At 58.0% G+C, this 57671-nt stretch carries 49 protein-coding genes and 1 tRNA gene (2 of these 50 only partly in view); 33 read left to right on the forward strand and 17 right to left on the reverse strand.

Annotation, left to right across the window (positions count from 1 at the left end; translation table 11 throughout):
- Both Q1A51_RS13550 and phnF read right to left on the reverse strand, forming a co-directional pair.
- Positions 1–558: the start of an alpha-D-ribose 1-methylphosphonate 5-triphosphate diphosphatase gene (locus tag Q1A51_RS13550; RefSeq protein ID WP_299599890.1), read on the reverse strand. The gene continues 624 nt to the left of window position 1, outside the view; only the first 558 of its 1182 coding nucleotides appear in the window; its start codon is at positions 556–558; its stop codon lies off the left edge, out of view.
- An 82-nt stretch (positions 559–640) separates the two neighbouring features.
- Entirely contained in the window at positions 641–1354 is a 714-nt protein-coding gene (gene phnF / locus Q1A51_RS13555) for a phosphonate metabolism transcriptional regulator PhnF (protein WP_299208680.1), read from the reverse strand.
- A 102-nt stretch (positions 1355–1456) separates the two neighbouring features.
- Here phnF and phnG point away from each other — a divergent pair, with 102 nt between their 5' ends.
- Genes phnG through phnN form a run of 8 tightly spaced genes read left to right on the forward strand, consistent with a single transcriptional unit; the run spans position 1457 to position 6799 of the window.
- The gene (phnG, locus tag Q1A51_RS13560) at positions 1457–1912 is read left to right on the forward strand and encodes a phosphonate C-P lyase system protein PhnG (RefSeq protein ID WP_299599891.1); all 456 of its coding nucleotides are present in this window, start codon (positions 1457–1459) and stop codon (positions 1910–1912) included.
- On the forward strand, positions 1912–2472 hold the full coding sequence (gene phnH, locus Q1A51_RS13565) for a phosphonate C-P lyase system protein PhnH (RefSeq protein WP_299599892.1): 561 nt from the start codon (positions 1912–1914) through the stop codon (positions 2470–2472). The genes phnG and phnH overlap by 1 nt, the downstream gene beginning before the upstream one ends.
- 1 nt (position 2473) lies before the next feature.
- Positions 2474–3565: a carbon-phosphorus lyase complex subunit PhnI gene (locus tag Q1A51_RS13570; RefSeq protein WP_299599893.1), complete on the forward strand. Its 1092-nt coding sequence runs from the start codon at positions 2474–2476 to the stop codon at positions 3563–3565.
- The gene (locus Q1A51_RS13575; RefSeq protein WP_299599894.1) at positions 3562–4431 is read left to right on the forward strand and encodes an alpha-D-ribose 1-methylphosphonate 5-phosphate C-P-lyase PhnJ; all 870 of its coding nucleotides are present in this window, start codon (positions 3562–3564) and stop codon (positions 4429–4431) included. Before Q1A51_RS13570 ends, Q1A51_RS13575 begins: the two co-directional genes overlap by 4 nt.
- Positions 4428–4766: an NIPSNAP family protein gene (locus Q1A51_RS13580; protein WP_299599895.1), complete on the forward strand. Its 339-nt coding sequence runs from the start codon at positions 4428–4430 to the stop codon at positions 4764–4766. The genes Q1A51_RS13575 and Q1A51_RS13580 overlap by 4 nt, the downstream gene beginning before the upstream one ends.
- Positions 4763–5533, forward strand: coding sequence for a phosphonate C-P lyase system protein PhnK (gene phnK / locus Q1A51_RS13585; RefSeq protein ID WP_299208692.1), 771 nt, complete (start codon positions 4763–4765; stop codon positions 5531–5533). The genes Q1A51_RS13580 and phnK overlap by 4 nt, the downstream gene beginning before the upstream one ends.
- 43 nt (positions 5534–5576) lie before the next feature.
- Positions 5577–6260: a phosphonate C-P lyase system protein PhnL gene (gene phnL, locus Q1A51_RS13590; RefSeq protein ID WP_299599896.1), complete on the forward strand. Its 684-nt coding sequence runs from the start codon at positions 5577–5579 to the stop codon at positions 6258–6260.
- The gene (gene phnN, locus Q1A51_RS13595) at positions 6257–6799 is read left to right on the forward strand and encodes a phosphonate metabolism protein/1,5-bisphosphokinase (PRPP-forming) PhnN (RefSeq protein WP_299599897.1); all 543 of its coding nucleotides are present in this window, start codon (positions 6257–6259) and stop codon (positions 6797–6799) included. The genes phnL and phnN overlap by 4 nt, the downstream gene beginning before the upstream one ends.
- Here the strand turns inward: phnN and Q1A51_RS13600 are convergent.
- Positions 6781–7461, reverse strand: a complete 681-nt coding sequence (locus Q1A51_RS13600; RefSeq protein WP_299208698.1) for a DUF1045 domain-containing protein — start codon at positions 7459–7461, stop codon at positions 6781–6783. The genes phnN and Q1A51_RS13600 overlap by 19 nt on opposite strands.
- A gap of 34 nt (positions 7462–7495) precedes the next feature.
- Between Q1A51_RS13600 and Q1A51_RS13605 the strand changes: the two genes are divergently transcribed.
- On the forward strand, positions 7496–8638 hold the full coding sequence (locus tag Q1A51_RS13605) for an alpha-D-ribose 1-methylphosphonate 5-triphosphate diphosphatase (RefSeq protein WP_299599898.1): 1143 nt from the start codon (positions 7496–7498) through the stop codon (positions 8636–8638).
- 60 nt (positions 8639–8698) lie between these two features.
- On the opposite strand, the gene Q1A51_RS13610 is transcribed toward Q1A51_RS13605, so the two are convergent.
- Both Q1A51_RS13610 and Q1A51_RS13615 read right to left on the reverse strand, forming a co-directional pair.
- Positions 8699–10630, reverse strand: a complete 1932-nt coding sequence (locus tag Q1A51_RS13610) for a fasciclin domain-containing protein (RefSeq protein WP_299599899.1) — start codon at positions 10628–10630, stop codon at positions 8699–8701.
- A gap of 27 nt (positions 10631–10657) precedes the next feature.
- On the reverse strand, positions 10658–11146 hold the full coding sequence (locus Q1A51_RS13615) for a fasciclin domain-containing protein (protein ID WP_299784396.1): 489 nt from the start codon (positions 11144–11146) through the stop codon (positions 10658–10660).
- A 176-nt stretch (positions 11147–11322) separates the two neighbouring features.
- Between Q1A51_RS13615 and Q1A51_RS13620 the strand changes: the two genes are divergently transcribed.
- Together Q1A51_RS13620 and Q1A51_RS13625 are read left to right on the forward strand one after the other, a co-directional pair.
- Positions 11323–12138, forward strand: a complete 816-nt coding sequence (locus tag Q1A51_RS13620) for a DUF6502 family protein (RefSeq protein WP_299599900.1) — start codon at positions 11323–11325, stop codon at positions 12136–12138.
- Positions 12135–13103: a DUF5666 domain-containing protein gene (locus tag Q1A51_RS13625; RefSeq protein WP_299599901.1), complete on the forward strand. Its 969-nt coding sequence runs from the start codon at positions 12135–12137 to the stop codon at positions 13101–13103. The genes Q1A51_RS13620 and Q1A51_RS13625 overlap by 4 nt, the downstream gene beginning before the upstream one ends.
- Before the next feature lie 3 nt (positions 13104–13106).
- Here the strand turns inward: Q1A51_RS13625 and Q1A51_RS13630 are convergent, their stop codons facing one another.
- Positions 13107–13976 carry a LysR family transcriptional regulator gene (locus Q1A51_RS13630; RefSeq protein WP_299599902.1) on the reverse strand — a complete coding sequence of 290 codons (870 nt, stop codon included), beginning with the start codon at positions 13974–13976 and terminating at the stop codon, positions 13107–13109.
- A gap of 186 nt (positions 13977–14162) precedes the next feature.
- Here Q1A51_RS13630 and egtB point away from each other — a divergent pair, with 186 nt between their 5' ends.
- The 4 genes from egtB (at position 14163) to Q1A51_RS13650 (ending at position 18876) form a co-directional block, all read left to right on the forward strand.
- Positions 14163–15425, forward strand: coding sequence for an ergothioneine biosynthesis protein EgtB (gene egtB / locus Q1A51_RS13635; protein ID WP_299599903.1), 1263 nt, complete (start codon positions 14163–14165; stop codon positions 15423–15425).
- Positions 15425–16387 (forward strand): L-histidine N(alpha)-methyltransferase, encoded by a 963-nt coding sequence (gene egtD / locus Q1A51_RS13640; RefSeq protein WP_299599904.1) that lies wholly within the window; start codon positions 15425–15427, stop codon positions 16385–16387. The genes egtB and egtD overlap by 1 nt, the downstream gene beginning before the upstream one ends.
- A 295-nt stretch (positions 16388–16682) precedes the next feature.
- The gene (locus Q1A51_RS13645) at positions 16683–17489 is read left to right on the forward strand and encodes a phytanoyl-CoA dioxygenase family protein (protein WP_299599905.1); all 807 of its coding nucleotides are present in this window, start codon (positions 16683–16685) and stop codon (positions 17487–17489) included.
- Positions 17490–17721: 232 nt separating this feature from the next.
- Positions 17722–18876 (forward strand): site-specific integrase, encoded by a 1155-nt coding sequence (locus tag Q1A51_RS13650; RefSeq protein ID WP_299599906.1) that lies wholly within the window; start codon positions 17722–17724, stop codon positions 18874–18876.
- A 434-nt stretch (positions 18877–19310) separates the two neighbouring features.
- Here Q1A51_RS13650 and Q1A51_RS13655 read toward each other — a convergent pair whose 3' ends face one another.
- The gene (locus Q1A51_RS13655) at positions 19311–20192 is read right to left on the reverse strand and encodes a hypothetical protein (RefSeq protein WP_299599907.1); all 882 of its coding nucleotides are present in this window, start codon (positions 20190–20192) and stop codon (positions 19311–19313) included.
- Positions 20193–20774: 582 nt separating this feature from the next.
- Between Q1A51_RS13655 and Q1A51_RS13660 the strand changes: the two genes are divergently transcribed.
- The 7 genes from Q1A51_RS13660 (at position 20775) to Q1A51_RS13690 (ending at position 30692) form a co-directional block, all read left to right on the forward strand.
- On the forward strand, positions 20775–21314 hold the full coding sequence (locus tag Q1A51_RS13660; protein WP_299599908.1) for a hypothetical protein: 540 nt from the start codon (positions 20775–20777) through the stop codon (positions 21312–21314).
- A gap of 407 nt (positions 21315–21721) precedes the next feature.
- A complete protein-coding gene (locus Q1A51_RS13665) occupies positions 21722–23485 on the forward strand; it encodes a glycoside hydrolase family 9 protein (protein WP_299599909.1) in 1764 nt (587 codons plus the stop codon).
- Positions 23486–23786: 301 nt separating this feature from the next.
- Entirely contained in the window at positions 23787–24719 is a 933-nt protein-coding gene (locus Q1A51_RS13670) for a sulfotransferase (RefSeq protein ID WP_299599910.1), read from the forward strand.
- A gap of 183 nt (positions 24720–24902) precedes the next feature.
- Positions 24903–25691, forward strand: a complete 789-nt coding sequence (locus tag Q1A51_RS13675; RefSeq protein WP_299599911.1) for a family 16 glycosylhydrolase — start codon at positions 24903–24905, stop codon at positions 25689–25691.
- A 46-nt stretch (positions 25692–25737) separates the two neighbouring features.
- Positions 25738–27018, forward strand: a complete 1281-nt coding sequence (locus Q1A51_RS13680) for an O-antigen ligase (RefSeq protein WP_299599912.1) — start codon at positions 25738–25740, stop codon at positions 27016–27018.
- Between the two features lie 88 nt (positions 27019–27106).
- Positions 27107–29296, forward strand: a complete 2190-nt coding sequence (locus Q1A51_RS13685; RefSeq protein WP_299599913.1) for a Wzz/FepE/Etk N-terminal domain-containing protein — start codon at positions 27107–27109, stop codon at positions 29294–29296.
- Positions 29297–29345: 49 nt separating this feature from the next.
- Positions 29346–30692 carry a polysaccharide biosynthesis/export family protein gene (locus Q1A51_RS13690; RefSeq protein ID WP_299599914.1) on the forward strand — a complete coding sequence of 449 codons (1347 nt, stop codon included), beginning with the start codon at positions 29346–29348 and terminating at the stop codon, positions 30690–30692.
- Between the two features lie 17 nt (positions 30693–30709).
- On the opposite strand, the gene Q1A51_RS13695 is transcribed toward Q1A51_RS13690, so the two are convergent.
- Positions 30710–31813, reverse strand: coding sequence for a glycosyltransferase (locus Q1A51_RS13695; protein ID WP_299599915.1), 1104 nt, complete (start codon positions 31811–31813; stop codon positions 30710–30712).
- Positions 31814–32554: 741 nt separating this feature from the next.
- On the opposite strand from Q1A51_RS13695, the gene Q1A51_RS13700 reads away from it, so the two are divergent.
- Together Q1A51_RS13700 and Q1A51_RS13705 are read left to right on the forward strand one after the other, a co-directional pair.
- Entirely contained in the window at positions 32555–33142 is a 588-nt protein-coding gene (locus tag Q1A51_RS13700; protein ID WP_299671379.1) for a sugar transferase, read from the forward strand.
- Between the two features lie 38 nt (positions 33143–33180).
- Positions 33181–34572, forward strand: a complete 1392-nt coding sequence (locus tag Q1A51_RS13705; protein ID WP_299599917.1) for a glycosyltransferase — start codon at positions 33181–33183, stop codon at positions 34570–34572.
- Here the strand turns inward: Q1A51_RS13705 and Q1A51_RS13710 are convergent.
- The 3 genes from Q1A51_RS13710 to Q1A51_RS13720 form a co-directional block, all read right to left on the reverse strand.
- Entirely contained in the window at positions 34552–35562 is a 1011-nt protein-coding gene (locus Q1A51_RS13710) for a glycosyltransferase family 2 protein (protein WP_299599918.1), read from the reverse strand. The two genes, Q1A51_RS13705 and Q1A51_RS13710, sit on opposite strands and share 21 nt — an antisense overlap.
- A gap of 154 nt (positions 35563–35716) precedes the next feature.
- Positions 35717–35965, reverse strand: a complete 249-nt coding sequence (locus tag Q1A51_RS13715) for a hypothetical protein (RefSeq protein WP_299206018.1) — start codon at positions 35963–35965, stop codon at positions 35717–35719.
- Positions 35966–36138: 173 nt separating this feature from the next.
- A complete protein-coding gene (locus Q1A51_RS13720) occupies positions 36139–39339 on the reverse strand; it encodes a glycosyltransferase (RefSeq protein WP_299599919.1) in 3201 nt (1066 codons plus the stop codon).
- A 353-nt stretch (positions 39340–39692) separates the two neighbouring features.
- Here Q1A51_RS13720 and Q1A51_RS13725 point away from each other — a divergent pair, with 353 nt between their 5' ends.
- The 4 genes from Q1A51_RS13725 (at position 39693) to Q1A51_RS13740 (ending at position 44895) form a co-directional block, all read left to right on the forward strand.
- Entirely contained in the window at positions 39693–41204 is a 1512-nt protein-coding gene (locus tag Q1A51_RS13725) for a lipopolysaccharide biosynthesis protein (protein WP_299599920.1), read from the forward strand.
- Between the two features lies 1 nt (position 41205).
- Positions 41206–42516 carry a polysaccharide pyruvyl transferase family protein gene (locus tag Q1A51_RS13730; protein WP_299599921.1) on the forward strand — a complete coding sequence of 437 codons (1311 nt, stop codon included), beginning with the start codon at positions 41206–41208 and terminating at the stop codon, positions 42514–42516.
- A 76-nt stretch (positions 42517–42592) separates the two neighbouring features.
- Entirely contained in the window at positions 42593–43702 is a 1110-nt protein-coding gene (locus Q1A51_RS13735; RefSeq protein WP_299599922.1) for a glycosyltransferase, read from the forward strand.
- Positions 43699–44895, forward strand: coding sequence for a glycosyltransferase (locus Q1A51_RS13740; RefSeq protein ID WP_299599923.1), 1197 nt, complete (start codon positions 43699–43701; stop codon positions 44893–44895). The genes Q1A51_RS13735 and Q1A51_RS13740 overlap by 4 nt, the downstream gene beginning before the upstream one ends.
- Positions 44896–45832: 937 nt before the next feature.
- Here the strand turns inward: Q1A51_RS13740 and Q1A51_RS13745 are convergent.
- A tRNA-Arg gene (locus Q1A51_RS13745) sits at positions 45833–45909 on the reverse strand.
- Positions 45910–45951: 42 nt separating this feature from the next.
- Positions 45952–46413 carry a GNAT family N-acetyltransferase gene (locus Q1A51_RS13750; RefSeq protein ID WP_299599924.1) on the reverse strand — a complete coding sequence of 154 codons (462 nt, stop codon included), beginning with the start codon at positions 46411–46413 and terminating at the stop codon, positions 45952–45954.
- 437 nt (positions 46414–46850) lie between these two features.
- Here Q1A51_RS13750 and Q1A51_RS13755 point away from each other — a divergent pair, with 437 nt between their 5' ends.
- Together Q1A51_RS13755 and Q1A51_RS13760 are read left to right on the forward strand one after the other, a co-directional pair.
- Positions 46851–47546 carry a hypothetical protein gene (locus tag Q1A51_RS13755; protein ID WP_299599925.1) on the forward strand — a complete coding sequence of 232 codons (696 nt, stop codon included), beginning with the start codon at positions 46851–46853 and terminating at the stop codon, positions 47544–47546.
- A 273-nt stretch (positions 47547–47819) separates the two neighbouring features.
- A complete protein-coding gene (locus tag Q1A51_RS13760) occupies positions 47820–48482 on the forward strand; it encodes a hypothetical protein (RefSeq protein WP_299599926.1) in 663 nt (220 codons plus the stop codon).
- A gap of 51 nt (positions 48483–48533) precedes the next feature.
- On the opposite strand, the gene Q1A51_RS13765 is transcribed toward Q1A51_RS13760, so the two are convergent.
- The 3 genes from Q1A51_RS13765 to Q1A51_RS13775 form a co-directional block, all read right to left on the reverse strand.
- Positions 48534–49844 (reverse strand): ABC transporter permease subunit, encoded by a 1311-nt coding sequence (locus Q1A51_RS13765; RefSeq protein WP_299208726.1) that lies wholly within the window; start codon positions 49842–49844, stop codon positions 48534–48536.
- On the reverse strand, positions 49841–50647 hold the full coding sequence (locus Q1A51_RS13770; RefSeq protein ID WP_299208729.1) for an ABC transporter ATP-binding protein: 807 nt from the start codon (positions 50645–50647) through the stop codon (positions 49841–49843). Before Q1A51_RS13770 ends, Q1A51_RS13765 begins: the two co-directional genes overlap by 4 nt.
- A 93-nt stretch (positions 50648–50740) precedes the next feature.
- Positions 50741–51748, reverse strand: a complete 1008-nt coding sequence (locus Q1A51_RS13775; protein WP_299599927.1) for an ABC transporter substrate-binding protein — start codon at positions 51746–51748, stop codon at positions 50741–50743.
- A gap of 395 nt (positions 51749–52143) precedes the next feature.
- Between Q1A51_RS13775 and Q1A51_RS13780 the strand changes: the two genes are divergently transcribed.
- The 3 genes from Q1A51_RS13780 to Q1A51_RS13790 all read left to right on the forward strand — a co-directional run bounded on the left by Q1A51_RS13780 (position 52144) and on the right by Q1A51_RS13790 (position 56984).
- Positions 52144–53538: an aminotransferase class III-fold pyridoxal phosphate-dependent enzyme gene (locus Q1A51_RS13780; RefSeq protein WP_299601099.1), complete on the forward strand. Its 1395-nt coding sequence runs from the start codon at positions 52144–52146 to the stop codon at positions 53536–53538.
- Between the two features lie 240 nt (positions 53539–53778).
- Positions 53779–54771 (forward strand): TAXI family TRAP transporter solute-binding subunit, encoded by a 993-nt coding sequence (locus Q1A51_RS13785; RefSeq protein WP_299546679.1) that lies wholly within the window; start codon positions 53779–53781, stop codon positions 54769–54771.
- An 80-nt stretch (positions 54772–54851) separates the two neighbouring features.
- Entirely contained in the window at positions 54852–56984 is a 2133-nt protein-coding gene (locus tag Q1A51_RS13790; protein WP_299599928.1) for a TRAP transporter permease, read from the forward strand.
- Between the two features lie 16 nt (positions 56985–57000).
- Here Q1A51_RS13790 and acdA read toward each other — a convergent pair whose 3' ends face one another.
- Positions 57001–57671 carry the 3' portion of a 3-sulfinopropanoyl-CoA desulfinase gene (gene acdA, locus Q1A51_RS13795; RefSeq protein ID WP_299599929.1) on the reverse strand. It continues 547 nt past the right edge of the window, so the window shows 671 of its 1218 coding nt (coding positions 548–1218); its start codon lies beyond the right edge, outside the window; it ends in the stop codon at positions 57001–57003.

Below are 57671 nucleotides of genomic sequence, written 5' to 3' on the forward strand. Positions count from 1 at the left end.
CCCTGATTTGGCCGCCCAGACGGTTATTGCCTCCGGCTTGGCAGTTGCCAGCTCAACGGCCTCGTCGAGATGGTTGTTGAAGATAACATAGTCGATCCCATGCTCTCGGATCGCAGCCAGCAATCGATCCTGATGGTCCATCGTGTGCGTTTCGCACCGGATCTGCACACGAAGGTCGGTTTGCATCTGCGGGCGATAGGCCGCGAGGGCGGCAAGGAACGCTTCGGCATAGTCCGGGCTGCGGTGACCGCCTTCCCAGCTCCAGCTTTGAGCCATCCAGGCCGTCGTTACGCCATTGGCGGCGGCATCTCGGTCGGTCCCGACGAGGCCGGTTTGCAATGGGAAAGGTGCTGACGGCCGTGGCGCCATGTGATGCTCGAATGCGTCGCCGTGCAAATCAATGATGCCCGGCATAACCAGGTATCCGTGCAGGTTCAAATCACGATCCGCCGCATCGACCAGCATGCCGTCTGCGACACTAACGGGTGCATCGACCAATGCATCACCGCGCAAAACGCGTGCACCGACAAGGCGCATAGAAGGATAAGACTGGTGCATCAATCTGCTCGAACACTTGTGCTGATACTCGTCTGGATAGAATAGCCTGTGGATATGTCAGCGCCGTGACATCGCAGAACTTTCACATGTCGTCTGACAAGGTCAGCGTAACGCGGTCCCCGGCGAACCATGTCCGTCCCAGTTCAATCGGTTGCCCGGTCAGGTCGGCATTCACGCCGACACTGCGCAACAGCGGTGCTCCTTCGGCAAGCCGGAGGTGAAGGGCCTGCGTTGCGGTCGCGGCTGTGGCCGTCAATCGCGTCCATGCGCGTGTGTAGTCGGAGACCTTACCAGACTTCAGCGCCGCGGTGACCGAGCCCGACGCTTCCAAAGCCCTCGGAAGGTCAGGAAACCGCGCAGCGGGGAAGATCGAACAGAAGAGGGCGATGGGTTGATCATCGGCAAAACTGAGGCCGTCATAAACATGTACCTGCGCGGCTTCTCCAAGCTGCAACGCCTCCTGCTCTTTCGAGCTGGCAAGGCGGGTAATAACCGACAGAACCTGTTTGCCCGGGGTGCGGCCGGCGGCCCTGAGGTTTTGGTGGAAGCGCACGCGTCGACCAATAGGATAGTCGGTCGGCGTTTGCGCAACAAATGCGCCCGCCCCACGACGTGTGTGTACGGTTCCAGATTTGACCAGGGCAGACAGCGCATGGCGCACCGTATGCCTGTTCACGCCAAACCGGGCCGATAGCTGCGCCTCGGTCGGAAGTTTGTCGCCGGGACTGTACAGGCCATCGGCAATTTCGCCGGAGAGGGTATCCGCAATGGATTTCCAGATGGGCGTGCGCGCCATGTGTCACGGAACTTTCACATCAAGTTGGTGGACGTGGCGAAGCGACTCGCCTATTATTTGTCTAGTTGTATAGGAATCTCGACAACTTCGCAAGGTGTATAGATGGACGGATCAAGCGACCCAAATGCAGCTCGAAAGGCATGGTTATCGGTGTTGTCCAAGGCCCCAGCGACTGACCTTGCAAACCTCTGGACCAAAGCTGGCTACGATCCGGCACACGAGGTGCTGCGTGCCCCGGAGATTGGCGCCGTGATGGTCCGTGGCCGCGCCGGTGCGGTTGGCGCACCGTTCAATCTGGGCGAAATGACCGTCACGCGCTGTTCCATCCGCCTCGCTTCCGGAGAAGTGGGCCATGGCTATGTTCAGGGACGCGACAAGAACCACGCGACGCAAGCTGCTTTGGCCGACGCTCTCATGCAAACTGTTGATGCAATGGACGTCGACGCCTCAATCATTGCGCCCTTGCGCAAAGCCGCTGAACAACGTCGCGCGACGCGAGGCGCAAAGGCGGCGGCGACCAAGGTGGACTTCTTTACAATGGTACGAGGGGAGGACTGATGGAGCATTCAAGTCTGGCAGGTGGCTTCACCGACCCGCCCCAGGAAAGCGCACAGGCTTTTCGCGGGATCATGCGCGCCATGGCCTGTCCTGGAACGATTTGCGATGTCGCGGGGGCCGTGCCGCCCGCCCCATTGTCCGTCGCGGCAGGGACCGTTCTGATAACCCTCGCCGACCACGACACTGGCATACACTTGGCGGGACATTACAACGTCCAAGCCGTACGCGATTGGATAACGTTTCAGACAGGCGCGCCTTTGGTTGACGCCACTGATGCACAATTCGTTCTGGGAACTTGGGAGGATATCGACCTGTCCAATCTTGCGGTTGGCACCGCTGAATATCCCGACCGGTCGGCGACTGTCATTGTCGACCTGCCCGTGTTGAAGGCCGAAGGCGCCACACTGAAAGGACCGGGTATTAGGGACGTCGCGCGGCTCAACCTGCCTGATCTGGAGGCGTTCCGGCGCAACGCGACGCTGTTCCCTCTTGGGCTGGACTTCATGTTCACATGCGGGGCGCGCATCGCCGCCCTGCCCCGCAGCACAAAGGTGTCCTGACATGTATGTTGCCGTCAAAGGAGGCGAAAAGGCCATAGACGCAGCCCATGCCTGGCTGGCCGAGGAGCGGCGCGGGCCCGTGGATGTGGCTGAACTGTCCGTAGATCAGATCAAGGGACAGTTGAAACTGGCAGTGAACCGCGTCATGGCCGAAGGCTCGCTCTATGATCCGGACCTTGCTGCGCTCGCTATCAAGCAAGCGCGCGGCGATATGATCGAAGCGATCTTTCTGATCCGCGCCTATCGCACCACGCTGCCCAGAATTGGTGGATCGGCGCCGGTGGACACCGAAAGCATGTCCTGCGACCGCCGCGTGTCAGCCACGTTCAAGGACGCGCCGGGGGGGCAGGTTCTGGGCCCCACCTTTGACTACACACACCGGCTGCTGGATTTCAAACTGGCCGCCGATGGGGATGTGCCCAACGCACCCGAACGCCAAAGCGATGACAGTTCCAAGCCACACATCATGTCCTACTTGGATCGCGAGGGGTTGATCCAGCCGGAACCGGAGGGCGCGGAAAGTCCGCCGGATCTAACAAGGGAACCCCTTGAATTGCCGGCGGATCGGGCGCTGCGCCTGCAATCTCTGACGCGAGCGGACGAAGGGTTCATCCTTGGCATGGCCTACTCAACCCAACGCGGATATGCCCGCAACCACGCTTTCGTGGCAGAGCTGCGTATAGGCACCTGCGCTGTCGAGATGTATATCCCCGAACTGGGTTTTGCGATTGAGATCGGCGAGGTCGAGCTCACCGAATGCGAAACCGTGAACCAGTTTCAGGGATCCAAGACCGAACCACCTCAGTTTACGCGGGGCTACGGGCTGGTGTTCGGCATGTCCGAGCGCAAGGCTATTTCGATGGCCCTCATCGACCGCGCGCTTCGGTGGGAAGAACTGGGCGAAGACAACCTTGGTGCGCCCGCACAAGACGAAGAGTTTGTGCTCTATCACGCGGACAATATTCAGGCGACTGGCTTTTTGGAGCACATCAAACTGCCCCATTACGTGGATTTCCAGTCCGAGCTTGAACTGATCCGCAAGTTACGGCGCGAGGCAATGGGATGTAACCAGCAGCAGGAGGCCGCCGAGTGACGGACTACAACTTTGCCTATCTGGATGAACAAACCAAACGCATGATCCGACGTGCGATCCTCAAGAGCTTAGCTATTCCAGGTTACCAAGTGCCCTTCGCCAGTCGAGAGATGCCGATGCCTTATGGCTGGGGCACCGGCGGAGTGCAGGTGTCTGCCGCTGTCATGATCCAAGAAGACGTGTTCAAGGTGATTGATCAAGGCGCCGATGACACGACCAACGCCGTATCCATTCGACGCTTTTTTGAACGCACGGCAGATGTCGAAACGACAGAGACCACAACAGACGCCACGGTCATCCAGACCCGCCACCGCATTCCTGAAGAACCGCTAACCGCAGATCAGATTCTTGTGTACCAAGTGCCGATCCCCGAGCCCCTGCGTTTTCTCGAGCCGTCCGAGGTTGAGACCCGCAAGATGCACGCCCTTGAGGATTACGGCCTGATGCATGTGAAGCTGTACGAAGACATCAGCGCGCATGGAGCCATCGCCACGGCTTATGCTTACCCAGTTGAAGTCGAAGGGCGTTATGTGATGGACCCGTCCCCCATCCCCAAGTTCGACAATCCCAAGCTGAGTATGCCTGCCATCCAAATCTTTGGTGCCGGGCGAGAACAGCGTATCTATGCGCTGCCGCCCTACACGCAGGTGGTCAGCCTCGACTTTGAAGACTATCCATTCGAGGCGACCAAAGCCGACCATCCATGCGGGTTGTGTGGATCGACGGACAGTTATTTGGACGAGCTGATCGTCGACGACACGGGCGGGCGCATGTTTATGTGTTCCGACACGGACTACTGCGGCGCGCGCCGGGCCAAGGGTCATGTGGGCGCTGAAGGAACACCCCTTCAGGAGAATGCAGTATGATCAATCAATTGCGTATCTATGACGTTCCACCAGAGAACGCGGGGCCGTTCCTCGACCGTTTTCGCGACCATGCGGCGCGGCTGATGAAGACATATGGGTTTCGTATCCAAGCAATGTGGACAGAGCAAACTGAGGACCGGTTGCGCTTTGTCTACCTGCTGGCTTGGCAGGACGAGGCCGAGATGAAAGATCGATGGGCCGCCTTCATGGCCGATGAAGACTGGGCGCAGATTAAGAAAGAAACTGCTGCACAGCATGGCACATTCGTGTTGGGGATCGAAGACATTGTTTTGACGCCAACCGCGTTCAGCGCAGCGATTGGAGAAGACCAATGACGCCATTGTTGCAGGTCGAAGGGCTGTCCAAGTTCTATGGGCAACGTGTGGGCTGCGCGGATGTAAGTTTTGATCTGTATCCTGGTGAGGTGATGGGCATCGTTGGCGAAAGTGGGTCGGGCAAGTCGACCCTGCTGAACTGCATGGCCGGTCACCTGCCGCCCGACACTGGCCAGGTGCTGTTCAATACGCGCACAGACGGAATGCGCGACACGGTCACGATGAGTGAGCCGGAACGGCGCATGCTCGGTCGTACGGATTGGGCCTTTGTCCATCAGCACGCCCGCGACGGGCTGCGGATGAACGTCAGTGCTGGCGGGAATGTTGGTGAACGCCTGATGGCCGTGGGTGCGCGCCATTACGGCGATATCCGCGATCAGGCTATCGACTGGCTGGGGCGGGTCGAGATTGCTGCTGACCGCATCGACGACCGCCCCCGACAGTTCTCGGGCGGCATGCAGCAGCGATTGCAGATTGCGCGCAATCTGGTGACGGGTCCGCGACTGGTCTTCATGGATGAACCGACGGGCGGTTTGGACGTCTCGGTGCAGGCGCGGTTGTTGGATCTGCTGCGCGGGCTGGTGCGCGAGATGGGTTTGAGCGCGATCATTGTGACCCATGATCTGGCCGTTGTGCGCCTGCTCGCTGACCGGTTGATGGTGATGAAGGACGGGCATGTGGTCGAAACGGGGCTGACCGATCAGGTACTGGATGACCCACAGCACGCCTATTCGCAATTGCTGGTGTCGAGTGTGTTGCAGGTGTGACGAACAGGACAAACCCGAAGCTTTTGGCAAGAAGAAGATGAACATGATCAGAGTTGAAGACGTCGCCAAATCCTTTGTCCTGCACAACCAGGGCAGCGCGGTCATTCCAGTCATGCACGGCGCATCCCTGACGGTGAGCACTGGCGAGTGCGTGGCACTGGTTGGCGCATCGGGCGCCGGAAAATCGACGTTGATGCGCATGATCTACGGCAACTACACCACACAGGCCGGCCAGATTATGGTCGGAGATGTCGATGTCGCTTCTGCCCCACCGCGCGATGTTCTGGCGCTGCGGCGCGAGACGCTGGGCTATGTCAGTCAGTTTTTGCGCGTGGTCCCGCGTGTGCCCACCATCGATGTCGTCAGCGAGCCGTTGCGCGCCGTCGGTGTTGACGCTGAACAGGCTGACGCACGGGCACGCGACCTTCTTATGATGCTGAACATACCAGAACGGCTTTGGTCGCTTAGTCCGACAACCTTCTCCGGCGGTGAACAGCAGCGGGTGAACATCGCGCGTGGGTTTGTATATGACTATCCGGCCATGCTGCTTGATGAACCCACAGCGAGCCTTGATGCAACGAACCGCGCCGTCGTGCTTGAGCTGATTGAGCGCGCCAAGGCACGCGGAGCGGCCATCATCGGCATTTTCCACGATGAAGCCGCGCGCACGCAGGTCTGCGATCGCGAGGTCGATGTCAGCCTCTTTACGCCGGAACGTGCCGCATGACCGGGCGTTTGATTGCTGTTGTTGGACCATCCGGAGTTGGAAAGGACACCGTGATGGACGCCATGTTCAAAGCAGCCCCCCGCCTTGGCCTGGTACGCAGAGTGATCACCCGCCCCGCAACGTCGGGGGGCGAGGTGTTTGACGGCGTTTCAGAAGCGACGTTTCAGACGATGAAGCACGATGGGGCGTTTGCCCTGTCTTGGACAGCGCATGGATTATCCTATGGGATTCCGACATCGGTTGATGCATGCCTCGCGTCAGGTCAGGACATGCTGGCCAACTTGTCGCGCGGAGTGTTAGCGCAGGCGCAATCTCGGTTTCCCGGTTTGATTGTTTTTGCCCTTACAGCAGATCCTGACGTTTTGGCGCGTCGTCTGGCGGCCCGTGGGCGCGAGGACCATGCCGACATTGCAGCGCGCCTTGCACGGGTTGGTGCGGGCCTTCCGGACGGCATCAGGGCAACCATCATCGACAATTCAGGCACGTTGGAGACGACCGTTCAAAAGGCGCTGAACGCACTCTACCCGGTCAGGGCATAGCGATGGATTTGATGAAACAGCCCGTTCTCATCCTCGCCCAGCAGTGTCAGGCCATCGATCCGATAGGGCGACAGTTCGAACTCTGCCAAGGCCGGGGCCAAGGCAGTCTCAACGCGCGCTATCGCAGGTTTGTCCAGCTTGCCACTGAGTGTCAGATGAAACCGGAACTGGTCCAGCACATATGGGTAGCCCCAGCGCACAAGGTACGAATCTTGTGCAGCCGACAGATTGGCGCCACGGCGCTTGGCCAATTCTGTGTCGGTTGGCGGCGCGCGGAAAACGTCAAGCTCTTGCACGGCGCGGGCAGCCAAAACACCAAGGCTACTGGCATCACCACTTGGAACCAGGGCGAGGAAACGCCCGAGGCGCGCCAGTGCAAGGCCATCGAGCGACACGGCCGTCGCATCCGAACACAGCACGGCCAGTGCTGCCTTGAGCGCATCCGCGGTTTGTCCTTCCGACAACCGAAAGGGCGGCTTGATCGTCCCGTGGAACCCATACTTGCGTGGGGTTTCAGTCACCGCGGCCACATCCAAATCGCCGATATCGGGATGCGCGCACGCCACTCCGCCAGCGCTGTCCCATCCCAGCCATCTCGCACCGAAATCAGCCAACGGCGTACCCGGTTCGGGCGTGTAGTAGATGGCGTAGCGCTTAAACATATCCCACCCAATTCCAGTTCGAGATGACAGGCACATGACACAAGACACGATCCTCGCCAACGCCAAGCTTGTGTTACCGACAGAAGTGGTCACAGGGCATGTCGTGCTGCGCGATGGCCTGATTTCCGAAATTGGCACGGGCACGTCAGTGCCTGCAGGAGCTTTGGACTGTGAGGGCGATTTCCTCGCGCCGGGACTGATCGAATTGCACACCGACAACCTTGAACGCCACATCTCACCCCGACCCAAAGTGCCATGGCCGCACGGACCCGCGATCCTGGCACATGATCGGGAACTTGCGGGCACTGGGATTACCACCGTCTTCGACGCGATGCGTGTCGGGTCGATACCATCCGGCAAAGGCCGGTACCTGAAATATGCGCGCGAGCTGTCATCCGAGATGCTGGCCTTGCGGGCTCAGGGCGTACTCAAGATTAGCCACTTCCTGCATTTGCGTGCGGAAATCTGCTCGGAAACCCTCACAGACGAGCTTGCGGAATTCACACCCGATGACCGGGTCGGGATCGTCAGCTTGATGGACCACACACCCGGTCAACGCCAATTCCGCGACGTCGACAAAATGAAGGCCTATGTCATGGGCAAGAACAACTTCTCCGAAGACGAATTCGCCGAGCACATCGAAAAGCTGCAAGATTTGCAGGACAGGCTGGGAGCCAAGCATGAAGCAGCAGCAGTGGCGGAGGCAGGTCGACTGGGCGCGGTCCTTGCTAGCCATGATGATACCACATCTGACCAAGTGACCACTTCGGCAAAGCATGGCGTCGCAGTTGCCGAATTCCCGACCACCGTGGAAGCCGCTGAAACCTGTCGAGATAAAGACATCGCCATCATCATGGGCGCACCCAACCTGGTGCGGGGCGGGTCCCACTCGGGAAATGTTGCAGCCAAAGACTTGGCTAAACGTGACCTTCTCGACATTCTGTCCTCGGACTACGTGCCAGCCGCGCTGCTAATGTCCGCTGTCCAACTCGGGAACATGTGGGGCGATATGGCACGCGGCATCGCAACAGTCACCCGTACACCTGCCAAGTCAGTCGGACTTGAGGATCGCGGGGCGATTGCAGTGGGCAAACGAGCCGATCTCGTTCGCTTTGCACAAATGGATGGGGGTGCAGTAGCACGCGAGGTGTTCAGCCTGGGGCGGCAGGTGGCTTGACGGGCAAAGTGCGGCCGACACCGAGATGCCGACCGCATTGGGTTTTGACGGTTCCGGTGCCTAGAGCAGGAAATCGTCCGTCGACAACAGATCGGCGCTCACCCCTTCCAGCGTGATGGTGGTTCGCCCAAAGCTCACGACCGCGCCGGTTTCACCGTCTTGTACGAAGTCCATGATGTCCCAATGGTCGCGGAAACCGCGCAGCACGATTGTGTCTTCGTCCTGGGTAAAGTCGGTGATGATGTCATCGCCATTGTGACGGCCGAACACAAAGACGTCTTCGCCCGCGCCACCTGTCAGAACATCGTCATCCGCGCCGCCGATCAAGCGGTCATGTCCGGCGCCACCGTCCAGGGTGTCGTTGCCGCGACCACCTCGCAATCCGTCATGGCCATCACCACCCAGACCAACATCGTCGCCGCGACCAAGTGCGATCAGATCATTCCCACCTCGGCCAAAGACAAAGTCGTCATTCGCGCCGGTGAAACTGAAGGATCGGCCATCACCGTCGATGATGAAATCGACACGCCCTGGCCCGTTGTCCGGTAGCACATCAACAGGAAGCAACACGCCATCAATCACGTGCGCGATGCCGTTTGAAGCTTCAAGGTTGACCTCGATGATGTTTGGATCGGCCACATCGGGGTCGTTGTCGACCAATTGCGTGCCGTCGACCCCAAGCGTTGCCCCCAGAAGCGTATCCAACGTAGACGCGCCCAGCACGGCTTCTGCATCCTGCGCCCCTGGCGAGACATGATAAAGCAGGATGTCCGTCAAAAGCGGGATTGGATCAGCGCCCGCGCTCAACAACGTCAGCGCATCCACGATGTAGGCAAAGGCGCCACCTTCGTCCGATCCATCAAAGCCCAAGGTTTGCGCCAACCCAACAAAGGCCGCGTCATTGGGGGCAAAGACCGTGAGATCCGCCTCTGGATCATCCAGCGCTCCGGCAAGGCCTGCTGCCTGTACCGCATTCAACAGGATATCAAAGTCTGTGCTGTCTGCGTCAAACACCCCGCCACTCGCCGCAACAAGCCCGGCCAGAGTTGGCGCTGGCTGAGGTTCCGGCGTGTTCCCCGGAATGTCGATGGGCAAGAGCACACGGTCAATAGCCTGGATCGTGCCATTGGTGGCGGCAATATCGGGCACAACGATGTTGGGGTTTTCGATGTCCGGCTCGGCATCGATCAATTCACTGCCGTCAGCAGCAAAAGACGCGCCGGACAGAAGCGTATCGACGGCCCCGGCCGCCGCGATGTCCTCAGCTGACCTGGCACCCGCTGCTACGTGATAGAGCAGTACATCTGTGAGAAGCGGGATTGGGTCCCCATCTGGTGCCAGCCCGGCCAATGCCTCTGCAATTGCACCAAAGACGGCATTTTCGTCCGACGTGTCACCGTCAAATCCCAGATCAACCGCCAATTGGACAAAGGCCGCGTCCGTCGGTGCAAACACCGTGATGTCGTCCAAGTTCTGTACGGTTTCTACAAGGTTCGCGGCGGTCAATGCCTGAACAAGGATGTTGAAATCGTCAGACCCCGCAGCAATCGCAACGATGTTCTGCGTGGTGTCCCCTGCGCCAAGATCCTCGTACCGTACATGGCCGACGTTTACACCGCCTACCACTGTCAGTTCAGTCCCCGCCGGTGGCACCGGCCCGCGATAAGTGAAGAAATCCGTGCCGTTATGCTCTTGTTCCAGTTCGACCAAAGCGTATTGGTTTCCGTCAGCATCCTGTAGATGGAACATCCGCTCGGCATAAAGTCGACCGCCATTGCCGATGTCTTCGCCAGCCGATGTGATCGCTGCGTTCTGCCCGTGGCGATCCAAGGAGAAATCCAGGAAATCACCGCTTAGGAACGGATCATTGTCCGAGACGGCAAATTCAAGTGTTGCAACAGCCGGCTGTGTGAAAACCGTACCGTGACCCAGGTTGCCCTGGGTCAGGTCGCTTTCCGCAAAACCGGTAAAAGTGAACATGTTGATTGACATTTGTCACAGTCCTTCCGGTTTAAAAAATCAGGGGATGAGCACGCGGTCGATGACGTGGATCACACCGTTCGAAGCCAGAATGTCTGCCTGGATCACGTTGGACTTTTCAACCTTCACGCCGTTGCGGCCATCGATGTGGACGTTGGCACCATTTACGGTTGCGACGCTCAAACGTTGACCGGCAAGGTCGGACGACAGGGTTTGTCCCGGCACAACATGATAGGTCAGGATGCTGACAAGCTGGTCTTTATTCTCAGGCTTCAACAGGTTTTCAACGGTGCCTGCAGGCAGAGCAGCAAACGCTTCATCCGTGGGCGCGAAAACAGTGAACGGGCCAGGGCTCTTTAGTGTATCGACCAGATCGGCGGCCTGCACTGCAGCAACCAGCGTGTTAAACGATCCAGCGGCGACGGCTGTATCGACGATATCGGGCTGGGTATTCATCTCGGCACATGCACCAAGAGTGGCAAGGGCCGCGCCGACGGCGGTCATTTTCATAAAGGAACGGCGTTTCATAGGTGTGTCTCCTCAAAGGTATGGCGCGGGGCCGGATACTAAGTGGGAATATTTCCCACGCATGGCGACATGACGCAGGCCCATCACATTTCAAGGTTTTACGTGGAAAAATTTTCCACGCGCGATATTGTCGAAATATGGCAAGAAGCGAGCAAACCAACGCATCCGACGCATTTATGCGTGTTCTCAGGGGGTTACTGCGACCACTGGTGCGCACAATGATTGCACGCGGTTTGACGGCCCCAGCAATCTACAGCTTGCTGAAACGGGTCTATGTCGAGGTTGCAGAAGAGTCATTCCGTCTGGATGACAAACCTTTGACCGACAGCCGGATCGCCCTTTTGACAGGCGTGCACCGCAAAGACATCCGGACCATCAAAGCTGAATACACCGATACGACCGGCCAGACTCGCCGCAACAGTGCGCTTCTTGCGACGGTGATTGGGCAATGGATGTCCGCACCTGATTTTACCGACAAAAATGGCGCACCAATACCATTGCCGCGACAGTCAGATGACGCCGTGAACTTTGAAACGCTTGTGCGATCCGTCAGCCGAGATGTGCGACCACGAACTGTATTGGATGAACTGCAATTTGCAGGCTTGGTGACCGAAACCAGTGATGGCTTGCTACACCTTAAAGCAGAAGCCGTCGTCGGAACTGGTAACGCGCCGGACAAGGAAGCGTTCTTTGCTGCGAATGTGGGCGACCATTTGGCAGCGGCAACAGAAAACCTGCTTGCCGACACCCCTCCGTTCTTCGAACGCGCCGTATTCTACAACCAGCTTCCACCAGACGCGGTGGACGCGATTGAAACGGCAGCGCGCCAGCAGGCTCAGGCCCTTCTTGAAGACTTGAACAAGCAGTCGAGTGGTTTTCACCATGCCAGCAAAGGACATGATGGCCCTCGACAACGCTACCGACTGGGCATTTACTTCTATCGAGAAGACGCTGCAGACGCGCAAACAGAAGAGAAGGCCCAAGACACGTGACGCGCTTGACCAGACGGAACACGCTTGGGCTTTTGGGCGGCACCGCACTGACCGCTTGCTCTCCAGCCATCTCAACGTCGCAACTCGGCGACGATCCTTTTGAGGGAGGCATCGGCGGCACCGGGATTGTTGGTTTGATGACAGGCACCGGCAGTGTGCTTGTGAACGGCCTGCGGGTCGAGGTGACATCCGCGACTCGTATTTTTTCCGCAAATGCACGAACCAACGACACTCTGCTCGTACCCGGTCGCACCCTTACAATGCTGGCCCACGCACGTCTCGGCCGGTTCGAAGCGAAACGCATCGACATCGATGATCCGCTGACCGGGGTGCTGTTGCGCCACGGATCCGGTTTTTCGGTCAACAGCACAACTTTGCACGGTGCTGACAGTGTCAATGCACAGGTCGGCGAGCGGGTCACTGTGAGTGGGATTTGGCAAGCCGATGGATCGGTACAAACAAGCCTGATGCAACGCACGTCCAGCCAGGAAGATAGTGTCTCAGGCGTCCTTGAAGGATCAGCGGCCGAGGGGTGGAGTATTGGCCAAACGCCGATTGCTCCACCTCGCGGGCAAAGCTTGATTGCCGGGCAGTTCGTGGTTGCCAAGGGGCAATTTACCCACGGGACCCTTCAGGTCAACTCGCTGCGGTTTGGACGTTTCCGGGAAGGTGGCAACACCTTGCGACAGCTGTCGGTAGAGGGGTATCTTGAGCCGGTTTCAAATGCTCCCGGCTTCCGTTTGGCTGGCTTGGGCCACAGTTTTGACCAACGCCTTCAATTGGCCAGCTTCGCTGACAACCGAGCAGTGTACTTTGGCCCTTACACTGGCCGATTTGTTGCACGCCGCGCCGTTCTTGTGCCCGAGGCACAAGGCCAGAGGGCATCACTGTTGCGCCCAGCCGATGGCAAAAGCAGCGCCGCATCGCTTTCGGGTGATCGCGCACGAACAATCACGACGCGCTGACCGCTAGGCGGTAAACATCGACCTTCGGGCGGCGATCCACTCTGCAATGAAATCAACAAATGCGCGGACACGCGCGCTGTTGCGAAGATCCCCATGCATCAGCACCCAGATACTTCGCCCCGGACCAACCGGCACGCCTGGAACACGCACCAAATCCGGATGCGTGTCACCAAGAAAAGCGGGCACCCATGCCATACCGAGGCCCGCTGCCGCGGCCTCGGTCTGCATAAAGACTTCTGGCAACTTGTGGCGCGGCGTCGCCTTTGGCAGTGGAGTTTGTGCAATCCACATATCGTCAGCCCCCCAACCGATCCAGTGCGCACCCTCTCCAAGCGAAGATACCAAATTAGGATGGGCGGAGATGTAGTCAGGCGTAGCAAACGCAGCATTGACGTAGTCGACCATCCTGCGCCCCACCAGGTCATCATCGATCTGCCTGGCCGCGCGGATTGAGACGTCTGCCTCCTGTCGCGACAGGTCCGAAATCTTGTTGGTTGCCACCGCATCAATGCGAATATCCGGAAAGAGTTCTGTGAACTCTACCAGTATCGACACAAAAAAGCCGTGACCAAACGAGGGCGGCAAACTGACCCGCACAATGCCGCTGGGAACACTGTCCAAACCAGTCAGGCGGCGCTGCACTTCCAGCATCCGCTGCTCCATTTCCTGGGCATGCGGAAGCAATAACTCACCGGGTTGGGTCAAGGCCAAACCGCGTGCAGATCGATCAAACAAGCGGGTACCAAGACTATACTCCGCCCCCTCCAGTGCCCTTGCGACCGTGGCATGATTGACTTTCAGCGCGCTTGCAGCACCACGCAGGCTGCCAGCCCGATGAAGTGCCAGCAAGATGCGCATATGATCCCAATTCATCGCGACCTCCATCCAAGCGGATCGTTGCCGATCCGCCATGCTGAACTATTCGCTGCATCGCACGGAAAATCAACGCACTACACTTTCCTGTGTGGCCTGTGGTTCTGTCGCCAATTCCTGACAACATGGGCTCAGACAAACAGATGAGATGAACGTACCCTTCGCCACCCAAGGAACATCGCAGTCATGACCACACTCTCCCCTTCTCTGGCACCAAACAAGGTAACGGAACTGTTCTCACGCACGCGCGCGCGCACGGATGCACTGGCGGCTCCGTTAACGGCCGAAGACATGATGCTGCAAAGCATGGAAGACGCTTCACCAGCGAAATGGCACCTCGCCCACACCACTTGGTTCTTTGAAGAGTTCATTCTGAAACCAAGGATGCCGGGCTACACATCCCCGGATGATCGCTTCGCGTTTCTGTTCAACTCGTATTACACGCAGGCCGGACCACGTCATGCGCGTGACCGGCGGGGGTTGGTATCGCGCCCCGGCGTTCAGGAAGTCCAGGCATACCGCGCACATGTCGAAGACAGTTTGGAAGACCTGTTGGCAGCCTCCCGTGATGATGCCGATGATATTGCCGCTCTGGTCGAGCTGGGCTGCCACCACGAGATGCAACATCAGGAGTTGCTGGTCACGGACTTGCTGCACGGGCTGAGCTTCAATCCACTTCTGCCGGTCTACAAAGACCCCGAACCACTTCCCGTCACATCCGAAGTACCGCTCACCTTTACCCGATATGATGGCGGCCTTGTTGAGATGGGGCATGATGGGATCGGCTTTGCATATGATTGTGAGGGGCCGCGCCACAAAACCTATGTTGCCCCGTTCGACATCGCCGATCGCCCCGTCACCAACCGGGACTGGATCACATTCATGGAAGACGATGGCTATGATGACACCCGGCACTGGTTGATGGAGGGACATACCGTCGCCCAGCGGGAGGAGTGGTCACACCCCCTGTACTGGTGGCAACAAGACGATGAATGGTGGACCTTCACCTTGCGCGGTCCGCAACCGGTGGCCCTCGATGCCCCGGTTGTACATGTCAGCTACTACGAAGCCGAAGCCTTTGCACGATGGGCTGGCGCACGCCTGCCAACGGAGGCTGAACACGAGATCGCGTTTCGCGACACTCCCATCCAAGGTAATCTGATGGGCGACGCAGGCGCGACCGGAGCATTGCGGCCCCTACCAGGTCCAGGCGTCTGGGGTGATGTTTGGGAATGGACTGCGTCGGACTTCAGCCCATATCCGGGCTTCCGACCACCCGAGGGGGCGCTTGGCGAATACAACGGCAAGTTCATGGTGAACCAGCGCGTGCTGCGCGGTGGGTCTTGCGCGACACCGCGCGAGCAGATGCGGCCAACATACCGCACATTCTTCTACCCTCATCAACGCTGGCAAATGTTGGGCCTGCGCCTGGCACGGGATGTATCGTAATGGACGGCACACTCCAACTTACGGCACGTGATTCAACAGAAACCGATGCATTGATCACAGATGCGATTGCAGGCCTGACAGCACCGCAAAAATCACTGAGCCCAAAATGGTTGTACGACCATCATGGCAGTGCGCTGTTTGAACAGATCACGCAGCTGCCCGAGTATTATCCCACACGAACCGAGGCGGGTATTCTCCGCGACAACGCTGCGGCGCTGGCTGGTCTCGTCCCGCACAATGGTGCACTCGTTGAACTGGGATCGGGCGCGTCGGTCAAAACCCGAACATTGCTGGATGTCGGGTCGCATTTCGGCAGCTATGTGCCTGTCGATATCTCGCGGGATTTCCTGATGGAGACAGCGAATGATCTTCAAAACCGCTATCCAGCCTTGAGCATTGCACCGGTGGTTGCTGACTTCTCGGCCCCGGTCACATTGCCTGACGACCTGGCAGGCATTCCCAAAGTTGGCTTTTTCCCCGGGTCGACGATTGGCAACCTCACGCCTGACCGTGCACAGGCTCTACTGACAGGTGTCCGTGCGTGGGAGGGGGTCACCGCATTCATAATCGGCATGGATATGGTCAAAAATACCAGTGATCTTGTAGCAGCGTATGATGATGCCCAAGGCATCACCGCCAAGTTCATCGGAAACATCCTCGTGCGACTGAACCGAGAAGCGGGTGCAAACTTCGACACCCAAGCATTCAAGTACCGAGCCAGCTGGGATCCGGCCTTGGCACGGATCGACATGCATCTTGTCTCGTCCCGCGATCAGAACGTTACACTCGCTGGAATGACCGTCGCATTTGAAGCAGAGGAAGCGATCCATGTCAGCGCGGCCCGTAAATACACACCCGACAGCCTGCGTGCTCTTGCGCTAAGTGCCGGATGGGACGTTGCTGTGCGTTACGCGGATGCGGCGGACAGGTTCTCGGTGGTCGTTCTCACGCCTCGCACGTGACGGATGCAAGCACGCAGACGGTTTGCAATATCACTTGCAGCGGTTATCCACCTCGATCTCATAAAGGTGGGTAACCGCGCTCAGTTGTTCCGTCGATTGTGAACTGAAGTTACGCCATGCTGCGGCTGGCAAGATTTATCGGCGACCAAGGAAAGCCCTATGGCTGTCGTGGGCTGGCACTGGCAGGCACCGCGTGGTGAAGGCCAAGGGAGATTGATGGGTCACGGCAATATCCGCCAAGGCTTTTGTATCGTACAAGAGATGGAGACCTTCGCCAAAGACACGGGAAACCGCAATGACGCACCCACTGCTAACACACTCCGATATCACCGCGTACCAGCGAGACGGTGTTGTTCTGATCCGTGGGCTGTTTGCCCCTTTCGTCGAAACACTGCGCGCAGGCGTGGCACGCAATATGGAGGAGCCCGGACCCTATGCAGCGGAAAACCTGAAGAAGGGCGAAGAAGGCCGGTTCTTTGACGACTATTGTAACTGGACCCGCATCCCGGAGTTCAAGGAAGTGATCCATGCGTCAGACGTTGCAGCAGTTGCCGCCAACCTCATGGGCTCGTCCCGTGTCCAGATGTTTCACGACCATGTTCTGGTAAAAGAGCCGGGAACCTCGAAGCCAACTCCGTGGCATCAGGACGGGCCGTACTACTTCGTAGAAGGACGGCAGACCGTCAGTTTCTGGTCACCGCTCGATCCTGTTGAGGACGCGTCGCTGCGGTGCGTTGTTGGATCACAGCGTTGGAAAAAACCAGTACTGCCGACCCGTTGGTTGGCCGAAACAAGCTTCTACCCGGATGAAGACGCATATCAGCCTGTGCCAGATCCCGATGTCGAGGGTATGGACGTACGCGAATGGCAGATGGAGCCTGGTGATGCTGTCGCCTTCAACTTCATGACGCTGCATGGTGCGCGGGGGAATCAAACCGCTAATCGCAGGCGCGCCTTCTCTCTGCGCCTCGTTGGAGATGACGCGCGTTACGTGTCGCGCCCGGGACCAACCTCCCCTCCCTTCCCAGGCCATAACATGAAGGATGGCGAACGTTTGCGCGAAGACTGGTTTCCAGTCCTGCTTGATCGTGAGATCGCATGACAGCGCTGTGAAGAGTGGCGATCCCTGAAGGACTCGAACCCTCAACCTGCTGATTAGAAGTCTTAAGGTGACGACTTCTCAGTATTTCTCCATTCATCTACGAAGCGATGCTTTTATCAATAAAATATGAGAAATTCCACCACCCTCTTTCTGCTTGCTTCACGCTAGTCCACTGGGTTACATTACACCTTGCTTACCCTTTGCTTACCTTTTGGTTGCCTCACGTTACGAAATGCCCTCCGCCAAGCTCACAAAATCTTCCATTGAGCGACTTGCCAACGACGGGCCGTCAGACGTCATCTTCTGGGATGAGGCGCTTCCGGGGTTTGGCCTTCGCATAAAGCCCAACGGCACCAAGTCTTTCGTGGTCCAATACCGCAACCGCACGACCGGCCGCTCCCGACGCAAAACGATTGGTCGTCATGGGCCCCTGATGACCGTGCATCAAGCCCGGGAGACCGCAAAGTCATTGCTGGCTGAAGTCCTGCGCGGCGCCGACCCAGTGGTGGAACTGAGGGCGCAGCGGAAGGCGCCGACCATCGCAGACCTGGCGGACAGGTATCTGGAAGAGCATGCCATCCCGAAAAAGCGCCCGGGCAGCGTGCGCAATGACAGGTCAATGTTGCTACGTCACGTTCTGCCGCAGATCGGCAAGCTTAAGGTCTTCGAGGTCAGATCGGCTGACCTCCAGCGCCTCCACAACAGCCTGCAAAGAACACCCTACGAAGCCAATCGAACGTTGGCGCTTCTGTCCAAAATGTTTTCTCTCGCGATCCCATGGGACATGCGCATGGACAATCCCGCGCTGGGCATCGAGAAATTTCAGGAACAGAAGCGCCAAAGGTGGCTGTCGGATGGAGAGTTGAAGCGTCTGCTTTCTGCGCTGCAAAGTCATCCTAATCAGGTCGCAGCCAACGCCATCCGTCTGCAGTTGCTAACCGGGGCCAGGATTGGGGAAGTGCTATCGGCTCGATGGGACGACTTTGATTTGGACCGCAGCGTTTGGATCAAACCGTCGCACCATACCAAACAGAAGCGCACGGAACACTTGCCGTTATCCTCGGCCTCTGTCGCCCTAATAGACCAATTGGCGAAGGTGCGGCGGGAGAAGTCGGACCACGTCTTCCCCAGCGCCCGGGTCGAGGGGCCGATCAGGGACCTCAAGGCCTTTTGGCGCGCGGTGACGAAGGCGGCCGAATTGCAGGACTACCGCATTCACGACAACCGCCACACCCATGCGTCTCATTTGGTATCGAGCGGCATGAGCCTTGCGATTGTGGGGCGGCTACTTGGCCACACCAACCCCTCAACAACTCAGCGCTACGCGCATTTGGCAGATGATCCGCTGCGCGCGGCGGCAGATGTCATGGCGGCGAAGATATCTTGAAGTTGGCGTTCGGCCCAAAGCTGCCGTCCGTTTTGGGTGTCGGATGCTGCAGCGCGACCCGTCAGACCGGACTTTCGCCGCAGGTGCGAAACCTTGCGCAAGCCGACCCACAGTTCGCAGGACAGAGCTGCCGTTCCATGTTTCGAGTTGATTGTCCGCCTTTGGATGTGCCCATTCGATAGTATCTCTGCAGCAGGGCTCCGGACCGCCACCCACACACATCACCCCGTCGTGCGGATTGCCATAATTCCAAGGAGGCCTGCAGCGCAGGTTAGTCCGGAACAGAATCCAACCCAGATGCCGGAGGCCCCAAGACCCATCGACTCGGCCAGAGCGATCCCGCCGTCCAACCCCACGGCCCAATAGCACGTCGTGCTGAGCACCATCGGCAGAACCGTTCGGCGAAGCCCGCGCAGGGCGCAGACGAACACGATCTACCAAGCGTCGAACACGAAGAATGGCGCGGTCCAAGGGAGCAGGGCAAGCATCAGCTCGCGCGCTTTGGGCGTGGTCTTTGCCCCAGAGAACAGCGTGACGGTCGCGTCCGCGAATACTGCTGCCGTCAGCCTGAGGACTGCGGCGGCCACCGCGGCCAGCCCAGCCCCGAGGCGCAGCAGACGGCGCACGTCACCACCTAACGTACCAACGGCGGCTAGCCGAGCCGACAGGACTTCACCCACGGCACCGGCAGCCGCGTAGTTCAGCTCCATCACTGCGAAGACGACTGTCCCCGCTGCCAGCCAGATCATCGAATGGAGGCCGAACATATAGAGGACAACGCCCAGGAGGACGCTTTCCAATGCCTGTTGGGCACCTGCGGCCCAGCCAAGGCGGACGATCTCACGCGCGGTTCGCGGCACTGCGCGCATACGGACCGCATCGAAGCGTACGAGGCCCGCGCGAACAACACGGACCAAAAGGACTGCCGCCGCGATGGTGTTTACGCCGACAGTGGCCCAGGCCGCGCCGGCCACACCCAAACCGTCCCTGGATCCGATCCCGTGGACTAGCACGATGCTGCCCACGATGTTCCCCAGCACGATGCCTACCGACAGCAATGTGATGGCTCCGGTACGGCTGACAGCGTTCAGGACGTTTTTGAGCGCCGCGAACACCAGTGCCGGGAGTAGCGCCCAGGCCAGAACGCGAGCATAGGCGTCGAAGGTGGCGATCAGCTCGGTATCATATCCGCCGGTGGGAGTGTCGTGCAAGAACTGCGTCGTTCCGGTGATGGTGATTGTCGCGGCGGCATAGCCGACGGAAATGGCATGGTCTGGTGGATATCGACCCAAGACGAGTATCGGGACTGACCCCATGAGATGGAGCGACGTTGTTGAGCTGGCCTTGCAATGGCCCGAAGTTAGCGAAGGCATCTCCTAACGTGAGTCATCGTTAAAACACGCAAACGCCTTCTCACGCCGCACCGCGTGAAGGATGACAGTCTATTGTTGCTCGATGTAACTTCGAGACAGTCTCTTGGGGCTTTGGTCGCTTGTTCGCCATTCTTGGTCCCCCGTTTCCTAATCATGGCGGAGGACCAATTCAGTTTGGGAAGGCTCATGCCAGCGTCGGTGACCAAGTGTCGAGCTTCCAGCCCGCTGCAAACCTGGCAGATGAGCAAAAGACCGCAAGACAAGAAAATTGAGCGCGGTTAACCGCCCAAACACACATACAAAAGCGCCCGCACCTTCCGCGCACGCGCACATGCCTCTAATTCCAACAGTGCATTCACTTCGAGTAATGTGATGAAAGCACACCAACGAAACAGTTATGTGACGTTATGGCGAGGGGAGATGGTCGCGCGAGCCAAGCACGTCCCGCAGTCCCTTGTGTTGCTGCTTTCAATAACTGCAATCGTTTGTCTGCTTTTCTTCGCAGCGTTGGTCCGTCCCTCGATCATGCGCGAAGATAGCTTGGTCGAATCTGCCTCGGCGGCCCTTTTCCTATTCGCCAGTCTGCTTGCTTTCTGGACCTTGGCAACCCGGGACATGGCGTTCAAACGCGATGTGCGGATGCTTCTCGGGGTCTCGTTGTTCTCGCTTCTTCTGTTTTTGAGTGAAGTGAGTTTTGGGGCACGCTTTTTTGATTTCGAGATGCCGCCAATGGAGGGTGGCGGGCAGTTTGATGGCGGGCATGATATTGCCATCATCCTGCTGAGGATGATGCTGAAAGGCGATGCGACATCGTTTGTCGTCGCGCTTTGCCTGCTGCTTGCTTTCATTGGTTTTCTGGCCGTGATCTACAAGGCACGCGATCCCATCCGGCGCTTCCTGCAAGATGACTTCCATTTCGCCCTCTTGCTTCATTTAGGTCTTTTGGCCTGTGGCGTTCTTTTGGACCTTGTGCCGTCTCGCAAAGTCTCTCTGCTGGAGGAAGCTGTCGAGTTCACCGCGTCGGTAACGATTGTCTGGGCTTTGCTTATCTTCCGCCGTGTCTAGTCTTGATGTCCCCAACCTCTCGAGACGCACAACAGTTGGAGTGAGCACACGCCCAGAACAGGCATAAGGCCGACGCACCATGGACAGTTTGCCAGACTGGGTCGTGGGCCGTTTGGTATCGGATCGCGCCGATCCGGGCACCGACCTGACATTCTGCCCAAAAACTGAGCCACTTGGGTGGGAATGATCAATCATAGCAGCGGCTTTTTGCGCAGCCGCGTCAGGAGCGGAATTAATGGTCGCTAAGCACCAACGTTGAAGACATACACAAGCCAACTGGTGATACAACCTATAGGGGAGATTTGTATGGCAGCGCATTACACCAAAATGGTGCACGGCCACATGCCAGGCGCGGACGGCGACGACCAGAGTGAAGTTGCAGCAACAGAATCAGGCGGAGGTCCCCAATGATCAGTTTCGAGGTTGGCGATCGCTGGCAAGGCGGGTTCCTGGGTAAGATCACAATCACCAACACAACCGACCAGATCATAGAAGACTGGTCTTTGGATTTTGACACCACTGGGTATTCGATCCGTGGTGCATGGGGTGGTGATCTGACTATTCATGGCAATATGGCCAACTTTGAGGCCAAGGGCTGGACGACCGATATCGCCCCCGGTGAATCAATCACTTTCGGCTTTTCGGCCGTGGGCGGAGAACCCTTAGAACTGGGAAGCCTGGTTTTTGATGCGAATTTGGAAGATGGCAGCACGGTCAGGGTGCCTGAAGACGCCGAGCCCGCGGGCCAGATACCGACAACGGATGATGACGGCGTCACACTTCCAGTCGGTGGAAACGACGGTGCGCCCTTTGGTGCAGCCGACTACGACGCCGTTCTGAACAAGTCCATGCAGTTTTACTACGCCAACTATGCGGGCGAATTGCCGGACGATCACCCTATTTCATGGCGTTGGGATTCAACGCTTGATGACGGAGCGGAAGTCGGGCGCGATTTGTCGGGCGGCATGTTTGATGCGGGCGATCACGTGAAGTTCGGCTTGCCAATGGCGGGCACAGCCACAACCCTTGCCTGGGGTGGGCTCGAGTTTGAGGACGGATACAAAGACACGGGCGCCTATGACGCGCTCAGTGACCATTTGCGGCAGCTCAACGACTATTTCCTGAATGCCTATGACGACAAAGGCACGGCGGATCTGTCGGACGACGTGTTCCACGCACAGGTGGGCGACGGCAACGACGACCACGCCTTCTGGGGCGCCCCAGAGGACATGTTGATGGACCGTCCCGTCTATTCTCTTGATGCTGAAAACCCCGGAACAGAGGTCACCGCCCAAACGGCCGCCGCGATGGCCTCTGCGTCCATGTTCTTCCGCGCGCAAGGCGACACGGCCTACGCCGATGAGTTGCTCGAAAATGCCGTACAGTTGTTCGAATTCTCCGAGACGTATTTGGGAAGATACACGGACACCGTAACCGATGCCGCGCAGTTCTACTATTCTTGGAGCGGCTATGAGGACGAACTGTCATGGTCTGCGAACTGGCTGTATCAGGCGACCGGGGATGAGGCCTATCTGCAGAAATCCATAGACTACTACGTGGAGCCGAACACCCACTTTGCCTATGGCTGGGACAATATGAGCAACGGCACCACGCTCTTGCTGGCGCAGCAAACTGGGGATGCGCGCTATATTGATGATCTGGACCGACATCTGGACTACTGGATGAACGACATCGCGACCACGCCCGGGACGGATACCAATGATGGCTTGGCCTGGATCGATCAGTGGGGCTCAAACCGCTATGCGGCTAATACATCGCTTCTGGCCACAGTGCACGCGAAGCACATGGCTGAGGTCGATCCCGAGGGCAATGCGGATCGTGTCGAGGATTTGCTGGATTTCGCCTCCGATCAACTGGATTTCATGATGGGCGACAATCCGGATGGGCAGAGTTTTGTTGTCGGCTTCGGCGAAGACTTTCCGCTGAATCCGCACCATCGCGGTGCATCAGGCACAACGCATGTGGATGACCCCGCGCCGAACGCCTACATCCTCCATGGGGCGTTGGTCGGCGGCCCGGCCCGGAATGGCGACTATGACGATGTGCGCACCAACTACGTCGAAAACGAAGTTGCAACGGACTACAACGCTGGTTTTTCGGGTGCATTGGCAGGCGTCTATGAGAGCCAGGTCTACGACATCTGGATGTGACGCCGTTCAAGATACCCGGATCAAGGATTTGTCATCACACTGGCCTGACCAGACGTGACTTACGATCCCTGTTCGCTTTTGCGGATGCGCCCGCCGACCTGTGAGCATGGAACATGCTGGGGCGGACAGGGTCGCAAATCTGTTTTCAGTCTCTCACTACAGAAATGGCTGAAATCTTAGCATATGCGCGGCCTGTCCGGCGGTCTGCTGCCGACCTGATATCGTTGGGGTTGCACCTATGTTTGGTGCATGGACCAGTGAAAACAACCTATTGCAACATCCGCTGGGCGAGGAAGTTTTCATGACGCCAGACTTTATCATCGCAGGCGCACCGAAGTGCGGGACCACATCGCTTCATCAGATCCTGGACCAGCATCCGGACGCCTGGGTCGCAAGAAACGAGATCTATTTCTTCGATGCCGACGATCCGGTCGCCCATGGCGATTTCCTCGGCATTGACGGGGACGATTTATCATGGCGCCATCCAAGGGATCCGGCCATGCGAAAGATGTATGAGAGCCGCTTTGCCGACGCGCCGCAGGATGCGCTGATCGGCGAGGATACCACGACCTACCTTATGTCCGACGTGGCCCCGTTCCGTATCAAAGCGGCCGATGACAAGGTGAAGGTGATCTTCATGCTGCGTGATCCGGTCAAGCGGGCGTTCTCGCAGTATTGGCACCTGCTGCGCAGCGGGCGCACCTGCGACTCCTTCGAAGCCGCCCTGAGCAGCGAGATGTCCATCGTTATGGGATCGACCTATGCGCCACGCTTGCGAAACTTTTACGCAGCTCTTGGGGAGAAGCGTGTCCATGTCGTTCTGTTCGAGGAATTCAAAGCCGATCAACAGGCCACACTTGACGGTTTGACTACATTTCTGGGCCTGTCCCCCATGTCGGTGGAGTCAGTTGAGACCTGGCACAACAGGACAAGATACCCGGCAAAAGCGGAGACGTTGCAGCGTCTCAACCATGTGGGCAGGCTACTGGTCCGGTATCGGTATGCGCGGCACTTCAAACGGCACGTGCCGTTGTCATCGCGTATCGGGCACAAGGCATATCGGCGCTGGTTTCGCTTTGTTTCAGAACGAGTGCTTACCCAAGATCACCCGCCTTCAGACATGCGAGCGAAAACACGCGCATATCTGTGTCAGCATCTTTCAGACCGCAATGCGGGGCTCTCTGATCTTCTTGGCAAGGATTTGAGCCAGTACTGGCAGGGGTTCACGGAATAAGGGAATGCCTAAAACCTGGGCAACAAATGCCCCTTGGCGGCAACAGGCGGCCAAATCGTGTTCAGGTCGGCAAGCTGTCGCGTATGTCCGGGGTTCGTGTTTGTTCGTGCCACCGCTGGACGGTATTTTTTTGGCACTTCCTTGCGATCCCTGCGCTTTTATGGATGTGGAAAAATGCGAGCAATGCGTCGACGTCTAGGGCAGGTTTTCCTGTCAAAAGCTGCTCTTGCCGTTTGTCTGCTGATGCCCTTTGCCGGGTCGGCGCAAGAGGACACTTCCTTCTTCGAGCCATTCGATACCTTGGCAAAGAGCCGGTGGTTCATTTCCAGCGGCTGGGCCAATGGAGACCACCAGAGCTGTCTATGGCACCGGGATCGAGTTGCCATTGAAAACGGCAAGCTGTTGTTGTCGCTGACTGCGGATCCCAAGGAAGACCGGGATCTGAGCTGTGCCGAAATCCAGACCCGCGATCGGTTTGGATATGGCACCTACGAGGCACGGATGAAGGTTCCATACGCAGAGGGGATGAACGCCAATCTTTTTACCTTTATCGGTGCGCCGCAGGAGCGCCCGCATAATGAGATTGATTTCGAGTTCATCGCGCCCCGCCAGCCCGCCCTGCAAACGAACTTCCACACGGCCGAGAGCAGCACCAACGAGGAGGTGCATCGCACATCGGAGGACGACGGGTATCGTACATACTCTTTTATCTGGGAACCGGACCGTATTCGCTGGTTTATCGACGGCTCCCTGATCCGCGATCAGAGCGGCGGTGTCTTACCGGACGAACCGCAGAAAATTTATCTTAGCCTATGGTCCACTGACACTCTGATCGACTGGATGGGACGGTTCGATCCGGCGTCTGCCCCGCAGACATTGCAAGTGGACTGGATGGGGTTCACTGAGCTGGGCAGCGGCTGTGCTTTCGATGAGTCAGTGCTGTGCAATCCCGACGTGGACGCATCGCTGTGAGCGGACCCTGTCTCACCTGGCTTTGGCGCATTGGAGCACCAAGTGCATGATGATCTCTCAGGCGCGCCTTGTGAATCCAGCCGAGAACACACTTTTCGCGGTGCCAGCGGTCGCGCTGTCCATGCTCGTTTTTGCCTATTCGGTGAATTTCGGTGCGATCTCGATCCTCGCGTTCTATGGCTGCTGGGCACTGCCTTTCCTGATCGCACCGAGAATCCTGCTCGCCCAGCCCAGGCCAGTCATGCTGCTGATAATCATGCCGTTCTTTTTCGGGCTTTCAACACTCTGGAGTGACGCGGCCGGGGCCACCTTGCGCGCCGCAATCCAATACACCATCACCTTCGGTGCGGGCTTGATTGCGGCGCGGATCGTGTCGCTTGGGAACCTGGCGCTAGGCAGCATGATTGGTTGTATGCTGGTGCTGATCTATTCGATCATGCAAGGTGGTTATTCATACGACTATATCGACGGTGATTTCGCGTTTCGCGGCGCGTTTTCGTCAAAGAACCAGCTGGGCTATTTCGCGACGCTCACAATTCTCTTCTCGCTCTCGCTGATCTGGATCTTTCAGAGCATAAGCAGTGTTCAGCTTGTTGCTCTTCTCAGTGCCGGGCTTGGATTCGCAATGCTCTGGATGTCGGATTCTGCGACATCCTTGCTGTCGGCGATGGCTGCTTTTGGTGCGATTGCTCTGATCGGAGGTGTCGTGCTCTTGCCGCCCCGCTTGCGTCGCGCTGCCGTGTTCATCATTGTGATCGGCGGTCTCGGAACTGGCCTTGCCGGTCTATTGCTTGGCGGATTTGATGCGGTGTTATCGGCGTTCGGCCGAGACACAAGCCTGACCGGGCGCACTTACCTGTGGAACCAGGCCCTTGAAATCGGTGGGCAGCAACCGCTTTTTGGCCTTGGCTACAACGCGTTCTGGACCCACGGGCGACCTGAAGCAGAAATGCTTTGGCAAGAGTTCTACATCACCGCGCGCACGGGGTTTCATTTCCACAACGCGCTGATCGAGACATATGTGGGCGTTGGCTTGGTGGGTCTCGCTCTTGTTGTGGGAATGTGCATATTGCTGTTCGTACTGCCGTTGCGCGCAGCTTTGCGGCCCGAAAACACGGCCTCCCTATTGTTGATTTTCGGTCTCTCGGTGCTCTTTCTGGTCCGCTCTGTGGCGGAGGTTGATTTCGTAACACCTCACACAGTGGGCACCTTCCTTGTCAGCTTCATTCTGATGCGGCTTCTTGATCGCCCGCAGCCTGTTCGTCGACGGGCTTTCCCGTCGGTCACAGAGGTGCACTTCGTTTCCCAGCGCAGTGTGGTGCTATGAACATGAAGCTATATCGAAAAGCTCCGACAAAGTCCTGCACGACTGCCTGCCTTAGTCGTGCACAGCCAGTGGTTTTGGAGAACCTGCGATGACGCATCCCGTGAAAGAACGTGATATCACATGGAGAAGGGAAGCGGCGCGGAGCTTCAGCCGCGACCGCGAGGAGCCCAGTCTGGATCTGGGTGCGATCACGCGGGCCGTTCGCCGACAAGCCCGGTTAACGATATTGTGGGCGACGGCGGGCGCCATTGTCGCAGTCCTCATGATCCTGGGTACGCTGCCACGCTACACTGCCGTAGAGACTGTCCTTCTTGACGAAGAGCGCGGGGAACTGCTGAACCAGGTTTCGCCACTTCCCAATGCCGTCAGATCGAACACCGCCGTACAGAGCGAGATAGAGATCATTCGCTCCCGAGTTTTGGCGCTGAACGTAGTCGATCTGCTTGAACTTGATAAGGACGAGGATTTTCTGTCGCCACCAGTCGGCATAACCGAACGGGTGCTTGGGCTCGTCTCAAAGGCGACAGGTACCCTCGCGGACCTGCTGACACCTGAACCACCCGCACCGTCAAGCTCGGTTTCTGCCGATGGAGGGACAGCTGAGGAAGGCGGGCTGGATTTCAACCTTGCCGTCACTGACCGCGACCGGGCTGTGCGGATACTGCGGGACCGCCTGTCAGTATCCCGTGCGGGACGCAGTCTTGTCATCCAGATCGGTTTTTCCGATTTCGAGCCACGCCGCGCCGCGATGATCGCACGTGGTTATGGCATTGCTTACGAAAGCTTTCAGTTATCGACATCGACTGCAATTGCCGCCGAAGCCGAGGAGTGGCTCCGTGATCGGTTGGATGTTCTGGAACAGCGAAGCATTGAAGCAGCCGCCGCTGTGCAGGAATTTCGCGCGGCCAACGACTTGGTTCAGGTGCGCGGCGATTTGCTGACAGAGCAGCAACAATCGGAGTTGGCCAGCGCGCTTGTGAGCGCTTCGGCCAGCGCTGCCGAAGCGCAGGCACAGCTTGAAAGCATGGAGTCGCTTCTCGCGAGGTCCAAACAGGGGGAGGAGATTGTCACTGTACCTGGCCTGAATGGACAGCTGGAGCCATCGAGTGAAGCACTTCGGAGCGAGTACCTTGATGCGCGTTTGCGGTATAGCCGACTGGTGACTCAGTTTGGCAGTGAGCACCCACAGGCACAGGACATCAACGAGCGGATGCAATTGCTGCGCGACGCTCTTAAGGTGCAACTTGAGCAGGCAACGGAAGCCGCACGTGTCACTTACAATATCGCGCGCAGCCGGGAAAAATCCCTGCGGACCGATCTTGAATTGACCACGGGCGGGTCGCAGTCGGCACTTGCCCTGCGCGGTCAGTTGCAACAGCTTGAAGCCATTGCGGAAACCCACGCACAGGTTTATCGCGACTACCTCCAGCGTCTCGAAGTTACCATTCAGCAACAGGGCTTCCCGATCGCTTCGATCAAGGTGATTTCGCCCGCGGAAATCCCACGCGATGCCTCGAGCCCGAGAAAGAAAATGATGCTGGCTGCAGGCATTTTTCTGGGTGGTTTGATCGGAGTCCTGATCGGGACATTGCGGGAAATTTCGCCCAAGCCTGCCCGCACGGTTTCGGAACTGCGCCGAAATGCCGGGCTGCGTTGTGCCGGGCTGTTGCCCCGGCGCCGCAGCCTCAAGGATACAGGCGCACTGAATGCCCGCAAACGTACGTTGGAACGGCTGGCCCAAGCCTGCGATAGCACCGTGCTACAGAACCAGGGGCGCCTTGTGGCAATAGCGCCATTGCTGCCCGGGCTTGAAAAGCCAAGCGCTATGCCCGCCGAACTTGCAGCGCATCTGTCGCGCAGTGGAGCGCGGCGCGTATTGCTGATCTTTGAAGACGAGGCACAGATATCGCCGGCGACGCATGCCGAGACAGGTCTTGAGGTTGTGGCACTTCGTAGCGTGGTAGATGGCATTGATGTTTCGGGCGGCGATTTCAGCCTGATCGCCCGCCGTCTGCGCGAGGAGTTCGATGTGGTCCTCCTTGCACTGAGTCCCATTGCGGACGCATATCGGTCAGATCCTCATGCCTGGGCCTACGATACGACGTTGCTGCGGATACCTTGGGGCAAGGTGTCGCCGGATTTCGTCACCGACGCACTGGCGGATCATCCGAGATTTCGCGATGCGCTGTCCACTACCGTGCTGGAGGATGCCGAACTTACGGTCGCGCGGAAATACATGAGCTCGGGCAGCTATGAGGAGCTTGAGATCAATGCGTGAGGTGCGGGTTTCCTGGCGCACCAAGTTGCGGGCGGTGGCTGCGACCCTCATGATCACAGCTCTTTCTCTCATTGTGCCGTTGCAGTCGCGTGCACAGACCGGGACCGAGGCTGTCGAGAGCCAGAAATTGGCACCGCAACAGGTCATTGATATCCGGATCGGGCGCTGGGATCCGGTTCAGGAGACCTATAGTGACTGGCCTGCAGTCGGTGGGACCTATCCAATCAGTACAAGCGGAACCGTGACGCTTCCCATTGTAGGCACTTTGACAGTGGCCGGTACGACACCCGATGATCTGGCGATGCAGATCTCTGATCAGCTCCAGGTGGGTATCGGTCTGCGCGGCAATGTTGAGGTCGTGGTTAACATTGCGGAATTTGCCCCCATTTACGTGCTGGGCGATGTGCGCGCGCCAGGTGTCTACCCCCATGCACCGCAGTTGACCGTTCTGCAGGCGCTCAGCCTGGCCGGAGGCATCGACGGCCCGGGAACCTCTTTCGTGCAAGGTGAAAGCAGTGCGTTGAATGCGCTAGGCAACTACAGGGTTCGCGAGCTTGAACTGTTGCGGCGGCTGGCGACACTCTCCCGTCTGCAAGCCGAGGAAGCCGAGATGGAGATGACCCCGCCCGAAGAGCTTACGGCCTCATCGCTGGGTGCTGAGTTGATCGCGGAGGAGCGGAGAATTATGGCGGCGCGGCAATCGGCCTTTAGTTCAAGCCTTGCGCAGATCGACGATCTAGACGTTTTGCTGCGGGAACGCATCGCTCGACTGAACGCACAGGCAGAGTTGCGTGAAAAGCAACTTGGCTTGCTGGAAGGCGAGCTTCGGGACGCTGCAAGTCTTGTCGAACGCGGTTTATCGACCACCTCACGCCAGAGCGCGCTTCAGCGCCAAGTGACGGATCAGCAGGTGCGGTTGCTCGAAGTGGAAACCGCCCGACTGAATGCTGAGCAGCGCCTCAACGAAGCGCGCCGCGACCGCCTTGATCTGGTTAACGAACGCAGTCGCGAATTGGTACAGGGACTACAGGATCAGCGTGGGGCCATCGGAGAACTCAGGCTTCGCATGGAAACTGACGCTGCGCTGTTCGCTGACGCCACTCGAACGGGCACGGGACTTGTGCAGCTTTCCGCACTCGTTGCGCCGCAGTTGCAGATTACCCGGCAGGGGGCGGAGGGGCCGATAACGTTCCCTGTTGGACGCGGCGATTTCATCCAAGGCGGTGACGTATTGGAGGTCGTGCTGGACGTACCGAGTCCAAACGACGCGATTCCTGTGCGCAGGCTCTCTGAACCGGCAACCTCATCACCGAGCGTCGAGGCGGCCCCATCTGCTGATCCAAAAACCGCACTGGACCAAGCCGAAAGCGTCAAGAAAGGCCTTCCGCCGTCCTGAACGCCCCGGAGGGCTGGTCAGTGCTGAGGTTCCGGCACCGGCGCTCGAAGAATGTCGACCAGCTGATTGATTTGCCAGCCGGGCACCATTTCGGGACGTGCGGCATGATCGCGGGCAGCTTTCGATGCGCGATCGTAGGCACTGGTGTCGTGCCAAAGATGCCGAAGCTGGTCAGCCCATGTTTCGATCGGCGCATCTTTGTCCAGAATAATGCCGCCCGGCCCCACCGCTTCAGGCAGACCGCCGGTCCTAGAAGCCAGCACCGGTATCCCACTGACCTGCGCCTCGGCGGCTATGCGACCAAAAGCTTCCTGCCACTGGCTGGGTGCCAGAACGATCCGAGCCTCGCCGTACACAGTGCGCATGTCATTCGTCGACGGTCGCAATATGACGTTCGGTAGCTTGGCCAGAGCAGCGGTCAGGCTTTTTTCCTGATCCGGCGGAAGTTGCCAGCCGCGCACGAAGACAAAGGGGATTTCAGGACAGGCCGCAGCAACACCGAGAGCAATGTCGACACCTTTGTAGGGATGCGGATTGATGAACGTCACATTCTGGCGGGTCGAGTTCACCCTATACTTCTCGGCCTCGATCATTGGATAGATAACGTCGGCATGCACACCGTCGGTTTCGGCAAAGCGCTCCGCGGTAAATCGGGAATTGGCGATGAACCCAAGATTTGCCAGACCGCGCAGAGAGCCGCCAAGGTCTTCCTTTTCGACATTACGGAGATAGATGAAAGTGCGGGTTTTCTCGCGGTCGATGGCCTGTGCCATCGGCACGGGAAGCCGCGACTGGAAGATGACCGCATCCGCACCGAAGTCCCGGACAACCCGTCGCGCGACCCTGTCTGCAAACCAAGCACGAAAAACCGGGTAACCAAGGCTGTCGTCGCGCACATAGCCATCGCGTGTCAGCTTCAGGAGAACGCGACCCCGCACACCCAACCAACCTGTTCCGGTTAGTCCAGCCAGCACCGCCGCATCGTGACCTTTCGCCCGCAGCCGTTTGACAAGCTCATGCGTACTGGACTGTGCGCCGCCGTACATTTGGGGCAAATGCGGATGGGCGCTGCCAAAGAGAATGCGTAGAGGGCGATCAGTCTTTGTACCTGCAGTGTGCATCGGAACATCCATGATTGGGTGGCGGGGCCAGGAGATATCGGTACGTGTGGATTAGGACGGCATACAACATCTCGTAGTGTGCTGCCGGGTCTTGGACAACCGAACGTCCTGATCCTGGCGCAAGAGCCCCTCGGAGACAGGCGTACCGCTGAAAAAATCACATATGGCGCTGTTTTCAAGGCATTTTTCACATCCGACAGCCAACTGATTCTACAATGTGCGGATGAGCTTGGTCGCCATCACAAATACGGTCACAAGGCCCGATCAGGAGCGTTCCCAGGTTCTCAATGTGCTGATGTGTCGTGCAGTGTGATCGATTGAAAAGCAACAGATGCCCGAGCACATGGCCCGAATGTGCGAAAACCATGCGAAAGCGCAGGTTAACGTCGGCGGTGCCTCGCCTGTACCAACAACCGACATACTGCAACCGCAGCAATTGTCGTACGCTTTTTGCGCGAATCCCATGGATTGTCGGGACGAGCAGTCTGAATCTCAGTTTGTGCAAAACAGCATATACCGGCGGACACGTTGAGGGGAAAAGGTAGTGGCCCCTCATCCGATTTTGTTTTGGTGGCGTACCGCGGAGATGACCAGAAACAAGGATGCTAGATGATGAAATCGATCGAAGTAGAACCTGGCCACCCTGAACATCGCGTCCCGTCTGCTGGAGGTGCAACTACCGCAGCGTGGGCTGGTTTCCGGAACAGAGATACGCCCCTCGGAGGAACGATAAAGAGGGGTATGGATGTCACAGTTGCACTCACCATGCTGGTTGTGCTGTCCCCACTACTCCTCGGGCTGATGCTGTTGGTCTATGCCTCGTCATCGGGGCCGGTTCTCTATCGCCATCGGCGTGTCGGATATGGCAATCGACCTTTTAACTGTCTGAAGTTTCGAACGATGGTCATCAACGGCGATGACGTTCTGGAGAGGCATTTCCAGCGGTATCCAGATGTACGTTGTGAGTGGGAAGAGACCAGAAAACTACAAGACGATCCGCGGGTCACCGCAACCGGCCACGTGCTGCGGAAACTCAGCCTTGATGAACTTCCACAGCTTTTTAATGTCCTGCGCGGGGATATGAGCCTCGTTGGTCCACGGCCGGTCCCGGCAGACGAACTACGTTTGTACGGAAAATCACGACGCTTCTATCTGCGCTCCCGTCCCGGCATCACGGGCCTTTGGCAAGTAAGTGGACGCAACAGCACCACTTACAGGCGCCGTGTGGCTTATGATCGATTGTATGTCGAGCGTTTCAGCAATGCATCTGATATGGCGATCCTTGCCAAGACCCTACCTGCGGCGATGCGTTCAAGCGAGACTTCATGATCGAAAAATCCGGTCACGCGAGTTTGCCGGACCGGGGAATGACGTTGCCCAGCGGCACTGTAACGCGAGCCGAGACGTGCTCCACAGATACCGGAAAACGGGCTTGTGTCCCCGACAACAGTTCGGATGCTGCTCCGTCTCAACATATGGCGCAGGCACCTTTGGTGTCCGTCATCATGTCGAATTTCAATGGGTCGCGCCATTTGGAGGCAGCGGTTACCTCCGTTCTGTCACAGTCGTACCAGAACCTCGAACTGATCGTGGCCGATGATGCTTCTGATGATGACAGCCTGACGATCCTGGAGCGACTGAAATCCGGCGATAAAAGGCTGAGAGTTATCGCCAGGGACAACAATGTCGGCCCGGCCGGTGCCAGAAATACAGCCCTTGATGCCGCGCGGGGAACATGGGTAGCCGTGGTGGATGCCGATGACCTCCTGCATCCTCGGCGGATCGAACGGCTGCTGGCGGCCGCACGTGCGCTTGGGGCCAATGTCATCGCTGATGATCTGGTGAGCTTCGGATCGGCGCCGCTGGCCGGGCGCACGTTGCTTGATGGCAGGCATCTGACCGGGTCCTTGCAATTGACGCCTGCTGAACTGGTGCGGAGCGACGGCGTTACCTCGGGCCTCGGATCATTTGGCTATCTCAAGCCGATGATCCATCGCCAGACACTTGGTTCGCTGCGTTATGACGAAACACTGAGGGTTGGCGAAGACTTCGACCTGTACGCGCGATTGCTGTTGGCAGATGCCAGATTTTTGGTCATCCCGGCGCCGCTCTATCTCTATCGTCAGCACGGAAAATCGATATCCAATCGTCTGTCGATGCCCGTCCTGTTGGGTCTTCTGAAGGCCCATCAGCGGTTGGCAGCCGACGCTGCCAGACTCCATACCAATACTCCCGATCTGCAGCAGGCCCTGCGCGCACGTGGGGCGGCACTGGATCGTGCGCTTCGGTATCAAAGGCTTGTCGATGCGATCAAGACGCGTAAGGTGTTTGACGCTGCGGGGCGGGTCCTGCGCGATCCAGTGCTCATCGGCGATCTCGTAACCAGCCTTTTGGATCGGAAAAGGCGCAGGCGGTCAGAGAATAATATGGATCGGCGGGTATTTCCGCACACGATTGTGCTCGCCGAAACCGATATGGTTGAGCAGATCCCAGCGTCCCCGGGTGCATTGCGCATTCCAGTGACCGCGCAAGACAGTTCCAAACGAGACTGGAGCGCGCATCGGGCCTTGGCCAGCCGCCTCGCACGTCTCGCCAGCGTTGGTCAATCCGATATTATTGCTGATGGTGCCGCAGGTCTGGACGCCCTTGGGTATGTCCCGCTCTGGAAGTCAGCCCACGTACGGCTCAAACGTGAAAATGCTAGGCATGCAGCTGTCCCGCCCGGCGCCGAGGTCGCACTATTGGTGGACCGCAACTGACGGCTGTCCTGTTGGCGGCAAGAGCAACCTGACATCAATGGCCGGTGCCGCATCACCGGCCATAGCAGTCCATCCGAGTTTGTCCGACATGATTTGGCGTGCGATCGGCCAGATCCGGTTTGTGGCACCAAACAGGTAACGCAAGGCGACCCAAGCCCCCTTTTCGCGGCGCAGATCCAGAAACACACGGTGGTCGCGTTTGCGCCGAACCTCATCACGATGCGCCTGCATGGCTTGAGTGAGAGCGGGAGACAGCCCATCCATTTGCAAATGAGCAACCAGCCGATCATGCATTTCAGAAAGCTCTGCCGCACCGTGCTGCGCGCTGAGCGAGGTCCTTCTTATCGCGGCTGCGTATCCAGGGCGACGTGTAAATTTCAGCCGCGCGCCAGCAAGCAACGCACGCAAAAAAAGATCGTAGTCCTCTCCGAGCCGCAGGCGGGTATCATATCGCAGACCGTGACGGTTCAGAAACTTGCGTGACATCACAGGCTTGAGAAAACCAAGCTCACCTCTGGCGACATTCTTTCTGCGCAGGTTCCCGAGGACGAACTGCGTGATCCCCAGCGTCTGGAAATCGGGTGTGATGTCAGGCCATGTCCGATCCATCAGCCCGCCGATCCTGTCGGTTGTGACAAAAGCAATATTGTCCGCCAGCATCTCAGCGTCATCACAGGCCATGAGGCGGCTGAGCCTTCCCGGCAGGAACACATCATCAGCGTCCAGAATTGCGACAAAGTCGGCGGTGGCAGCGTCCAAAGCCCGGTTGCGCGCCGCCGCCGGCCCTTGGTTGATTTCCGCAGTGAGAAGCCGGACACGCGCGTCGGCCTTGGCCTCTTCAAATGCGACGGCGGCGGTCGCATCCAGCGACTTGTCGTCTACCACAATGACCTCAAGGGTCTCGGGTTGGGACAATGCGGATCGGATAGCCCGTGCAAGCGTGTCTTGCGCATTATAGGCGGCAATGATGACCGTTACGCTTCGTTGCATAGGCCCTCTGTCTGATAATCTTGGAGCAACGCCCACCGGGACGCCATGAAAACAATAATCTACGCGTGAACCATGTCTATGACAGATAAAGGACGTTGGCGATCAACAGGCATCTAACCGCCGCTGATGATGGCAAGTTTAGCAGTTTGCCGCGTCAGAGATCGCTTTCTGAAGATGCGTGTTTCGAGGACGCTTTTCGAGTCACTTTGCCGCTCTGCGAGATCTCGTGTTTTCGTTCCGCGACGCGCAGCGCTATCAACCCGAGATAAGCCAACTGCACCGCCACGACGACCGCAATCACAAACAGAACGAGGGTAATGGCTTTGAATCCAGCCAGGATACCCAAAACTGTCGCAGCGAGGCCTGAAACAAGGAGAGCTATCAAAAAAACTGATATTCGCATCAACGCTCCAGATGCTGAATTTGCGATACGGTTGAGGCACAGCCATCAATCGTTTCGTGTTTTTGACGAACAGAGGTTTCCAACCAATTACATTTTGCCGGCTCTCGCGCAAGAAGATTACCGGCCACCCCACTTGAGGCATGTCAGCTGAAGCAGCTGATCACCTTCCGCCTTCAATTTGAAGGTAGCCCGTCGCGGTCACGCTGTGTGTGACCGTAGATCGCGACAGTGCGCAAACCCAGCAAGGATGACATCGTCCCAAGATGCAATGCACCCCGTAGCAGGTTGGCGTTTCTATATCTGTCGAAGGGCAAAGTCATAAGGGCAAGCATGGCGCAATACGCGACTTTTGCACCCGCCAACGGCAAGGCCACCCAGCCCTTCGTCGGATCATCGGCTCTGCGCAACAGACTGCCATGGGTCTGGCCCATTCTAAAGCGGCGCCGGAACAACCAGGAAAACGTCATCCGCGATTCAGGTACCGTCTCGTCGACATGGGCCAGGGGCGCAAAGGCAAGTCGCGCACCAGCACGCATGGCATCTGCAAAAAACGCTGTATCTTCGCCACCCGAGACCCCGCGGTCGAGATCAAAACGACGACCAGCCAGCGCTGGATGCCCGAGATCCATCAGAACATTGCAACTGTGCCCGGCGATTGGCCGGCCATCGGGCCCGAGTTCGGGCTGGGTGTCGTGGATCCGAAGGTGCCGCATCCACTCCGGCGCCTCAACGGCATAGACAGCGCGGGTTGGCCCAACCACCACGTCGGCCCCTCCGGTCGACAGCCGCTCAAACAGTTTGGCCAGCCACTTCGGATGCGCCAATTCGTCATCGTCTATAAACGCGCAGATTTGCAGACCTTGACGGTCAACCTTATCCAGTATGGCGTTCCGCGCGATCGAGATGTTGCCCGACGGCGCGTGCACATAGGTGATCAGGTGCCTTGTCTGCTTCGAGAACGTGGCAACGGCCTCCTTCGCGCTTGGCGTGATGTCATTATCGGCAACGATGATGGACAACCTCAGGCCATCGGGCAAAGCCTGTGCGTCAAGAGAGGTAAGCGTCTCAATCAAAGAGGGGCGCTGGAAGGTACAAATGCCCACGGCAACGGTAACGTCGAGCGGGGCACCTGCACCGGGTACCTCCGTGATCGGCTCTGGCGGGTGCGGGGTCACTTTGGGGACCAGCAGCTGCCGCCAGAAACCCAGTGACCAGGAAAAATGCATGATCATGGCGATGGGCGCTGCTGCCAGAGCAAGTGGATCACGGCGCGCATAGGCCAATCCGAACGCGCCGATCAGACAAGCCGCAACCCAAACCGCAGCGGGCAGCGCGAAGACAGGAACCGCGAAGGCCAGAGCGGAGGCCGCGACCGCAGGTGCGACGGCTACCATAACCATCTGCCTCAGCCGTGGCTTCAGGCGATGTTTCAGTACCGTGCGGGCACGACCGCTGCCAAAGTTGAGATACTGCCGCGCCAGAGCCAGAAGGGTCTTTCGAGGCATGTAGTCCAACCGAGTCCGCGACGTGAGCCATATCTTATAGCCTGCCTTGGTCAGGCGCATGTCCAGCTCCGCATCCTCATTGTGCGAGAAGCTCTCATCATAGCCGCCGACCGTGCGGAAAGCCGCGAGCTGCATCAGTGCATGATGCCCGTGATCAACAAATGTGCCAGAGCCAGCGCTTCGGTGCGCCGAACCGCCGTTGCCCAGACGCGCGTTCTGAGTGAGAGCGATGGCGCGCTGCACCAGTGTGTTTCCGGTCGCATGCATGGCGACAACGACACTCTGCGCAGCTGTGCGCTCCGCCTCCTCCAGAAGCACATCCACGTAGTCCTGAGGATAGACCGAGTGGGCGTCGAGACGTACGAGCCAGCGCATGTCCTCGCCAAACGCTTCGCAAGCACGATTGACGCCCGCGCTTTGCAAGCGGGCCGAGTTGTGCAGCACATGAATATCGAACCGCGACACGGAGGCAATCTGATCAGTCACGATATCGACGGTCCCGTCTGTAGAACCACCATCGGCGATGACGAGGCGGGTCGGCGCATCGCAACTCAGACGCCGGTCGAGAAAAGGTTTGAGCCCGTCAATGACGCCCGCAATATACGCGGCTTCATTCAGCGTCGGTATGACGATTAGAACGCCGCCGCGATCAAGATCGGTCGTCTTTTCCACCGTGGCCTCGCTGGTGGGGGCGATTTCCTCCACCAGTGCGCGAGCCTCGACTTCGCTAGCGCGCCAGGTGTCAGATGGGACGGACCGCTGCCGCGCCCGAAGGTCAGCAAGCTGCTCGTCGTCCATCGCATCCAATGCTTCTATGACAGCGGCCTCACTGGCCTCCGGAAGTATCAGCCCGATCTCGAGAGCGCGCAGCCGCTGTGCGATCTCGGTTCCTTCGAGTGCGATTGCGGGTACTTGATTCAGGCCGCTTTCATAAAGTCGGTTCGGCAACAGCCAATCCGAATTGCTTCCCGCGTCGTATCGGTCGACCAACCAAGCCAGATCGACCTCGCCATAGATCTGGCTCAGATCTTCGGGGTATCGATAGGGGCCACCAAAAATGAGGTCAGGATTTCGCGCTACAACATCATGGAAGTCAGTCAGCTCGTCGAGCGCCGGACGACCGCGCAACACGACCCGATACCGCCCCGGACTGGCGCGGGTCAGCGCATCGAGGCATCGCAGCGAAAACGCACATCTGAGAATACCAAACCAACCGATGTGAACGGGCTCAGCAGGTGAGAGCGGTGGGCGTGGCTGGACGATGGGCATTTCCCCGAGGTCTTGGGTCATGACCTTGTTTTCGACCAACAAGGCCGGGACCCCGGGGCGGTGATACACGTCGAAATACTCCCGCAAGAAACCGGGAGACGACACGATCAGCTTATCGACATCCCGACACAGGCGACGTTCCAGCCATCGCAGGCCGCGCGCTGCCCACCCAGACCCCACCATGAGCCGGTGGATATCGAGGACTTCGTAGATCAACGTAGCGGGGTGCCCGCTCGGTGATGTTCGGTGAAGCGGGACCGCCAAGGCCAGCACCTCAAGATTTCTGCAAAGAAGGATGTCGTAAGATCCAACACCAGCAAGGTTTCGCTTCAATCTCAAACGTTGTCGCAGCACCTCAAGCGCGCGCTGCAGCATTCTCGCATTGTGAGTCCGCCCCAGAACCAGCGCATCTCCGGGCAACGCGCCCTCACCGCGCCGAAAACCTGCAAGCGTCACCTGCGCACCGCCCAAGCGCAACATCTCGACCCGTCGCCAAATGGCTGCATCGCTTAGGTCGTGCGCCAGATACAAGATCCGGGGCCCGTGATCCGACGAGTGGTCTCGTGCACTGCTTTGGGGTACAACACCCGTCTTTTTCATTCTGCCACCTAGCGCTAGCGGAGCGTTTTCGGAGTACCCATGGCGCTTGGAGCAAGTCAAAGGGGGTCCCCGAAGGAGGCGAAGGCCAGCCGATTCCCTGCCCCGCCATAAGCAAGAAAACGAGCATCGCAGGATAATCCGGCCGCCCTGGCATCAACACGTCAGCGTTGCCGGTTTGAGAAGCAGCTGGACAGGTATGAGCCTAGATTTCTTGCAGGATCTTGCTCTTGCCGACCGCGGGCGGGCGAGAAGCTGCTGAAAGGAATGCTGCAACTGCAAAAGGGCGGGTGTCCAGCGGCGTACTGTGATCAGGTCGAGCCAACGGCACAAAGCCGGTTCATTTGAGACACGGCATGGCACAGCATCCGCCCGACACGATTGTCGAAACCGCAAAGCAGAGCAGCTATGGTAGCACCGTTGCACGCGGCACGTTCCATACAGCGCTCAGCCAAGGGGTCACCGTAGGGTGTCAGATCGGATCAGTGATTGTCCTATCCCGATTACTGACGCCTCGGGACATCGGCCTGATTGCAATGATCGGCCCAATAATCGCGTTCCTTTCGATGTTCAGGGACATGGGTCTTTTGCAAGCGGTCATTCAGCGGCGCAGCCTGACATATGGACAACTGAATGCGCTCTTCTGGATCAACATGAGCTTGAGCGTCGCGCTGACGGTTTTCCTGATGCTCATGGCACCGCTCGTGGCACAGTTTTACAACGAACCGGACCTGACATGGCTTATCCGGGCCCTGGCGCTCAATATGGTCGTCACGGCCCTGGGCGCCCAGCACTTCGCCCTTTTGAACCGCCAAATGGCTTTTGGCCGTATTGCGATAAACGCCGGTGTAGTTGCGGTCACGACCCTGTCGGTCTCGATCGGTTGGGCACTTATTGATCCCAGCCCCTGGGCATTGGTTGCCGGCACGATTGCAGGCGGGCTTATCGGCGCGGTCATGGTGTGGTTCTGGGTGCCCTGGACCCCGTCCCGCCCGGCAGTCGCCGAAGGCACCAGAGATCTGGTTGGCTTCGGAGCAGGCGTAACCGGCTTCAAGCTGGCAAATTTCTTCTCGCGCAACCTCGACAGCATCCTGATCGGGCGGGTTTGGGGCGGAGCGGCCCTCGGGCTTTATGACCGGGCCTACAAGCTGCTGCTGTTTCCCCTGAACCGCGTCGCACAGCCGCTGTCGCAGGTCATGGTGCCCGTTCTGTCCCGGCTACAAGACGAACCGCAGCGCTATGCCCACATGTTTTTCCGCGTCTTCGGATTGATGCAACTCGCCGTTCTACCCGCTGTCGCAGCCCTGACCGCAATGGCGGATACGGCAGTCCCGTTTCTTCTGGGCGCGCAATGGGCGGAAAGCGCGCCGATCTTCGCTGCTCTGGGGATCGCGGGTCTGTCACAGGCTTTGGCAAATCCGACAGGATGGTTGTTCATCAGCCAGGGACGGACCACCGAGATGGCTTGGTGGGGGCTCACATCAGCGCTGATCAGTTGCGCAGTCTTCTTGTGGAGCGTGCAGTACGGCGTGGTACAGATGGCTTCGGCCTATGCGGCAGCCAGTATGGCCAAACTGATCCCGCTTTGGGTCCTGATCTGCCGCAAGGGACCGATCGGGTTTGACAGCATACGCAGCCGCATTGCCCCGCTGTTCTGTGCGGGCATGCTGACCTATGTAGCGATGCTGCTCATTCAGGACCTGTTACCCGAGACTGCCGTGTTGCGGCTTCTGAGCGGCACTGCACTTTGCTACGCCATGTTTGCGGGTCTCTTGGCCCTCACCCCCTTCGGTCGTGAGGTTCTTGCCGAAGTACGCGGCCTCTCCGCGATGGCACAGCGCATGCGTGCCGAGAAAGGCGCGATCTGACATGCGTATCATCATCGAGAACTGTGTTTTCATGAACGGTGGCGACAGTGCGATCGGCATTGCCCTGCGCGAAATCGTCACTGAAAGCTTCCCGAATGCAGAGCTTAGGTTTGCCGACTCCGGCATGCCAAGCATCGCACGCTACTACCCGGACATCGACTTCATCCCGTTGCCATCTTTTCTAATGGACCGCGCTCCGTCCATTCGACTCGCGGCGGCCCTCTTCGGGAAGTACCGCCGATATCTGATGGTGCGAAAGGTCTACATGTCGGCGTCCGTAACCCTAACGCGGATACTGGCGTCGGTGGGACTGCCGCTGCCGACACCCGTGATGCGCGCCATCCAACCCTATCTCGATGCCGACTTCGTTCTTACCACCGGCGGCACATATCTGCTGAGCAAATATGACTACGGTCGACGAATAGTTGAGTTTCACAAGGACTATCAGCTGGGCAAGCCGGTCGCTGCATTCACCCAGTCCTTCGAGGCTTTTGCCGATGACTTTCGATCAAGGCATCTGGCGCCGCAATTGGACAAGATGGAACTGATCCTCGTGCGTCACGACACGTCGAAGGCGCATGTGCACGCCCTGATCGGGCGTTCGGATCACATCAAAACCGTGTCCGATTCAGTCTTTGCCCTTTGGACATCAGGTCCGACCTCACTTGCGGCCCGACGCCAGCGGTCAGGTCGTAGAGAGGATGATCGGCTGCGCATCGCCGTGGCGGTTCGCAAACTCAAATTTTATGGTGCCCGCGACACCGAAACAGGGGCTGCCCATTTCAGGCAGTCCATTCTTGCGGCAATCACCACCCTGGTCCGCGACAAGGGTGCCGAAATTACCTTCATATCGACCTGTCAGGGCATCCCCGAATACTGGACGGACGATTCCGCGGTTGCCGCCGAATTCGTTGCCGAGCTACCACCAGATGTTGCCGCCCATGTCAGGGTAAACCGCGATTTTCATACGCCACACGAGTTGATCCAGGTCTTGCAGACCTTTGACGGTCTGATTGCTTGCAGGCTGCATATGGCAATTCTGTCGATTTGCGCGAACACCCCGGTCCTGCCGATATCCTACGAGCCGAAATTCGAGGAAACCTTCGAAGAACTGGGTTTGCCGGAACTCGTGACCCCAATCGGAGAGATTGAGCCGGCGTCGTTTACCAACCGGGTGCTGGACTGGCTCGTCTCCCTTGACGAGGTCGCGGCCAAACAGGAAGAGGCCGCTCCGCGGCTTCAGGCATCCGCCAAATCCGCTGGCGCAGCGCTTAAGCGCGCGCTGGCCGAACGCGGGGTGGGTCTGGGGTGACTTGGAAAGACTGTTACAGACCGCCCCCCATTTGCCACTCACGGGTCGTCGCGACCCGCACAACATAGGAGTCGTCATGCGTATTCTCTTTGCTGGTGGAAACGGATGGCTGCCGGAAGCCAGCGGTGGCACACAGAACAGCACCGATCATCTTATTCGACAGAGCATGGCCGAGGGCCACACCGCCGCCGTCTATTGCGGGTTTTCCGGGCGCGGTGTGTTTGGGTTCCGCATGAAGGTGCAGCGGAAAATGACAGGTCGGCCATTCAGCATCGACCGTACGCAAGGCTACGAAGTCATGCGCACATGGGAGCCGTTGGATCCGGTGCGGATCGAAGCCGCGGTGGCAAGATTCAGGCCCGATGTCGTGGTGATCCAGACCCGGCGATCAGCAGCACTTGGGCACGCTTTTGCACGCTTGGGCGTACCTGTTGTTCTTTATCTGCGGAATGTAGAATTTGATGAGAACGATGGAGATGTCAGCACCATTCCAGGCGCGCGTTTCATCGCCAATTCCGATTTCACGGCACAGGCATATCGCGACGCCTACGGCATTGACTGCACGGTGATCACCCCAACAATAGATTTTGAGAAGTATCGCTGCGATACCACGCGCGAGTTTGTGACACTGATCAATATCCACCCCAAGAAGGGCTACGAGATAGCGCGGGACATGGCCCGCGCCTGCCCGGACATCCCCTTCCTGTTCGTAGAAGCCTGGACGCTCTGGGATGAGCAGTTCAAGCAAATCATGACTGAAATCGACGCCCTTTCGAACGTCACATTCATGCGCCGAACGTCTGACATGTCCAAAGTCTACGGACGGACAAATATCCTTCTTGCGCCAAGCCAATGGGAAGAGGCGTGGGGCCGGGTTGCGTCAGAGGCACATTGCAGCGGCATTCCAGTGATCGGCTCCGACCGGGGCGGTCTGCCCCAGGCGATCGGGCCGGGCGGTGTGGTCTTGCCACACGATGCATCGATTGAAGATTGGGTATCAGCGCTTCGAGAACTATGGTCCGATACGGACGCCTACACCACCCTATCCGAACGGGCGGTAACCTATGCGCGCCGACCCGAACTGGATTTCGAGCAGCAGTATAGGACATTCATCCAAACACTCGAGACAGCCCTGCCGCAACAGCCGATCCCGGACGGCGCGGTGGGATACGGAGCTCTGTTTTGAAGATCAGCTTCTGCGTCTCTAGCTTTCCGGCGCTGTCGCAGACTTTCGTGACCTCGCAGGTGCTTCATGCCGTGCGCAACGGGCATGATGTCACCGTGATCTGCAAAGCCATGGAAGCGGATACCCTCTTGTCGCCCGAGGATCGGGAAGCGCTTCGCCGGGTGCGTATCGTGATCTGGCCGTCGCCCAAGGTCAGTCTTTTGACATTTCTTCCGACCGCGCTGCGTGATCGGCTGGTTGCGCGGCTAGATCGGGATGCTTGGCGCCGCCAGATCGACGCTGATTTCGTCATCGCCCACTTCGGCTATCGGGGGGCTGCAGTGGCAAGGGCACAGCGCGGATGGCGACAGCGACCGCCATTGGTGACCGTTTTTCACGGTCGCGATGTCAGTGTCGAGCTACGCCGAGACCGCATGGCACGCTACCAGGACCTCTTTGCCGAAGGTGATCTTCATCTGACGGTCAACACTCCCTTCGCAAAACAGCTGATCTCCTGCGGAGCCCCTGACGCGCGCGTTGAAAGCCATCATCTCGGGATTCCAGTTTCGCGATATCAGTTCTCGATCCCAGACCGCGAGGGCGCATTGCGATTTCTCAGTGTCTGCAGACTGGTTGAAAAGAAGGGCCTTGATGTTGCCATTGACGCACTTGCTCTTCTGCATGACCGCCATCCCGAGATTGATTGGCGTTATGACATAGGCGGCGAAGGCCCCCTGGCGGCAGCACTGAAAGCTCAGGTCGCGCTGGCAGGGCTCGAGAGCCGTGTGAGTTTTGTGGGAGCCCTGCCCCATGAAGAGGTGTTGCAACGCATGTCAAAGGCCGATGCGTTGCTGGCGCCAAGTGTAACCGCAGCTGATGGCGATCAGGAGGGTATCCCCGTGACGCTGATGGAAGCGATGGCGCTAGGTACTCCGGTCTGCACGACCCGCCACTCTGGAATACCGGAACTTGTTTCCCACGGCGACACCGGCTTTCTTTCGGACGAGAGGGATGTGGAAGGGCTTTACGCAAACATCCTTTCACTTGTTCAGAACCCGCAGATGGCTGCCACTATGGCTAGAGCGGCGCGGGGAAAGATTGAGAGTAAATTCAACGAGGATCGACAAAATGCACGTCTTATAGGACGATGCGAAATGCTGACGGCTGTGCCCCAAGACGCCGCGATCAAGATGTCAGTACCTGTCGTCAAGTGAATTGGAACACCACAGTCCGATGTGCAGAGCAAGCGCTTGCCCTCTGTGGTATCGGTTTGCGCGCCGGTTCGGGGTTACCGCAAGCGAAGCCTCAAGTGGTATTTTTTGTCCTTTTGTGCATTTTAGGAAAGCTTCGTAACAACCGAGCTGGAAGCCATCTGATTTCCGAAAGCCTGACAAATATACCTTCATTGCGTTTGTAATCTGCCGTATTGCATCAAGGTGCGGCATACCTTGCCCTTTGAGCAGCTAAGTTTGCCGTAAACTCGTGCAATCTCCCCTGGCTTCAGTTCTTTGATAACCATCCTGGGTCTTCCGTTTTCCTAAACACCGCAAGCTCAACTCAGGCAATGTCATCGATGTCGTGAGTGACCTGTTCATCATGCGCGGCGTGCCGACGTTCATTCGTTCGGATAGGTGGCGTTGGCACCCGCAGCGAACAACCGCTTTCCGCCCTCCAAGACCAGAACATCCCGCCTGCCAGCTTCAACGTCCGCTTTGGGGGCAGTTGATTTCAGGTCGCGTCTGCAGCGAAGGTCTGCAATCCGCCCTGATGCGTGTAACATTGTGACGGCACTCAAGGTGTTGATGTAGACATTTGCCAAGCCCGCAGGGAAGGATGGACCTTCCGGCTCAATGAAAGCAAAAACGATGCCCTTGAGGCTTCGCCTTTATCAGAGTGCGATACCACTCCGGCACTGTTTCAACGCCAATGAGATCAATGGCAATCAGAATTACCGATTTCGAATACAGTCCAGCAAAGGTCATATCTTGACGTAAAGCGCCCTAAGAATTTTTTAGGTTGCAAGTAAAATCAGTCACTTGCGGGGCTTATCCACAGTGAAGTCTGACGTAGTAGCTTTTTTACTTGACTTGGGGTGTGCAGAACAAACCGAGAATTCGTGCAATCTTATGCTACATTGGCAATTGAAATTATTGGCGATCCCTGAAGGACTCGAACCCTCAACCTGCTGATTAGAAGTCAGCTGCTCTATCCAGTTGAGCTAAGGGACCGCTGGTGTTGTCATGCCGCAGTGCGGCCTACAGGGCAAGCGTTCAAAGCTGCCGTGTCATGAAAACACTCAGTGGATCCACAACATAGTCGCCAAAGGGCGGGCACTCGGTGAATCCATGCGCTGCGTAAAGCGCGCGGGCGGGCGCAAACATATCCGCCGATCCTGTTTCAAGGCTGACGCGGGTCAGTTCAATGCCCCGTGCGTGGTCCAGCAACGCCTTCAGCACGGCGCGCGCCACGCCACGCCCCCGCGCTTCGGCTGCCGTGTGCATCGATTTCAACTCGCCATGGCCGGGTTCAATGATGGCCATTGCCCCCACACCCATGACAATCTCACCTTCGCGTGCAGCAAACAGTACCACATCACGCTCCAGCAAAGTGCCAGGTTCCATAACGTGACAACTTTCCTCAGGCGACGATGCACGCATCAGCTCGAAATGGCGCAGAAGCAGCGCCTGTATGTCAGCGTTGGCTGGGGTATCCAAATCGATGGCAATCATCATGGCGAACGTAGTGAAGGCATCAGGGATTTGAAACTTAAAAAAGTCATGTCCTTCGTCTGACGGCGAACGTTAATGCAGTTTTGGACAGGCAACGCAAAAGCCGCTACTCCAAAGGCAACATCAGTCCAGCACGAGCCAAACGATCCGTGACGTCCAAAGTCGTCCTTCACCTTTCCCACAGGTTTTCGCGAACCTTTTATCACCAGCCACACCTTGGGCTGCATGCGCGTATTCAGGATTTGATCGCGGCAAGAGGGGGCAACATCGAGGTGCGCAGTCGCGACGAACGCCTGCGCGATCCGCTTAGAACGGATTGGTCCGACCTGCTGGAATCGGATTGCTTACACATCGTCGAAAACGGACTGGTCCAACAACCAGGCGTGCTGAACACTACACTCGCTTAACTGCCGCCGTTCTACCATCTTGATCCGCGCGGCGTGCTGGCCCACAGCTCTGCCGGGCATGCCCGTTTTGATCCAGCGACAATCGATCAAGGGCAAGCACAAAAACTCTGGGACAATCTGCAACACCGTTTTGTTGAAAGAAGGTGGTCTCGCTATGACCAGCCGAAAGAGCGTAGCGCAATCCCGGAAGGTTGTGTTGCCATCTTCCTCCAAGGTGACACACCACAACGTTGGGGCACCGCACATTGCGATCCTGAGGTCATGGTGCGCAGTGTCGCCGCTCAGGCAAAGGATCGGCCGGTGGTGATCAAGGCGCACCCGTCTTTCAACCCCAAGGCTGAACAGCAGATGATCCATGCCCTGCAAGCCGAAGGTTTGAAACTGATCCCAACACACGCAAACATCCACGACATCTTGGCTGCGTGCTCTGTCACAGTAACATTTAATTCGGCCGTGGCACTGGAAGGTTTCCTTCATCACAAGCCCGCCATTCTGTTCGGCAAGTCGGACTTCCACCACGTATGCGAAACAGTAATCGATCCCGAAAAATTCCACGACCATCTTACTCGTGCGCTGTCTGCGCAACATGATTACCAACATTTTCTGTACTGGTACTTCAGCACCTTTTGCCTCGCCCTCGACCACCCCAATTTGGACATGGATATCCTTCAGGTCTTCACGAATCAGGGTTTTTCACCGGACCGGCTGGGCTTGCGCGCTGCCCCGTAGGAATTCGAACCTGCATCCACCGAAATCAGTGCGGCGAAGACATTAACCCGTTATTTGAAAGATCGTCCCGGTGTCCGATCGGTTCGTATTCTCGAAACGCTCAAATTCTCAGCCAAAAGTTGGGTGTTCAGCACAAAGCTGAATGGCGAAAAGGTCGTGATCAAGCGCTTCTTCAACGAGGCTCGCGCACACACGGTACGCAGTTTGAACGGCGAACTATTCAGACTGGAAAAAACGTTTGCTGATAGCGACTGTCAAGCGAACCGTTGCCTGATGGCATGGCCCGAGGACGGGATCGCAATCCTGTCACACGCTCCTGGTCCTCGGCTTGATAAGAAAATTGCAGGTGCGCAAGGGCGCTCGCGTCAGAAACTCCTGCAACATGCAGGCCGCTGGCTCGCGACTTACCCGGGCGATCGGCGACGCAGCTCAACCTTCGGGCCGGGGTTCTGGATCAAGCGCTGTTTGTCCCGCGATCACGATGCAATTGCGCCGGAGGACCGTGCCCTCCTCGATCGGATGATCGCCGCGCTGCGCGTCCAGAAGGATCACGTCAAAGGATGTTCAGTGGTTCAAGCCGCCTCACACGGAGACTATGTGGGCATGAATGCGCACTACCACCGCGGCACCATCTGTGGCGTCGACGTCCAGGGAGAATACTGGGGTGCCTTGGCGCGCGAAGCGGCGCGGTTCCTTGTTTGGCAACAAATCCACGATAGCGCCCGACCCAGCGAGCGGACCCACGGGTTGGCAACGCAGGATGTTCAGGCTTTCCTGTCCAGTGGCGTCCTGCCACAGATCGAACATGACACAACCTTCCCCTTCTTTGCAGGCGAACAACTCTATGGCCGATTTGTCGAGGATTATCACCGCACCGATATTCGGGCGAACACACGGGCAGCAATGACAAGCTATCTGAGCCAACACTGCAAATAAAAACGGCGCCACATCGGGCGCCGTCTTCAAACTCTACCGGTCTGGCCCGGATCAGACCTTGCCCTTCCACGGGATCAGCCAGTTTTCCAAGGCACGCATACCAACTTCGATGGCAAAACCGATCACACCGATGATGATGATGCCGACGATGATGATGTCGGTCAGCTGAAACTTGGACGCCGTCACGATCATCTTGCCGAGGCCAACATTGGCGGCAACAAGCTCTGCCGCAACAACAGTGCCCCAACACACCCCCATCGCCACCCGCGCACCGGTGAAGATATCGGGCAGCGAGTTGGGAACAATGACCTTGGACAGAATCTGCCATTTCGACGCGCCCAATGAATAGGCCGCATGGACCTTTGAAATGGCCACACCGGAAACACCGGACCGCGCTGCGATAATCATGATCCACAATGCCGCTAGGAACAGCAAGACAACCTTACCGACCTCACCAATCCCGAACCAGATGATGATCAGCGGGATCAAGGCAAGGGGCGGAATGGGGCGCATGAACTCGACAATCGGATCAAACCAACCCCGCGCCCAGCCCGTCAGACCCATCGCATAACCGATCGGGACACCGACAATTGCACCGATGAGAAACCCTAGAACAACACGCTTCAACGAAAACCAGGTGTGCTCAAGCAGGGTGTAGCCTTGATAGCCTTCCTTGTTCAGCCAGATGAAGCGCTGGAACACGACTTCGGGTGCAGGCAGGTACAGACGTGCCATGCGCAGACCCACAGCAGGCTCGAACGTGGGCGTACCCTTGTCCGTCAGACCAATTGTGCCTTCGCCCACCTTGATCGACTCGCCCGGCGCGATAGGCTCCCCATTGATGGCAACGATAGACGAACCGTCTCTCTTCGACACCTCGTCATTGGCCCAAACGTTGACCACCTTGAACGAATAGCGCGCGACGGTCAGGCTGTCATTCTTGGCAAACCCGTCACCCGGCTCGACTTCGGGCGCTTCGGGTTCGCGTCCCGGGTTACCCTCATCATCAAGGGTTTGTTGAATGTCCTCACGATAAACCCGCATCGTGACAGTCGCGTCGTCGGTGGTGCCATCTTCCAGCTGTGCTGTGTAGGTAAAGCTCATGTCACCCGAGAACGGCCCTGGAAATTTGGGCAACGGAATAACAGAGTTGGTGAACGCCACCCACAACCAAAACACCGTGATGACCGAGATGACTGAGGCCACTCGGTTTGCCGTAATCGCGCTTTCGTCACCAAAGGTAACGGTCTTCAGCTTGTTAAAGCCCTTCTTTTCAAAGGCGCTTTTGAACACGGCCTTTGCGAGGAAGAACGATCCAAAAAATGCGCCAACATACAGCGCAAGAACAAGTAACCCAGTCATGCGCTTTCCTCCGTACGGCCCATAATCTCTTCTTCCATGTTCCAGATCATCTCGAGAATTTCTTCCCGCGTCGGCCCATAGTCTTTGTGCTTCTTGACTTCACGTAGATCGTTGCCGACGCCCATATCCGCAAATGGCAGGCGGTATTCTTTGTGCACACGACCAGGACGCGGGGCCATCACCAGCAGGCGTTCGCCCAACAGCAACGCCTCTTCGACGGAGTGCGTAATCAGAATGATCGTCTTGCCCGTATCCTTCCACAGGTCCAGCACAAGGCTCTGCATCTTTTCTCGGGTCAGCGCGTCCAACGCGCCCAAGGGTTCGTCCATAAGGATGACATCGGGGTCATTTGCCAGACAACGGGCCAAGGCCACACGTTGCTGCATCCCGCCGGACAGTTCGTAAACCGCCTTTTCCTTGAAGTCCTGCAGGCCAACCACGTCCAGAAGGTGTTCCACCTTCTCCTTGCTTTCGGCGCGGCTCATGCCCTTCATGTCAGGGCCAAAACTCACGTTGTCCCGCACGCTCATCCATTCAAACAGCGCGCCTTGCTGGAACACCATGCCGCGTTCCGGACCGGGGCCGTGCACCACTTCTTCGTTCAGCTGAATGTTGCCTTCGGTGGGGGCGAGAAAGCCCGCAACAATGTTCAGAAGCGTGGTTTTACCACAGCCCGAAGGGCCAAGCACGCTCATCAGTTCACCGGATTTGATGTCCAGCGTCACGTTCTTCAACGCCTGCACATGCCCGCCATTCGGCAGATCAAAGCGCATCGAAATATCATTTATGAGAAGTCCAGACAATTGGTGCCCCCTCTTGCCAGGGTGGGTCGCTCTGAGGTCAGAGCGAAAAAGGGTGGGCACTATATCCAGTGCCCACCCCGAAACAAAACGTGATTACTCAGCAGCCGAAAGAGGCTCTGCGTTCACGTTGTCTGTGTAGGAAGCTTTCGCCGCGTCGATCGAACCAGATGCAACAAAGACGTCCGCGACACCCTTCATAAAGGTCGCCGCGTTGCCACCCAGCCATGCACTGCTCAGCTGGTCATCAACAGTTGGGAAGACAAAAGTCGACAACGTGGCCGCCGCGTCATCTTCGGACATACCAGCGTCTTTCGCGATCACAGGCAGCATCTTGGCGTGGTTCGCTTCATCAGCCCACATCGCATTGGCCGCTGCCGTCACCGACAGGAACTGCGACACAAGCTCAGCTTCCTGAGCAACAAAGGATGTCGGACCGGTTGTCGCGTCGAACACCAGAATGCCCAGCTCGGTTTTTTCCGCGCCGGTCAGCAGTACGTTGCCCGAGTTCAGCATGCGGCGCAGCGCACCACCCCAGCCACAGGCCATGTCGACCGCACCCTGGCTCAGCGCTGCTTCGCCCTCCTGCGGTGCCATGTCGACAACCTCAAGGCTATCGAGGGAGACGTTGAAGTGCTCCATCTGCTTAAGGAAGCCGTAGTGGGCCGCGGTGCCCAGCGGAACAGCTACTTTCTTACCAGCGAGCTCGGCAGTACTGTCCTTGTCAATTTCGAGGTCGGCGCGCACGACGCAGTTGTCGTTGTCCGCGTAGGACACAGCCACGTCCAGCACCTGCAGGTCCTGACCGGCAGAGGCCGCGACCACGAAGGGCGGGATGCCTTGGCTTACGGACAGCTGAACGTCACCCGACGCCATGGCCGCCGACATCGCGGTACCTGTGTCGAAGCTCACCCAGTTGATCTTGGTGCCACCCATGGCTTCTTCATACATGCCGGTTTCTTTGGCGAACTGGAAAGGCATCGGCCATTCCAGGAAGTAGGCAACCGTGATTTCACCACCATGGCCCGCTGCCACGGCGCCCTGTGCGCCGGTCAGCATCGCGGTGGCTGCCACAGCACCCATCAGCTTTGTCTTGAATGTCATCTTAGTACTCCCGTGTTTTCCACGAACCTGTCAGGTCCGTTTTTTGGATCATGTCGGGCGGTGTTCCGCCTCTGGTCGCACGCGGCCTGCCGCGGCGCTGGCGTGATCCGAGCCGATAATCTCGCCCGGATCAACGTAAAATCGGGACTTCTGTCATAATTCTGTGCAGGTGAACCAAGTCTTTCGGATTCCCAAATTCCGGGCAGCCCCATGAAAACAAGGGGATTTCGAACGGCACCCTTACAAAGATACACCCAAAGCCACATCAACTGGCTTTACTTGTCGGCACAAACTGGCCCTACTGTTACGACCAGATTCTCAGCGATTGTACGCGTCAGCAAGCTTGATTGGCCCTTTGTTTCATGGGCCGCACTCTCTCTCGAAAGGTTGACCCCATGGACGGTACGTTCAACGAAAACGATATGAGCCGCGTGATCGAAGCCGACCGCGCAAATGTTTGGCACCATTTGGTACAGCACCAACCCTTTTTTACCGGTGCTGATCCCAAGATCATCATTGAGGGTAAGGGCCTGCGTGTCTGGGATCAAAAGGGTATCGAGCACATTGATGCGGTGTCCGGTGGTGTCTGGACGGTAAACGTGGGCTATGGCCGCGAGTCGATGGGCGACGCCGTGCGCGACGCCATCGTCAAAATGAACTTCTTCGGCGGCACCGTAGGCTCGATCCCTGGTGCGCTCTTTGCCGAGAAGCTGCTGACCAAGATGCCCGGGCTCGACCGCGTCTACTACGCCAACTCCGGGTCCGAAGCGAATGAGAAAGCCTTCAAGATGGTCCGGCAGATCGCCCACAAGCGCTATGGCGGCAAGAAGCACAAGATTCTCTACCGCGACCGCGACTACCACGGTACGACCATCGCGTGCCTGTCCGCCGGTGGACAGGACGAACGCAACGCACAATACGGCCCCTACACCCCCGGCTTCATCCGCGTGCCCCACTGCCTTGAATATCGCAAGCACGAACAGGACGGCGCGCCTGACGCAAACTACGGCGAATGGGCGGCAAACCAGATCGAAGAGATCATCCTGCGCGAAGGCCCCGACACCGTGGGTGCGCTTTGCCTCGAACCCGTCACCGCAGGCGGTGGTGTGATCGTGCCCCCCGAAGGCTATTGGGAGCGGGTGCAGGAGATCTGCAAGAAATATGACATCCTACTGCACATCGACGAGGTTGTCTGTGGTGTGGGCCGCACCGGCACATGGTTCGGTTACCAGCACTACGGCATCAAACCGGACATGGTGACGATGGCCAAAGGCGTCGCCTCGGGCTACGCCGCCATCTCGTGCCTTGCGACGACCAACGAAGTCTTCGACATGTTCAAGGACGACACCAGCGATCCGATGAACTACTTCCGCGATATCTCCACCTTCGGCGGCTGCACGGCAGGCCCAGCGGCGGCGCTCGAAAACATGCGGATCATCGAGGATGAGAACCTGCTCGAAAACACCACCGCCATGGGCGACTACATGCTCGACAAGCTGGCCGAGCTGAAAGACAAGCACGCCGTCATTGGCGACGTGCGTGGCAAGGGTCTGTTCCTTGGGGCCGAACTGGTCAAAGACCGCAACAGCCGCGACCCAGCGGATGAGAAAATGGTACAGGCGGTTGTCGGCGACTGCATGAAGCAAGCCGTCGTGATCGGAGCGACCAACCGCTCCCTGCCCGGCAAGAACAACACACTGTGTTTCTCACCCGCACTGATCGCGACCAAAGACGATATCGACCAGATCGTCGGTGCGGTGGATGGTGCACTCACACGTGTGTTTGGCTGATCAAACTCAAAAAGCTTAGTAGAAAGGCGGGGGAGACCCCGCCTTTTTTTGTTGGATGGCGATGCGCGTCCCGCGAACATTGTAACAAGCGCAACAGTGAGTGAACAACACCGGTCAATACCACGTGAAGGCGGCCAGACATCCCCTGTTCCTCTTGTTTTGAACAACCACAGATATACCTTCAATCGATAACAAAAAAATAAGCGCCAGCGCATGGCGCCACATTAACTGGAGGAATTAATGACTGCTTTGCTCAAACTGAAGGGCGTCAAAGCCCTTGCGTTCGCCAGTGTGATCGGCCTGGTCGGTACTGTTGCTTCCGCCCAAGACAAGAGCGACTGGCCCGACAGCTTTTCCGTCGGCACAGCCAGCCAGGGTGGCACATACTTCGTGTACGGTGCCGGATGGGCCAATATGGTGTCCGAAGCGCTGGGTATCCCCGGAGGCACAGAGGTGACCGGCGGACCTGTCCAGAACGCCGCTCTGGTGCAAACCGGTGACCTCGACATGGGTATGGTCACCATGGGTCCTGCGTTTGACGCCATCAACGGCAACAGCGCACTGGCCCCCGGCTTGAAACACGACCAGCTGCGTGCGCTCTTTCCCATGTACAAGACAGGGTTCCATGCCATGACGCTTACGAGCTCAGGCATTACCAGCTTTGCAGATATCCCGGATGGGGCCGTTGTCGGCGTTGGCCCGGCCGGAGGGACACCCGGAACCTATTGGCCGCGTATCCTCACGGATATGGGCAAAGACGTCGAGTTCCGCAATGGCGGGGCCTCTGACCTCGCCGGTCAACTTCAGGACGGTTTGATCGACGTTAAAACATGGGCAGGTGGTCTGCCCTTCCCCGCCTTCAGCCAGTTGGACGCACAAACCGACGTGACTTTCTTCGGCTTCACCGAAGAGGAACAGGCAGCCGTCATTGCATCGCAACCCGTTGCTGACTTCACGATTCCGGCCAACACCTATCCATCGCAACCCGAAGAACAGCTGAGTGTTTCCATGTGGAACTTTGCGGTTGGACATGCAGATCTGCCGGAAAGCATGGTCTACGAAATCGTCAAGACAGTGATGACAAACAACGCGAAAATGGTCGAGATCCACAAAGCCGCAGTCGAAACACTGCCCGAAAACTTCGACAAGAATACCTTCATTCCCTGGCACCCCGGTGCCGTGCGCTGGTTCGAGGAAAACGGGTTCGATATCCCGGATGAGCTGAAGGGCTAAGGCCTGGACGCCGATTGACACCGCAGGCGCACCCTGTCTGATGGCAGGGTGCGTTTTTGCATGTGCCGAGGGATACGAAAATGACCGACACGCAAGCCGCTTCTGACATCAAGTTGCCTTCAGAGGTCGACAATTCGCCAGACCTGCAAAACACAACGTGGCTGGCGAAAGTCGGTTTTTTGCTGTGCGCGCTGTACAGTGCCTGGCACCTCTACGTGCTGAACATCGCCCCGCTCGAAACATGGACATTTCGGATCATGCATGTGGCAGGGGCACTGATCCTCGGTTTTGTATTGAGTTCCGCACTTTCCGTTCGTCCGGCACAAGAAGGTGGCACACCCAGTCGGCTTCCTCGCGCTTTGGGCGCGGTCTCGCTCGTCGCCACGTCCCTTGCGCTTGGTTCTGTTCTGGCGGCCATGTGGTTCTTTGAGCCCGGACAATCCGCTCCACCTGAATGGACCATGGCCATCTTTGGCTGGACGTTGGCGGGTGGAACGCTGTTGGCTGTGGCCACCGGCTGGGTGTATCCCGCGCGCCAAAATCAACTCACCATCTCCGATATCGCACTGATCGTCGCCACGGTCGCAAGCTTCGGGTTTGTCCTGTTCAGCCTCGATACTCTGTCACTGCGCCTGCGCGCAGGCACCCCGTTTGCCGATCCGAACAATGGCTGGGCAGCCTTTATTGTCGTCGTGCTGATCGCCGAGATGACGCGACGGGTGGCGGGCATGGCGCTTGTCGTCATCGCCCTTGTGTTTGTGATCTACGCCTTCATGGGGCCGTGGATGCCCGGGTTTCTTGAACATCGCGGCTATGACCCCAAACGCTTCTTCACCTATGTGTTTACGGACAACGGTGTGTTGGGTCCAACAACGGCGGTGTCCTCCACCTACATCATCCTCTTCATCGTCTTCGCCGCTTTCCTGCAGAGCTCCAAGGTGGGCGACTATTTCGTGAACTTCTCTTTCGCCGTGGCAGGACGCGCGCGCGGCGGTCCAGCCAAAGTGTCGGTCCTCGCCTCCGGGCTGATGGGCATGATCAACGGAACATCAGCGGGCAACGTGGTCTCCACCGGGTCTTTGACCATTCCGCTGATGAAGAAGGTGGGCTACCGCCCTCAATCAGCTGGCGCGATCGAAGCGGCCGCTTCTACCGGCGGACAGATCATGCCGCCGATCATGGGTGCCGGCGCCTTCATAATGGCCGAGATCACCGGCATTCCGTACACTGAACTGGTCGTCGCAGCCCTGATCCCCGCCATCCTCTACTTCGCCTCAATCTACCTGATGGTGGATTTCGAAGCGAGCCGGACAGGCATGCGCGGCATGCGGGCAGACGAGCTGCCCAAGCTGAAGGACCTAGTGCGCCAAGTGTATCTGTTCCTGCCCATCGTCATCCTGATCGGGGCGCTTTTTGCAGGTTACTCCGTGATCCGGGCAGGGACACTTGCCATTGCCAGTGCGGCAGTCGTCAGTTGGCTGACGCCATACCGCATGGGCCCACGTCAGATTTATGAGGCACTTGGCCTTGGCGGGCGCATGTGCATCCAGATCATAACCGTTTGCGCCTGTGCTGGTCTGATCGTTGGGGTCATTTCGCTCACAGGGGTCGGCGCGCGCTTTTCCAACCTGCTGTTCGATCTGGCTCAGCAAAGCACGCTTCTTGCGCTCATCTTTGCCATGATGATCGCCATCATTTTGGGTATGGGCATGCCGACAACTGCGGCCTACGCGGTTGCCGCCTCTGTCGTGGCCCCGGGCCTGATCGAGATCGGGATCGAGCCTTTGGTTGCACATTTCTTCGTGTTCTATTTCGCAGTGGTCTCTGCCATCACACCGCCCGTTGCCCTGGCAGCCTATGCAGGTGCGGCCATTGCCGGGTCAGAACCGATGCGCACCTCGGTCACCAGCTTCAAGGTCGGCCTTGCCGCTTTCATTGTGCCGTTCATGTTCTTTTACAGCCCCGGCCTACTGATGGAGGCACCGTGGTACATCATCCTCCGCAACATGGTGACGGCGCTGGTTGGGGTCTACATGTTGGCAGGCTCCGTACAGGGCTGGTTTATCGGACCGGCCGGACCAGTGATCCGCCTGATCCTCCTTGCCGGTGCGCTGTGCATGATCTCAGGGTCCTGGCAAACCGACCTGATCGGGATCGCCATCGGTGGCACACTACTGTTCCGCGGATTGCAGATCAGCCGAAAAACGGCCTGAGGTTGCGGGGCGGCTCTTACTCCGCAACAAATCGTGTAACGCTCGGGGACTGCACATATCCACCGCGTGTCTGAGGGGTTTTGATACCAAGGACGTTCCCCGCGATTTGTGTACGCAGGATCTGTGCCGTTCCCCCACCAATGGTGAACATCCGCACGTCACGATACATCCGTTCCAACGGTTCGCGCTCGCTGTAGCCGCGCGCGCCAAACATCTGAAGCGCGTCACTGACGACTTTGATTGCCATCTCAGACGCAAAGAGCTTGGCCCGCGCCGCCGCTGTCATATCTGGAAAGAGACTGCCGTCAGGACCGCGTGACCGGGCAGCATCATGCAACATCAAACGCGCTGCGTGCACCTGAGTGTCCATGTCCGCAAGCATCCATTGCAGTCCCTGGAATTCAGCCAGCGGGCGGCCAAACTGCTCCCGCTCGAGCAGGTACCGCTGCGCATGGCCCAGCGCTCCTGCCGCGACGCCCATTGCAATCGTGCCAGCACCGACGCGTTGCGAGTTGTACGCGTTCATCAGATCGGCAAACCCACGTCGCAAACCTGACGGCGGGACAAGAAGCCATTTCTCATCCACCTCCACATCCTCGAAACACAGTTCGGCCTCTGGCATCCCGCACAAACCCATTGTGCGCTCGCGCCCCATAACGTGAAAACCGTCGGGCACGTCTCCAGCCA

The sequence above is a fragment of the uncultured Tateyamaria sp. genome (assembly GCF_947496075.1).
Taxonomy (GTDB): domain Bacteria; phylum Pseudomonadota; class Alphaproteobacteria; order Rhodobacterales; family Rhodobacteraceae; genus Tateyamaria.

Bases quoted from the DNA above. Each gene is read 5' to 3' on its own strand.
- Q1A51_RS13570 (WP_299599893.1), top strand. From the start codon at position 2,474: ATGTATGTTGCCGTCAAAGGAGGCGAAAAGGCCATAGACGCAGCCCAT.
- Q1A51_RS13655 (WP_299599907.1), bottom strand. From the start codon at position 20,192: ATGGGGTCAGTCCCGATACTCGTCTTGGGTCGATATCCACCAGACCAT.
- Q1A51_RS13735 (WP_299599922.1), top strand. From the start codon at position 42,593: ATGCGTATTCTCTTTGCTGGTGGAAACGGATGGCTGCCGGAAGCCAGC.
- Q1A51_RS13715 (WP_299206018.1), bottom strand. From the start codon at position 35,965: ATGCGAATATCAGTTTTTTTGATAGCTCTCCTTGTTTCAGGCCTCGCT.
- Q1A51_RS13730 (WP_299599921.1), top strand. From the start codon at position 41,206: ATGCGTATCATCATCGAGAACTGTGTTTTCATGAACGGTGGCGACAGT.
- Q1A51_RS13725 (WP_299599920.1), top strand. From the start codon at position 39,693: ATGGCACAGCATCCGCCCGACACGATTGTCGAAACCGCAAAGCAGAGC.
- Q1A51_RS13780 (WP_299601099.1), top strand. From the start codon at position 52,144: ATGGACGGTACGTTCAACGAAAACGATATGAGCCGCGTGATCGAAGCC.
- egtB (WP_299599903.1), top strand. From the start codon at position 14,163: ATGACCACACTCTCCCCTTCTCTGGCACCAAACAAGGTAACGGAACTG.
- phnH (WP_299599892.1), top strand. From the start codon at position 1,912: ATGGAGCATTCAAGTCTGGCAGGTGGCTTCACCGACCCGCCCCAGGAA.
- Q1A51_RS13600 (WP_299208698.1), bottom strand. From the start codon at position 7,461: ATGTTTAAGCGCTACGCCATCTACTACACGCCCGAACCGGGTACGCCG.
- phnG (WP_299599891.1), top strand. From the start codon at position 1,457: ATGGACGGATCAAGCGACCCAAATGCAGCTCGAAAGGCATGGTTATCG.
- Q1A51_RS13690 (WP_299599914.1), top strand. From the start codon at position 29,346: ATGATCACAGCTCTTTCTCTCATTGTGCCGTTGCAGTCGCGTGCACAG.
- Q1A51_RS13790 (WP_299599928.1), top strand. From the start codon at position 54,852: ATGACCGACACGCAAGCCGCTTCTGACATCAAGTTGCCTTCAGAGGTC.
- phnK (WP_299208692.1), top strand. From the start codon at position 4,763: ATGACGCCATTGTTGCAGGTCGAAGGGCTGTCCAAGTTCTATGGGCAA.
- Q1A51_RS13650 (WP_299599906.1), top strand. From the start codon at position 17,722: ATGCCCTCCGCCAAGCTCACAAAATCTTCCATTGAGCGACTTGCCAAC.
- Q1A51_RS13765 (WP_299208726.1), bottom strand. From the start codon at position 49,844: ATGACTGGGTTACTTGTTCTTGCGCTGTATGTTGGCGCATTTTTTGGA.
- Q1A51_RS13760 (WP_299599926.1), top strand. From the start codon at position 47,820: ATGGCATGGCCCGAGGACGGGATCGCAATCCTGTCACACGCTCCTGGT.
- Q1A51_RS13785 (WP_299546679.1), top strand. From the start codon at position 53,779: ATGACTGCTTTGCTCAAACTGAAGGGCGTCAAAGCCCTTGCGTTCGCC.
- egtD (WP_299599904.1), top strand. From the start codon at position 15,425: ATGGACGGCACACTCCAACTTACGGCACGTGATTCAACAGAAACCGAT.
- Q1A51_RS13700 (WP_299671379.1), top strand. From the start codon at position 32,555: ATGGATGTCACAGTTGCACTCACCATGCTGGTTGTGCTGTCCCCACTA.
- phnN (WP_299599897.1), top strand. From the start codon at position 6,257: ATGACCGGGCGTTTGATTGCTGTTGTTGGACCATCCGGAGTTGGAAAG.
- Q1A51_RS13580 (WP_299599895.1), top strand. From the start codon at position 4,428: ATGATCAATCAATTGCGTATCTATGACGTTCCACCAGAGAACGCGGGG.
- Q1A51_RS13645 (WP_299599905.1), top strand. From the start codon at position 16,683: ATGACGCACCCACTGCTAACACACTCCGATATCACCGCGTACCAGCGA.
- Q1A51_RS13710 (WP_299599918.1), bottom strand. From the start codon at position 35,562: ATGCAACGAAGCGTAACGGTCATCATTGCCGCCTATAATGCGCAAGAC.
- Q1A51_RS13775 (WP_299599927.1), bottom strand. From the start codon at position 51,748: ATGACATTCAAGACAAAGCTGATGGGTGCTGTGGCAGCCACCGCGATG.
- phnF (WP_299208680.1), bottom strand. From the start codon at position 1,354: ATGGCGCGCACGCCCATCTGGAAATCCATTGCGGATACCCTCTCCGGC.
- Q1A51_RS13670 (WP_299599910.1), top strand. From the start codon at position 23,787: ATGACGCCAGACTTTATCATCGCAGGCGCACCGAAGTGCGGGACCACA.
- Q1A51_RS13685 (WP_299599913.1), top strand. From the start codon at position 27,107: ATGACGCATCCCGTGAAAGAACGTGATATCACATGGAGAAGGGAAGCG.
- Q1A51_RS13620 (WP_299599900.1), top strand. From the start codon at position 11,323: ATGCGTGTTCTCAGGGGGTTACTGCGACCACTGGTGCGCACAATGATT.
- Q1A51_RS13750 (WP_299599924.1), bottom strand. From the start codon at position 46,413: ATGATGATTGCCATCGATTTGGATACCCCAGCCAACGCTGACATACAG.
- Q1A51_RS13605 (WP_299599898.1), top strand. From the start codon at position 7,496: ATGACACAAGACACGATCCTCGCCAACGCCAAGCTTGTGTTACCGACA.
- Q1A51_RS13610 (WP_299599899.1), bottom strand. From the start codon at position 10,630: ATGTCAATCAACATGTTCACTTTTACCGGTTTTGCGGAAAGCGACCTG.
- Q1A51_RS13615 (WP_299784396.1), bottom strand. From the start codon at position 11,146: ATGAAACGCCGTTCCTTTATGAAAATGACCGCCGTCGGCGCGGCCCTT.
- Q1A51_RS13705 (WP_299599917.1), top strand. From the start codon at position 33,181: ATGACGTTGCCCAGCGGCACTGTAACGCGAGCCGAGACGTGCTCCACA.
- Q1A51_RS13660 (WP_299599908.1), top strand. From the start codon at position 20,775: ATGCGCGAAGATAGCTTGGTCGAATCTGCCTCGGCGGCCCTTTTCCTA.
- Q1A51_RS13720 (WP_299599919.1), bottom strand. From the start codon at position 39,339: ATGAAAAAGACGGGTGTTGTACCCCAAAGCAGTGCACGAGACCACTCG.
- Q1A51_RS13665 (WP_299599909.1), top strand. From the start codon at position 21,722: ATGATCAGTTTCGAGGTTGGCGATCGCTGGCAAGGCGGGTTCCTGGGT.
- Q1A51_RS13695 (WP_299599915.1), bottom strand. From the start codon at position 31,813: ATGCACACTGCAGGTACAAAGACTGATCGCCCTCTACGCATTCTCTTT.
- Q1A51_RS13680 (WP_299599912.1), top strand. From the start codon at position 25,738: ATGATGATCTCTCAGGCGCGCCTTGTGAATCCAGCCGAGAACACACTT.
- Q1A51_RS13675 (WP_299599911.1), top strand. From the start codon at position 24,903: ATGCGTCGACGTCTAGGGCAGGTTTTCCTGTCAAAAGCTGCTCTTGCC.
- Q1A51_RS13630 (WP_299599902.1), bottom strand. From the start codon at position 13,976: ATGAATTGGGATCATATGCGCATCTTGCTGGCACTTCATCGGGCTGGC.
- phnL (WP_299599896.1), top strand. From the start codon at position 5,577: ATGATCAGAGTTGAAGACGTCGCCAAATCCTTTGTCCTGCACAACCAG.